Source organism: Streptantibioticus cattleyicolor NRRL 8057 = DSM 46488 (assembly GCF_000240165.1).
In the GTDB taxonomy this organism is placed as follows: domain Bacteria; phylum Actinomycetota; class Actinomycetes; order Streptomycetales; family Streptomycetaceae; genus Streptantibioticus; species Streptantibioticus cattleyicolor.
Window position 1 is genome coordinate 685,259 of sequence record NC_017586.1, and the last position, 54,204, is coordinate 739,462.

Consider the following 54,204-nt stretch of genomic DNA (forward strand, 5'->3'; position numbering starts at 1 on the left):
GCCACCCGCTGGGCACTTCGTCCGAAACGGCCGTCGGGGTGCCACCCGGCGGCCGGTTCGCGTTAGGTCGCCTACTCGGCAGACGGCTCCCCCTTCTTCGGGGGCCGCTTGGTCCCGCGCAGGCCCACGCTGATCTGCTGGGCGCGCGCCGGGGTCTTGCCGCCGAGGATCGAGCCGATCTCCGCCCAGGTCCTGCCCGCATCCCTCAAGGCGTTCACACGTTCCTGCCGGATCTGCCGCAGGCGACCATGCAGGTCGGGCCACTTGTCCAGCACCACGGTCACGGCAGCGGCGCACGCCGCGTCGTCCTCCACTGCCGCGAACGCCTCGATGGCCTCAACCAACCGCTTCACCTCCTCGGGCTCCTTCGCCGCCACTGCCGCTCTCCCTTCTGAGAGGGCAACCACACAGCCATTAAACCCTAGGGTTGCGTTCGATCGAAACCCTAGGGTTTAATGCTGTTGCGAGGCCGCCTCTCGGACTCGTGATCCATCAACACAACGGCCCCGACCCAATGGCGTTGCCGCGCCGGGTCGGGGCCAGATCCACCGTCCGCCCGCGAAGACCAGACGGAGATCCGCCATGGATGGTAACCGCACCAGCCCTGCCCCGCCCACGGACCGCGCCCCGAGACCGAACCCGATCCTCAGCGAACCAGCCACCGTCGAACGCTGCCGCGTCGACTACGGCACGGGAGCCCTTGACCGCGCAGCCCTCGACCGCGCCGCGCGCAAGGCGTACCGCGGCTGACCGCCGCCGCTCGGGGCCTGCCGCTACCACGGGCAGGCCCCGTTCCTCTTCCCTTCCAGGGCGCACCCGCTGGGTTCCCCTTCGGACTGCGCCGGCACAGAACGGACCCCGATGAGGACGCGCACGATCACCCGAACTCGCATGGTGCGTCACACGATCGACGGTGTGACACGCCTGGTCGAGGAGCCCTACACCACGCAAGCACCAGCGCCCCCACTCGACTGGGACCACGCCCTCCTCGCCGCCGTCACCGTCGCAGCCGCGACCCTGCTGCTGACCGCTCTCGTCTTCGGTGCCGCGTCCGGTGGCGCTCTGCTGTCCGAGGCCGTCCCCGCGCCCATCGCCTACACCATGGCCAGCGCGGTGGACTCCGGCTGGATCATCTGTATCGGCATCGAATACCTCGACCGCTGGCACGACGAACGCGCCGCCCTGCCTCGCTGGGCCGGATGGTGCTTCCTGATCGTCGCCATGGCCGAGGACGCTCTCAACGGCTGGCTGCACGGCAGTTGGCCCACCGGCCTGACGGCCGCCGCGGTGTCGGGCGTCGCCAAGGTCGTCTGGACCGTAGTGATGCGACACCACGCGGTACCCCTGACTCCCCGAACCCGAGCGTGGCTGGCCGCAGAGAAGGCCGACCTCGGCGCGCAGGCAGCCCTCTTGGCGTGGCGCCGGCAGGCCGAACGAACCAAGGCCGTACTCGCTGCCCAACGCGCCGTCTACGGCGACGTGGTCGACGTCCAGGACGACAGCCCGAGCCCGCTGGTGGTGACTCGTGAAGCCCGCGATGCCGTGCAGGCCGCGATCAGTCACATGCCCGGCGCCAGCGCGGCGAAGGTCGCCGCTCAACTCGCCCACGCAGGGATCGAGATCGACGAACGTGTGGTGCAAGCGGTCGTCAACGACACCGCGAGCGACGACGACACGCAGAACGTCCACGCCCTCCGTCCAGCCGCCAACACCCAGATCGCCGAGACCGTGCGAACGCTCCTCCGCTCCGGGATGCAGGACAAGGCCGAGCTGCGTAAGGCGGTGCTGCTGGCACACCCGCACGCCAGCCCCGAGACCATCCGCCGCACGATCAACAAGCTGACGGCGGCGAGCACACGATGACCACCCTCGCCCTGCTGATCTGGTCGTTGATCGCCCTCATCGGGCTCATCGGGCTGCACGCTTCCACCCGGCTACCCGGTTACGTCCCGAACCCCTACGTCCTCCCCGCCGCTAGCGTCACCGTCGTGCTGCTCGGCACCGGCGTCTACGCTCTCGCGCTCTCGCAGTGAGTTCCCATGACCGACCGCGACACCACGAAGCCCACGGACTGGTGGACTCGGCTGTACAACCCCCTCTTCCCAGACACGGCCGAGCATGCCGGCAACCAGCGCCCGGACGGGACCGGCCAGGACGAATCCGGGACCGAGCGGGAGCGTCCGGGACTGGTCCCGGACCAGGCCCGGACCAGTGAACTGGCCCGAGGGACCGACGATCGCTCGATCCCGCCCACGTCCCGCCACACCGGCGGCGCAGGACGGCTGCCCGACTGGCGCAAGGGCGAGACCGCCGACCTCAGCCCAAGTACGCCCGACCCAGCGGGATCGTCCGGCACCGAGCCCAACGAGGTCCAGGACGAGACCGACCATGACGGGACCGGTCCGGACCGCCAGCGGGTTTCCCCTCCCAGCCAGCAGGACGACGTTCCGGAAGACGGCCAGGAGGAAGAGCGCACCGACGCTGACGAACACGGCGGACCACCGCAGGTCGAAGACCGCGACCCGCCCGGGCCGGGGGCACCCGCCAGCAGGATTACCCCTGGCCAGCCAGTCACGCGCCGCCGTTGGCATCCAGCCCCCGATGCCTGGCCCGGCTCAGGTACACATCACAACGGGCTGACCCCCCGGGTGATCCTCTTCAACGGCACGGCGGCAGCCGCTGGACACGTGACCGGAATCGAGCCCTTCCTCGGCCAAGTCCTCCCCATGGCCGGACGCAACGCCACCGCGGTGGTCGGCCTGGCTCTCGCCATGGCCGGTGCGACCGCGGCCTGGAAGATCGCAGGCCGTCCCAGCGTCGCCGCTGTCCTACCAGCGCCGCGAGCGTCCCGCGTACTGCTCACCGCCGGCGCCGCCTGGCTAGCCCGCACCTGCGCGCCGTACCCCGTGGCCTGGCTCGCGCAGCACGGCGCCAGCTGGGGTTTCGGCCCGGCACCGACCTCCCTGCTCCTCACCGCGACGGGCCTGTGCGGCGGCCTGTGGTGGCTGACCGTGCCCCGCACCCGCCGCTGGTGGTGGCCGCTGCGCTGGGTCGCCCGCATCCCGCTCGCCTCCGCGCTGCTCGCCACCGCCCTGTACGCCCCCGGCACCCACCTGTGAAAGGCACCCTGTCGTGATCACCCTGGCCGCCGACGGTCTCGGCTCGCAGATCCTCGGCTCCATCACCCTGTCCGGCCTCGCCATGGCCAGCGCGGTCGCCCTGCTGATCGGCGTACGAGGCTCCGACCGCATCAAGCTCAACACCAAGGAGCGGGCTGGGGGGTTCGGGATCCTGTCCGGCACGCTGATGGTCGCGGCCGGGGGAACCTGGGCCTCGGTCGCTCACGGCCTGGGCAGCATCCCGACCTCCGTGCTCGGCAACGGCAGCAGCCTCGGCGACCCGGGCCAGGGCGGCATCGCCCTGGTGCTGACGATCGCGACCCTCGCGCCCCGCTGGCGACGGATGTGGATCCCCGCGGTGCTGGGCATCTCCGCAGCCGTGGTGTACGGCGCCGCCGGGGGCGTATGGAGCATCGCCAGCACCGCAGTACGCATGGGCATCGGACACCTCACCGGGTCGGCATGATGGGCAGGTTGCGCGACGAACTGCTGATCCCGTTCCGGGGCGCGGGTGAGGCCGGCCGGGACCTGTGGGCGGGGACGCGGGTCCTGGTCAGTCTCGGCGGCCGGGGTCTGCGGCGCCTGGCCGTGCTGGCCCTGGGCGTGCTCCGGCCCCGCACCGGCGGCAAGGCGCTGGAGATGGCGGGGGCTGTGGTGTTGGCCGGTGTGGCTGTCGTCCCGCCGGTGTGGGCGGCCGGGGCCGTCGTGTGGCGGGTGGTGGCCCGCTACGGCTCGTGGATCGCGGGCGCGGGCGTGGTCGGCTGGGTGCTCGCGGCCTGGACAGTCTCTCCCCCGCGAGCAGAGCAGACCACCCTAAACGATCATGAAATGTCAGCGGGGGAGTACGACACCGAGCCGGACCCCGCAGAGGATGACGAGCCGGCGGTGGACCCGGACGACGTCGCCGAGCGCATGGTGCACCTGGTCGTCGAGGCGATCGCCGACGCCGCAGCCGCCGGGCGTGCGGGCGTCCACCTCGCGACGCTGCGCACGATGCTCACCGAGGCGGGCCTGCCCGCGCTGGAGGACGTCGAGGCCCTGCACACCTGGCTGAGGGGGCGCGGGATCCCCGTCGCCCGGAACCTCAAGGTGCGTGGGGAGAACAAACTGGGGGTGCGCGCGGACGCGTTGACGGCCTCCCTCGGGGTCCCGCTGCGGGAGGCCCTGGCCGCCCCCGGCTGGCGGGTGCAGGAGGGGGCTTCGGGCCGGGCCCCGGGGGCCGCCGTTGAGGGCCCGCCCGGGGCCGGCGGCGGGGCGGGGCGGGGCCGCGCCGTCGCCCCGCGTCCGGCCACTCCCCCGACACGGCCGCATGACCCCACTGGGGGCCGGTAGATCCGCAGGTCACGCGGCATCTACCGGCCCCATCTACTGCGCCTTCTACCCGCTCGTCTACCGGTCGTCTACCGGAGGTTGCTGTGCCCTACGCCTACGTCTGCCCCGTGTGCGGCATCACGTCCCGGCCGTACCTCACCCATCTCGGCGCAGAGCGCCACGGCTGGCGGCACCGCGGATTTGCGCACTGGGGCGACTATCCCGACGGCGAACACGTACGCCGCGTGTCGTGGATCGGACCGCAGCGCCGCGACGCCGCCGTGGTGACTGCTGTCGTCGCCGGCCTCCTCATCGCCGCATTCCTCAGCAGGTGGAGATGACCAGTTGGAGATGACTGGGAGGCACCCCGCCGCAGAGGAGCAGCGCACCGTCCGTGCGGAACTCCGGGACCAACGCGTCAGGGTCTCATGGCTGTTCCGCAGCTGGCTGGACGAACGGGCCGCGCAGTGGGACAGCGCTGGGCCCGCACCGGGGGGTGATCCGGACAACGGGCCAGCACGGTTCGGCGACACTCCCGGTTTGCCGTACCTCTGCACCGTTCTCAGGAGTCCGGGACTCTGTCCCGGGGCCGGTCCAGGATCAGTCCGGGACCGGGACCGGGACCGGCATCGGCCCAGTCCCGGCCCAGTCCCGGCGATCGCTGCCTCTCCACCAGCGCGGGACAGCTGTGCCCGGGAAGGCAAGACGTAGGCCCCGCACCGTGCAGGTACGGGGCCTGGCTCGCTGTGACGGGGCCGCGATCGGCACGATGCTCACCCAGCTGACGCCTCGGACGCCGCTTCCAGTTCCTCGAGGCGCTTGGTCCACTTGGCGACCTGGTCCAGGTAGTTCTGGCGGGCCTTCGGCGCGTTGGGGCTGGCTTCGTCAGCAAGGGTCTGATACTTGGCGATCTTGTTCTTGGCCGCCACGAGCTTGGCCTCGGTAGGGTCGGCCTTGGGCCGGCCGTCCTTGCCCCCGCTGTGTCCACGCGCGATGCCGGAGACGCGCTGCACCTGCACGTCCAGGGCGCGGGCGATGTCCAAGTTCGGGATGCCGCGGCTCTGCGCTTCCAAGACCGCGAGTTGCCGGTACCGCTTGGCGAACTTTTGGAGTTCCGGGATGTCCCGGATGAAGTCGGACAGGGTCCTGGCGCGTTCGAGGGGTTCGGCATCGGCGAGGTCCTGGAAGAACCCTTCCAGAGGCCCTTTGTAGATATCGGGCAGTTCGGTTTCAGGCATACGGCCAGCGGCGCCAGCCGTGGAGTCGGCAGTCATAAGCCCACAAGGTATCCGGTACCGACTACATATTCAAGCTGCCGCCGACCGCAGGTCGCGTACATCCAACCCATCACCCTAGCGCCCCCACGGACACACCTCTCGCGGCCCGCGAAAAATCCCCAATCGTTCGATACCGGCTTTTACTTTAAGTCGGTACCGGGTATCCTGGAACAAAGCAACCCGCTCACCTGGAAGGACAGGACATGCCCAAAGCCCCTTGGTTCCCCCGGGTCACACGACTCGCTGTCAACTGGACCTGCGCCGACACCCACACCAGGGACTACTTCAAGGGCCCCGACGCACCGTTTTCCCGCATGGTCACCTGGACCACTGACCTCGCAGGCCGCGAGCTGATCACCGTGATGACCCCCAACGAGGCGCGGGCCATCGCTTACCACCTCGCCCGGCAGGCCGACGCGGCGGACCAGGCGAACACCACACAGGGCGACGGGAACTGCTACCCCGACGAGGCCAAGTGGGCCAGGTACCGCGGCGTCGTCATACCGCTGACCACCGTGGCAGCCTCCATGCTGCTCGATGACATCAACGCCGCCGCCCTGGCCGAGTGCACCGCCTCAGCGCCCGCAGCTCGGTTGTCCACCGCTGTCCGGTCGCAGCTGAGCAGCCTGCACGCACTCACCCGCCGCTGATCGACGCCTCAGCCCCGGGATCGCACGACCAGCCCGGGGCCACTCCATCTGCATGCCCGAACCGAACGGAACCATATGGCTGCCACCGTGTACTGCCCGTACTGCTACCAGCCTGTGCGGACTACCGAGAACGGTCTCACCTCCACTCACGACTACCCCTACGACCGGGCCTACTTCGGCCAGTGCAAGGGGTCCGGGCAACGCCCGCTGACCGGGCCCGGAACACCGCCGGCAGCATGGGGTGCCAGCTCCGGGAAGACCTGGGTGGACCTTGGTGTGCTGCCCTCCCCGTTCCCCCACGCGGAGCGCGACGGCTGGACCGTCACGATCACCGGACTCCGCTTCACCCACAGCGCTGCTTGCTGGTCATGCCGCCAGCCTGTCTACGTCGCGACGGACGGCGGGACGATCCGTCTCGGGTTCGACCACAAAGGGAGATCGTTCGAGGAGGAACGCCCCGGCCGCCGTGCCGCCTACAAGGGGCCATGCCCCAACGGGTGCGGCGAGCAGGTGACCATCGGCGCCGACAACCGTTGGCCCCAACGACAACTGCCGGTCGCGGACGCCCGGATAGCTCAGTACATCCAGTGGTACCGGTTGCGTCGGGACTTGGGCGTCACCACCGTGGACATGACGCCGGCGGACATGGCGCGGCTACGGTCTCGCATCAGCTGAGATTCCCAGCACCGCCCGCCCCGCAGACGCAGCCGGGGGCGTCCCACTCAAGCTCATCGCCGACCGCACGGAAGCCCCCGCCCCTGATCGGGTCCGGGGGCTTCACCGGTCCGGGCCTGCTACTGGACCGCGAGTTCGTAGACCGGTTCGGTGTACGCCTGCTCTCGCTCCCAGGCCGCCACGGCCGTCTTCAGCACGAGGTCGGCAGCCTCAGGCCCGAACATCAGCAGGACGTCCGTTATCAGGTCGGCGGCTTGGAGCTCCACAGCGCGAGTCGCGGCATGCGGGTCGGCCATGCGGGAGTACTTCCGCATGGCTGCCGCAGCTGCCCGGCGCAGCCGCGGATTCGGGACGTTGCACGGCATGAAGGGTTCCTTGTCTTCCGGGACCGGCATCGCCGGGGCCCATCGGTAGGTAGAGAGGCTGGTGCAATGCGAACTTCGAGGTGGGCGGCGCCCCGGGGTGGTCGTGCGAGCCCGGGGCGCCCCGTCGTTGGCTAGCTGGCGGCGATCCACGCCTTGGTGGAGGGGCCGCCGACGATCACGATGCGCCCATCGGCCAGTTCGATGATGCGGGTGTACCTCTCGACCCACGTCCGGACCATTCGGAGGGGTTCCCCATCGGCCCGGTTCCGGTCGCCGGCAGCGTACAGACGACCGTCCCCGGTAGTGCCGCACCAGATCCAGCACGGGGTGGTGACGCCTCTGAACGTCCGCCATTCGGGTGCCGCCTGCGGTTCGGGCGCACTGTGCTGCTGGTCGTTGTTCACCTGTTCCTCCTTCACTCCGAGGGGTCGGGTTCCCGACTCCGGCTGTCCGTTCCGTCGTGGTCGTTCAGCTGGGACGGCGCCCCGGGGTGGTCGTGCGAGCCCGAGGCGCCGCGCAGTTGGCTAGCTGGTTGCGATCCACGCCCTGGTGGCGACTCCGCCGACCCGCAGGTGGTGACCGTCATCCAACTCCGCGTAGCGCACGGAGTGTTTGATCCATGTGCGGACTACGCGACGCGGCTCACCGGCCGCCCAAGTACTCCTGTCGCCAGAGGCGTACAGATGACCGCCCGAGGTGAGGCTGCACCAAATCCAGCACGGGGCGGTGACGCCCTTGAATGTCCTCCACTCCGGCGGCGTCTGCGGTTTGACCGCCGACTGTTCGCGTTCGTTCACCTGCAACTCCTTCGCTGCGAGGGGTGAGTGTCCCGACTGCTACAATGATAAGTGGTGCCGACTTAGTTGACAAGTCGGCACCGACTCCACTTACCGACCCTCAGTCACACCGGGCGGCCATCAACGCAGCGCGATCCAGAACTGACGGCCGGGGTGGCCAAGAGCTATCGACCGCCCATCCCGAGTGCGCCCGACGCGGTAACCGCGCCCCACCTCCGGGTCCACCTCCATACCCACCACACGGTACGGCTCACCGGTGGCCTTCTTCGGGTCAGAGGACGCGATGAGGAATCCGTTCGCCTCCTCGCAGTACACCCAGAACGGTGCAGACACCCCCGTCAGGCGTCGCCGCTCCGGGAGCGCCAACGGAACGCTCACGACATCGACACCCTCGCCCTGCACCGTACTGGCGTCCAGGTCGCCATACATCTTGGTCTGACGCAGGAAGTGCCGGACGCCCTCGCGCCCGATTCGGGCCACCGCGCCGTCCAGGTCGTCGGCGAAGTCCTCGCCGGACTCCACGAGTGCTTCCCTCAGGGCGTGCCGCGCGGCGCGAACCGCCCTGAGGACATCGGCGCCAGCATTCAGCTGCCCCAGCACGAGATGCCAGGGGGTCGCCTCGGCTTCGGCGACCAACAGGCTCTTCCACAGGCGAGTGTTCGCCGGCTTGCCAGCGGCGAGCTGTCCAGCGAGTTCCCTGCGGGCGTCTTCCTCCTTGGCGATCGCGCTCGCGGCCCACTCGCGGGCAATTCCCTCCAACTCGCCGGGCTGCATGACGGCATTGACGACAGTCACCAGGACTCCCTTCTCGGGGGCGCTTCCCCCTCACAACTTCATGTTAACCCATGCCGACTCGAATTCCTAGTTGGTACCGACTTTGCGATTGAAGGGATGTGTCAGCCCCAACCAGGCCAACGAGAGCACGTCAATACCCGGGGCACCGGCGCAGCCTGCGCCCGCCGACAGTCGGAAGACGGCCCCAGGCAGTGACGTCACGCGGCTTCTCCTTGCCGCCGACGCTCCTCCCTATCGGACAGAACCGCGCCCCGCCTGATCCTCCGCAACGGGGCGCGGCTTCGTGTCACTGTTAGGTGAGTCGCTTCAAGGCCGCAGACGCCATCTCGCGCCGATGCTCCCGAGCAACCCGCCGCGCGACCTCACGGTCTTCCGTCCACTGCGACCATCCGCACGTGCAACTCGCCACGCTGGAGCCGTCGTACACCCGGCCGGAACGGCGCCCCGGCTTGCACAAGCCGACCGTGCCGCTCATGCCGATGTCCGCCGGGTACACATAGCCGCGGGGTTCCCCTGTGCTGGTTCGGTGATCAGCAGCCAGCATGGCCAGCCGAGCCGCGAGCACCACCCGCACCGGGGTGCGTATCTCCTTCAACCGTCCGTGGGACGTGTCCTCGTACGGCAGACCAAGGACCACCATGCCGCGCTCGACGAGCCGCCGGGCTGCGGCCGGCGGCACCGAGTAGAAACCCAGCATGATCCGCCCGACGCGATCGCGGAACGGCATCTCCGCCTTGTCCACCCGATACGCCCTGTCCGAGTCGGCGATCGCCTCCAGGTCCTGGCGCATGGTCGGCGTCATGACACCAAGGGGCTTGGCCGGCTCCAGGCTCACAGTCCGCCGCGACGGCGTCGAGCTGCCCGTCGACCAGACGTCGCGGGTGATGACCAATCCCCCGGTGCGGGTGGCCTCCAGCGGGAACCTTCGGTCCACCGCTCGCCGCAGCATCACGATGGCGTGGTCCTCGCTGCACAACCCGGTGGTGGTGCCGTCCCCCGCCTGGATCTTCTGTATGAACACTGCAACTCCTGCATGATGTTGTGGCGCTGCGCCCGGCCTGGTCGTGCGTGGCCGGGCGCAGCGAAGGTGCGAGCTATTCGGCTGCCTTGTCCCGGGCTGCGTCGAGTTGCTGCTGCATCTCCTCAGCCGACTTGCGCCCCGTCACCCCGTCATACGGCGCGGTCCACGTCCAATCGAGGTGTCCGTCCCCCTTCCGGACAACCGCGCGACCGATGCCGTTGTGAATGTGCGGGATCGTTACCGACCTGGCATTCACTCGCAGCACCTCGTACCAGGTGCCTCGGTATTCCACGAAGTCGCCCTTGGCGAAGTCAGCCTTTCCCCAGACCTTGAAGCCGTCCGCCTCCGCCTCGGCGATCACCTGCCGCCAATAGGCGATCTCCTCTTCCAGCTCCGCCTTGCGCCGGTTCAGCTCAGCTACCCATGCGGACGCCTTCTCCGAGCCGTCGCCATGCTGAGTTTCAGCAGCGATCTGGCGGTGCACCCGCCGCAGGTCCGCCTCCAGCTTCGCGATACGGCGCAGCGTGACCCCCGGGTTCTTCCGGAACTCCTCGTACGACGCGGACGCCGCCGCCCGCCGGGCGAGGTACTCGGCCTTGTCGGCCTCCTTCACGCCCTTCTCGGTGTTGCTCCAGATGCGGTCCCGGTCGCGTTCCGCCCGCCGCTGCGAGTGGTGCCCTAGGAGGATCGGCTGCCCGAGCGGTATCCCGTCGGCGATCCGGCGCGCGGTGGCGTGGGCCGCCGCGGACCGGTCCGCGGCGTTGCCGGCGTACCCCTGGAACCGCTCGGCGCGTGCCGCAGAACGCGCCACGCGGTCGGCCTCGGCCTCGGCGAACGAGCGGCGGGTGTCCTCGTCCACGCGGATCTCGACGGTCCAACCAGCCGCGCGCAGCGCCTCGGCGGCGCGGCGGATGGACCAGTGGTCGGCCCGCTTGTCCCGGGAATGCCGGATGAACAGCACGCCCGGCAGGGAGCGGCCCCAGGTGAACTGGTGGGGGCGGACGATTTCCCACACGCCGTCACCCTTGCGGGAACCCTCCAGCAGGGTGCCGTCGGCACGGGTGTGGGTGATGGTAATGGTTCCCCGGTGCGTGCCCTGCTCCGCCAGTTGGGCCAGCAGCTCCTCGGACGGCTGGAGGTGGGCGTTCCAGCACGCCGGAGCGGTGCAGGCATACCAGGTGCCGGTGAACCCCTGCTCGGACGTCTCGGCCATGCGCAGCGCCATGGGGCCGTGCTGGGCGCAGGCGGGGGCGCTGTCCGTGTCGGCCACGGGTGTTCCCTTTCTCGTCGGTGGGTCGGGGGTGCCGGTCCGTCCCTGCCCGGTTGAGTGGCAGGGACAGACCGGCGGTTGGGGTTCAGGCGGACGGCTGCTTGTGCTTGGCGAAGCGGGCGGTGAGGCGGAGGAAGTCGCGGGACGCCTCCCGCTCCATGCGCTCGAACTCGTTGAGCAGACCGTCCGCCTGAACCCCCTCGCTCATGGAGAGCAGTCGCCGGGTCAGCTCGGCGCGGACGTCGAGCAGAGCCGCGACGGGGGCCAGGCCGGACTGGATCTCCGCGCGAACCTGGCGCCACGGGAGGGCGGCGGCCTGCGCGCGCAGGACCGGCCCCAGACTGAGGGGGTCGATGTGGAAGGAGCCGGCGGCCATGTCGGTGGCCAGCTCCTGCCGCTTCTTGTCGGCGCGAGCGATGGTGGATTCGGCGACGGAGAGGATCTCGGCGGTGGCGGATGCTTCCGGTGTTGGCATGCTGGGCATCGGTTCCTCCACGGATGGTGGTGGCTGGGCCGCGCTCGGCCGGTCGTGCGGCCGAGCGCGGCGTGGGACAGGGGCTTCTACCGCTGGTGGCGCGGCTGGAGGAGGGTGGTCAGCCCTACCCGCCAGGCGTACTCCTGGGCGGTCCGGAGGTTAGGGAACTGCTGGCCGTGGTGGGTGGGGTGGTGGGTGACGGCGTGCGTGCCGGGGGCAATCTGCGTTACGTCTACGTGCGTGACGTGGAGAACGGCACCCCGGATGTCTCGGCCGGTCTCATAGCTGACGCCCCAGTGGGAGGCGGTGGTGTATCGAGCCTCGGGGTCGAAGGGCCCCGTGTTGACGATGTTCTGATCGGTCGTGGTGGTCATGGGTTTGCCTTCTCGGTCGTGGGAGCGCCGCGCCCGCTGGGGGTCGGGCGCGGCGCGGTGAGGGAGCACCCGCTGATGGGGCGCGGCGTCTGGAGGGTGCGCCCAGGGGGCCGTCCCGGGCTGGTCGTGCGATCCCGGGACGGCCGGGGCTCAGTGGCCGAAGGCCACGGCGGTGATGATCGCCGAGCCGATGACCGCGATGATCACGGCGGCGATCAGGTCGCCGACCCCCAGACGCCTCACGGTGCCTCCTTCCGTTGTTCCGGGGCGGGTCGGTCCCGCCCACATCCACAAATTTAGTTGGTACCGACGCGGTTTTCAAGTCGATACCGGCTACTTGCGGCAAAGGGTTGTGCAACTCCGGCGAGCCCGAGCGCCAGCGCCGGAGCCCAGCCGCCCGCGGCGCCCCGGGCCCCGACGCCGCCGTGCATCACAGATACCGGTAGTCGGCCTCGTAGTCGTCGACACGATCGCGGCCCTCGGCCTCGACGGGCTGACGGGCGGAACATCCGGGCTCGCAGTGTTCGTCGCAGCAGCAGCCCTGGTCGTGTATGCGCATCGGGTCCCCCTCGGATCCGGCGGGCGGTTCCGTTCCGCCCCCCTCATGTTCGTAATCCTAGTCGGCACCGACTTCATTCTCACGCCCGTGGACGAGTTGTTTTTTAAGTCGGCGCCGACTACTATAGTAAGCGTGAGGGCGGGAGGTGCCCGCCCAGGATCGGGAGGATCCGATGACCGTCAAGCCCGTCAACCACCGAACGGTGCTGAATCTCCTCCACCCGCTCCAGCGGGTGATCTCCATAGCGACCGTCAACGGCCGTCACGAGACAGTCCGGATCGGCGAGCTGGTCGTCACCTGCTCCTTGAGCAAGACCTTCCGGTACGACGCCTACGACGGGGTGACCATCACGGTCATCAACCCCGCCGTCGGCATCCTGGACGTGAACGCGTTCCGGTTCGCCGACTACGGAGTGACCACCGGCACCAGCGAGAAGCACTCCCTGACGCTGATCACTCCCGCCACCGCCGCATCCCTGGCGGATGGGGTGGGGATGACCGAGATGGAGCAGGCCATCCGCCGGTACCTGTCCGACTTCACCGGCATCGACCTCTAGCAACTTTTAGTCGGTACCGACTTGTTTTTGCGGTCGGTACCGACTAATATTAAGGGTGTGAGGGCGGGAGAGTCCCGCCGGAACAACCGGGAGGTTGAGTTGGAAACCGATCACAAGCACGGGGCGGATTGCCTAAGACTGTCCGCCACCCTCGCCGAGCTGGCACCCGGCATGCTGGTCCTCCACAACGGCAAGTGGCACACGGTCCAGCACACCTGGACCGCCGCCTTCACCGGCGCGTCCACCTTGCACCTGGCCGGCAGGACCCCGATCCCTTGCCTCGCTCGGGATCCGTGGACCGTCCACGCGCCGGATGCCACGGTGCGAGTGCCAGCCCACGACGGCGAGCTGGTCTTCGTGGAGCACCTGCTGGCCGTGATGCAGCTGTCCACGATCGGCCTGTCACCCGACGAGCGTTACGCGGTGGCCAGGTGGATCGCCGAAGCCGCCCCGCTGTGCTCCCCCGCCGGGACGTACGCCGCGTCCCCGGAGTACAGCGTCGCCCAGGCGACGGCGAAGTTACTGGCGCTCAGCACCCGGGAGCTGCTGACGACGTACCAGCGGCTGCGCAGTGACACCGAGCGGCTGGCACGGCTGATGGAGCGGGTCCGCCGGGAGCTGTCCTGCTAGCTCCACTCTAAGTCGGTGCCGACTTGTAAAACAGGTCGGCACCGACTACACTAAGAACATCGGCGGGAACATCCCGCCCCAACCCGGAGGGAACGCAATGACCACCTTCACCGCGGCCGAGCGCAAGACGGCGACGGGCACCAAGGTCTACCTGCACTGGAACTGCACCTGCCACCGCATCGGCGGCAGGACCCTCAAGGACATCACCTCCCCCGCCGACGCCATGGCTTACGCCACGGAGCGCGGATACACCACCGGCTACTGCAAGACGTCACCGGAAGCCCCCGACGCCGCGCCCGCCCTCGACCAGCCCCAGACCCCGGCGACCGACACCACCGAGGAAGAGCCGGCCCCAGTGCCCGAGGGGAGCCCCGTCGAGAGCAGCAGCGAGTGGACTGTCGAGGTGAACAACCTCGACCAGGCGGGCAAGCAACGCCGCGACGGAATCACAGCCATCGTCTCAGCACTCGGCGGCGGGCAGATCACCTACACGTCGATCAAGACGAAGAGCAAGCGCGGCAACGCTGCGTTCGTCGTCACCGTGACCGGCAACCCCGCGGCCGAGCAGCCGGTCCGGGCATGGCTGACGGCCATGGAAGCGGAGCTGCCCACCACCGTGGAGCGGGCCAAGGCCGAAGCCAAGGCAATGGAGGGCGCCAGCAGCAACGACCGCATGAAGGCGTGGAAGGGTGCCGTGCGCCGCTGGATCGCGCAATCCGGCGCCGACTTCGCTGCGGAGTTGCGCGCCTGACCGACCATAGATATCCGGTGCCGACTTAAGTACCTTGTCGGCACCGGGTACAGGCGGGGCGACGGGGGCCGGTCAGCACGGCCCCCGGCCGACAGAAACAGAGACCTCAGCAGCGAACCGCCCGCCACCCCCGGCGCGCACGACCGGCCGGGGACGGACCCATAAACCGCCAGGAGCGCCACTCGTGAACCCCGAACCCGTCGAACTGTTCCTCGCCGTCGCCTACGACCGTCCCACCGACCCTCAGACGGTCCGCCCCCTCCCGGCCGGCTACAGCCTGAGCCACCTGACCATCAAGCGAGCCGACCACGTCACCGCTGGCGACCTGGTCGTCGGTGACGTCGACGCACCCGTCAGCCGCCCCTACCGCATCATGCGCTACGCCACCTACGTCGCGGCGCCCTACGACGCCCGCCCCGTCCCGGTGGACGCCCACTGCGAACGCTGCCGACTCTGGCGCAGGAACGCCTCGACCGACGGCTGGGTGTGCCTACGACCGCACTTCCAAGTGCGCGCCGACGAGCTGATCGCCGTGATCACGCCTGCCAGCCCCGTGCACATCCCGGACCAGCACTGCGTGTACACCTGCTCCATCGGCGTAAGCGGCCCGTACTCCCCCGGCTGCCCGGACTGCCACGGCCGCCCCTGCTCCCCCTGCCTCACCGCAGGAGCCAACACCCACTAACCCCCGGGCTGCTCCGGCACGCACGACCAGCCGGAGCAGCCCCTCCACGAGGAACGCACTCGCCCTCGACCGGCACCTGTGCGACCCGAGCAGATGGAACCCGGTCGACCTGAGCTACGAGGAGTTCAACACCGCTGCCCGGTATCTCGCCCGCGGCAACGAGGAGAAGCTGCGCCGGTATCAGACCTCCACGACCTACGACCTGGCAGGCGAATACGCGGCCCGTCGCTGCTGAGATGCAGCGTTCCGGTGCATCGCCGCCCTCGCCGCCGACTCCGTCAGCCGCGCCTGACCGATCCCAGGGCCACCCCGGCACGCACGACCACCCGGGGTGACCCACCGGCACCGAAGGGAATCCGCGCCATGCTGGACGCCAACGGACGCACCCCGCCCGGCTCGTGCCGTTGACTCGGCGGCACAGCACGGCCCCGGGCTGCGCAGTCCGTTGCCAGGGCCGGGTTGGCTGCGCGTGCGAGGGTCATGACCTGCCGGTCAACTGGCGGGTGTCATGACCTGGCGGGTGTGACGGGGGTCTTCTCTCGGCCACAGTCCCGAGCGGACGGTGCGCGCGGGTGTTACGCGTTCCGATCGAGATATCCGGATCAGCCCGGCCGAGGCTCGCTGCCCTCGACGCCATGTCGCCGCCGTGCCGAGGGCTGCCAGCCGCCTTCAGCGGATCAGCTGATCTTGTCGGCGGCCGTCTTGTACGCCGCGGCCTGTGCGGGGGTCAGGAAGTGGCTGACGCGGATCAGGATGGTGCCGTGCTGGTAGTCGTACTCAGCGAGTGCCGGCATGGACTTGGTGACGGCCTGGACGTACTTGGCGCGGGCTTCGGCGTCAGCGGGTGTGGCGAACGCCTCGATGGCGCCGCCCTTGCCGATGTCGGTGGCATCGAGGTGGCTGGTGTCGCCGGCGGGGACCCGGGAGTCCGAGAACGTGACCTTGGATGTGTACTGGTTCGGCCGCCCCAGGAGATGATTCGGGTCGTTCTCGGCGGTCACGGTTCCGGTGAGGTGCGCCGTGGGCACTGCGGTGGCGACAGTCTTGAACGCTGCGGAGGCGTTGGCGGCCGAACCGGCCGCCGATGACGGGGCCGTGGGGGTGCTGGATTTGCCTAACGCTTCGTTCGAGTGCGGGTCACTCGCACTGCTGGAGCAAGCGGCAGTGAGCAGGAGTGCTGCGGTCATGGTGACAGTGGCGGTGCTGCGGCGCACGGGAGTTCCCCCCAGGGAAGCTGTGTCGGTAGGTACGGGGAACTCTGCCAGAATCCGACGCATTCGAGCGGGCTTTTGACGGTACCGTGATGTTGACTGGATATTGCCGCTGAACGCTGTCCCTCCTCCACGGACCGGGACGTCCGCCGCGACCAGGACACCGCCGGTAGCCAGTACGGGCTAACCGCAGCCGACTCCCGCCGAGTACCTTTCGGCGATCCCTGGCTTCCCGTCAGGGCTGTTTTCGGGGCCAGGGAAGATACGGAGGAGCGGATGCGTCACGTGATCGTGTAGGGCCTGGCGTATCCGGTCCTCTCGAACTCCGCTATCGCATGGTCGAGTAGCTCCACGGCAGTGGTGCGGCCGAGTGCATCCAGCATCATGACCACAGTGCATATCGTGATGGCGTGGACACGGCCCAGCGGCGCCAGGCTCTCCACCGCTCGGCCGAGCCCCATCTCCCCTGCGGCGACCCTACGCATGGCCATTGTCGTCGCAAGCTCGATCTCTGGCGGGGCCAGTGCGGCCACCGCGTCGATCTCGCGCACCTCCATGGATGGCTCGCCCAGGTTGTCGAAGATGTTGTCGTGATCGAGGATCAGCCAGACCAGGATCCGCTCCAGTCGTTCGGTGTCCAGGTCCGCGACGCAGGCGGTGACCGAGGTACGGTCCTGCGCGAGATAGGCTCTTGTTAGGTCAGTCGCCCGCCACATCACTTCGATGAGCTGCGGGTCGTCCGGGTTTGTCATGGCCCTCCTTCTAGCGGAATTGCGGAAGAGGCGTGGGTGGTTCTCACCCGGTTCACCATTACGGGATGGCACTCGCCGTCGCGGTGAGGTGTTGATCGCTTGTGTCGCCGCGCTCACTGCGACGAGCCGAGGGATCGGGCGAGAGCTGGGGTCCAGGTCCGGTTACCGGTCGCTCACCTGCGGCCCCCCGGGGTGCGGGTCAGTGGCGTTGATGGCGTCCTGGAATCGGCTCAGGTAGGTCTCCTGGTGGAGATTCGTTATTGGTGAGTGCGGCGAGGACGGCGGCGCCGGCGGCGCGCTTGGCAGGTATGTGGAGCCAGTGGTACCCGAGTTCGGTTGCGCGTCGCACCGCTGCGTCGGTGTCCTTGCCAGGATTGGTGGGCATGGTGGGACGGCCGGGGGGGCGCCGGGGCGCGGCCTTGCGGCGCAGGCGGGTGCGTAGTCGCCCGTTGGCATTGCGCAGTTCCGCTACGGTGGCGACAGCGGCGGCTTGCTCGGAGGCCAGGTCGCGCAGGCCGGCGCGGAGGCGAGCGGCCTCGGCTGCGGTCAGTCCTCGGCGTTCAGCTCGGTCGGCGAGGTTCAGAAGCTGGGCGACGGTAGGCGGATGGCGAATGGTCATCGTCCTCTGAGGCTGCTCTGGACGCGGAAGCGCCCGGCGCCGCCTCGGTAGTGACGGCTGGGCCGGGCGCTCGTCCGCTAGCTAGGGTTGGTCGTTCGGCCGTTGTCGGCAGATCGCACAGTAGGCGCGGCCATCGGCATACAACCGGCCGTGCAGGGTTTGGTCATGGCCACTGCGGCACTGCGACGGGCGTGACCGCCCGCCCCCGAGGTACCGGAGCTGTTCTCGCAGGCGCGTGCGGCCGGGGGTGTCTTCGATGTGCGCCGGTTCGACGCAGTGGTCCATGTCGCACTCTGGCTGTGCGTATCCCTGGGGTTCGCGTCCGGTGCGGAGGCGGAAGGCAATCCGGGACGCGGTGTACATCTTGCCGCGGTGCCGGAACACTGGGGTGCCATTGGCTTGCCGAGGCCCAGTCCACTCCAGGTGGCCGCCCGCGACCGGCCGCGTGCGTGCACGGAACGCTGCCTCTACCGAGGGGTAGGGCACCGGGTACGTCGGTGGCCGCACAGCTGGGATCCCTAGATCACGTTGAATCGCCGGAACGGTGGCGGGCGGCCGACTGTCGGTCCAGCGGACCGTCCCGTCCCGCACTTGTGTTGCCAAGTCAGTACTGGTCCGGGTGGTCACCGTGATGCTCCTGCGGATCTTCGGTTTGGTAGACGCGGGCGCTGTCGATGTCCCCTGAGCGCCAGGTGACGCCGCGGAGTGTGCCGGGAGGTGCTTGGTGCTCATCGTGTGGCCCGCGGACGGTGCAGCGGGTATAGCCGAGGCCGCCGAACTCTGCTGCGCACGGCGGTGCTTCGGGCGGTGCTGGCACTGGCTGCGCCGCCGGGATCTCGGCGTCCAGCACTGCACGGATGGCTCGGTGGTGTGCGGGGATGCGCATCAGGTGTGTGTCGACCTGGCGCCCGGCTTCCGTACAGGAATCACCTGACGGTGCAGCGCAGACGGGACAGGGGGCGACGATGGGGTCGGAGTCCATCAAGCGCTTGGCTCGGTCCAGCTCCGCCCAAGCGGCGTCCCGCGCTGCGGCGATCACGTCGGCGGCCTGGTGCGCGAGCGTGGCGAACGCCCGCAGCTCGCGGTTGTCGCGCAGGAGACGGAACAACAGGATCTCGCGTTCATGAGATGTGCGCTTGGAGCCTCTTGCGCGAGCGGAGTACCAGGCTGTGCGGTACCGGTCGCGCTCCTCGGCCCTCTCCAGGGCATTGCGAACCTCGCCCGGGGTGTAGCAGGCGCGGTCCGCGAACTCGGGGAAGCTCACGGAATCGGTGACGTCATACCAGGTCGTGGTGTCGTACTGTTCCTCGTCCTGGAAGTGGCCGAACCAGCGGCTCTCGGACACCGGGTGCTTGGCCCAGCCGACCGCCCGCAGATGTCCGCGGGCCGGATGGCGGGTGACGTGCTCCACGTAGAACAGGACGGAGAGCTCCGGTGCCCGGTACCCGCCGCCAATGTCGAGGTAGGTGCGGCCCGGTTGGAAGAACTCAGGGATGGGGTTGGTCATGGTTGTCCGTTCAGGTTGGAGGCGGCTCCGGGCTGGTCGTGCGGGCCCGGAGCCGCCGGGTGGTACGGGGATCAGGGGACGTCCACGCCGAGTTGGCTCGTCAGTCGTCTCCGTCTTCCACGGGCAGTGCTCGGAGTTCCGCGAGCGCGAGCCCGTAGGCGGCGCACCAGCCTTCGCAGTAGGTACGGGCCGGCTCTCTGGAGCCGTCCACGTGGACGCGACACATGCCGACCGGGGTCGTCGTGCCCGTAGCCTCCCTGCCGCACCCTTCGACCGGGCACTTGCCGGGCCCCACCAGGGTGCGCCCCGGCGCGGTCCCCCCGGTCTTGCCTCGGTTCCAGCTCTGCTGAGCGTGGCTGGCCACTAACGGTCACCGCCCTCAGCGACCAGCGCGGCAACCTCATGCCAGCGCCCGGATACGGCCTTCAGCAGGCGGCGTTCGCGTTCCATCCGCTGGGTGGCCGCGTCCCACAGTTCGGCGTCCCGCCAAGCCCGGATCTCGCTTTCGATGATTCGATCCAGCGTGGTGGGGTCGAGAGCGTCCAGCTCCCAGCTGCTGCGCCCGTACTGCCGGACGTAGCTGCTCGCACGGCTGTCGGTCAACTTCGCGGGGTTCGGCGGCGGCTGGTGCGTCTCCACCTGGTCCATGTTCAGTGCGATCCGCCGGACATCGACGTCCGCGCCGAACAACCGCAGTCGCTCTGCGATGTCCCGAGTCATGTCGATCCCAGACGGGTCGTGATCACCGAGGTGGATGACAACCGGCTTCTGCCCGGACCGCTCGTACCGGGCCAGCCGCTGCGCCGCCCCCCACAGCTCGGACTGGGATGTGTAGCCACGGCACGAGAAGTAGTCGACGTCGTTGCGCTGGCAGACGCCGCTGATGACACCGACCAAGGCGTCCTTCTCGATCCAGACCTCGACGCGATGTGGCTGGTTGGCCCATCGTTCGGTGCGGTAGCCGGCGGCAGCGGATCGGATGATGGACTCCGGCGCGTCCCAGTGGGACAGGCCGCGCAGGTTCCGGGTGCGGTCCACGATGTAGTCCCAGTCCAGCAACCCGGCCAGCCGTGCATCGTTGATGATGCTGCCCAGCCGCTTGTACTCGGTCTGCGCGTTGGCCAGGAAATCTCTGGCGACGAACTGGTAGTACAGCTGGCGCAGCGTCAGGTCGAACCCTTGTCGCATGTACTCGCCGCAGATCGCCTCGGCCTTGGCGATGATGTCGAGGCTGGCGGCACTGAACCGCCTCTCAACGTACGCGATACGAGGCATCAGTGCCCGCTCCCCGGCGTTATGCGCAGGCACGGGCAGTCAGCCCTACCCTCCGCAGTCCCGGATGGGAGAGCGTGCCCCGTGTGCGTGGCAGTCGGTCGGGTGAACTCGCCCGCGGACTTCGGCTGGCTGCCGTCGCGGGTGTCCTTCCCAAGCGCGCCACTCGCCTGCGCGGGAGTCTCAGACGTCGGGCCAGCGTTGGGCACGCTGTTCTGCCCGTCCTGGTCTGCCTCACCGTTCGGGTCAAGGAGTGCCGCCCCCAGGGCCTCGCGGAGATCGTCGTCGAGGAACAGCGCGGCGGGGCGGCCGTCATCGGTCATGCAGCACACGATGGTGTCCTCGTCTGAGGCCGGGCCGGGGTAGATCACATGGCGGGCCCAGTGAATGCTGAGCGGAACGGCGCAGGTTGTAGCCCGGTGGGATCTGGCGCGTGCGGACAGCCATGCTGCTCTGTAGCGCTCGGCCAGGGCCTCGGCGTTGAGCAGGCGGCGCAGCAGATGGCCGGTGCGCTCGCCCATGTAGCACGTCAGGTTGATGCTGAACCAGTCCACGGACTGCGAGGCGTGGTCGTGGTGGGCCAGGTCGTGGATGATCCGGGCGCACATGACCAACTGCTCGACGCCAGCGGGCTGGGCGGTGCCGATGTACTCGGATATCAGCTGGCGCTGCTCGGCGGTCAGCTTGTCCCATCCGATGTCGGGCATGGGGTTCCTTCCGGTTGGGGCGTCCCGGGCTGGTCGTGCGGGCCCGGGACGTCACCGCATGCGTCAGGGTTAGGAGGCGTTGGTCGGAGCGGTGCTCCACCAGGGGATGGGGTCGGGTACCGGTTCGAGGAATGCGAGCTGCGACCGGTCGATCTGTCCGAAGGACGTCGGGCCGTATCCGGGGTCCTTGTCGAGCTGGACGAAGAAGTACTGGTAGGTGATGCCGGCACTGGGCATCCCGAGGTAGACGACGGGCATGGCGGTCGCCGACTTACCGCCGTAAAGAGCGCGATAGCTCTTCATGGGGCTCCTCTGAGGACTGCACCTGCGCCCGAGGCTGGTCGTGCGGGCGCAGGAGCAGAGGCTGTAAGGGACGTCAGGATGTGTTGGCCATTCGCGCGATGGCGTCGGCGAAGTGGAGGACGGCGGCACGCAGCAGATTGACCTGCGTAGCGATCGGGTCCGCGGGGGCGTTGGTGATGGGTAGGTCGCTGATCGCGAGCTCGCGCAGGCTCAGTGGGCGCGGTGGGCGTCCTCCGGGCGGGCCCATGCGGCGGGCGCGCGGGATGTCGGGCAGCTCTTCCAGGTCTCCGTAAGGGAGCACCCCGTTGAACCGATACTCGGTGCTTTCGTAGTCACTGACCAGGAGGCGTATGCCTGTGGTCGCTCGCGTCCAGTCCGCGTGGACGCCGTACAACTCAGCCTCCGGGTCCGCGGGCACCAGCACGGCCGGCACCACACCGGTAGGCGTACCGTATGCGGGCTTCGCGGGGGTGATGCCGAGCGCCGCGAGGCGGGCGTTGATGCGGTCGGCGGTCATTTTGGACTGGATCAGCTTTGAGTTGCGTTCCGCAGCTTGTGTCTCTTCGTAGGCCGCTTCGGCTTCTTCCAACCAGGAAGGCAGTTCTGCGGCCGGAGTGTTCTGTTGCGGGGGTTCAGTCGTCACTGGGGTGCCCTTCTGCTCGGCGCTGATTCGTGACGGGTAGGAGCGGCATTCCGCGCGTGCAAGAATTCGTTCAGGGATTACAGCGCGGGGGTCATCTGGATTCGACAATCCGAGCGCGCAACACTTTTCGTGGCCCTCCTTTCACGGGGGGGACGTTGCCTTCAATCTACGCCGTTCCTCTTGCGTTTGCAATAGGAACTGGTGTGCTTCCCAGGACAACAACGCCGAGCAATCGGGGGTGATCAACGGCGGGTCTTGGCGGCCGGGTCCGGAGCCGTCCCCGGACCCGGCACTGCGCTGCTCGTGGTTGACGGCACTCAGGTGCGACGGGTACGGCGGCAGCCGTCAGTACGGCGGCGCGGCGTCAGCGCGATTGGCGGGCTGGCTGGTCCACGGGTCGTCGGCCGGCGGACTGCCCCAGGTGCTTGCCGCTTCCGTCGAAGCCGCGGAGGACGAGCTGTTGCCCCACCCCTCGACACGGCGCTGCACCTTGGTGACCTTGGCCGTGGCATTGCGGAGCGAGGCGCCGACCTCGTCGACGTCGAGTTCGTAGACCGTCCGCTTGACGCCCTCACGGTCTTCGTAGGTGCGCTGCTTCAGCCGGCCCTGCACGATGACGCGCATGCCGCGCTGGAGTGACTCGGCCACGTTCTCAGCTGCCTGGCGCCAGATCGAGCAGGTCAGGAACAGACTCTCGCTGTCCTTCCACTCCTGGGTGTCCCGGTCGTAGGTGCGGGGAGTGGAGGCGATGCGGAACTTAGTGACCGCGGCACCGGATGGCGTGAAGCGCAACTCGGGGTCGTCCACGAGGTTGCCTACGACAGTGATGATCGTCTCTCCTGGCATGGCAAGAGCCTGCCTTTCCGTCGGATTGGCGATTGCGTTGAGGGGTGGTGAGCCGGCACACCTGTAGCTGGCGTGCCCTGGCTCGTTGCCGAGGTGGTAGGCCGGGCAGAACCGGCATTCGTAGATCACCAAGTGCTGGCGTCCGGCCCGGCGGCGCAGGGGCTTCCGCGCGAGCTTGGCCTGGTGGTACGTCGGATACGAGCCGGTCTTGGTGCGGCAGGCGCCGTTTGGAGATCGGCCGGGTGCGGCCCGGGCATGTCAGCGAGGTCGACGGTGCGGTGTGCGTCGTTGTCGCGGTCCAGGGCCCACGTCGGATCGTAGGGCCAGGTCTCGCCGCGAGCTTTCGCCGCAGCCTTGATGCGTTCCCATGACCTGCCGACCGACTGGGGCTTCATGCCTAGGGCGAGCGCGATGGCGGAGCGGTCCATGCGACGCCGACGGGTGCCGTACTCGATGGCTGCCGCCCGGTCCCAGAGGTGCAGCGGGACGCGTTCGCCTTCCAGAGCCCGGATGACGGCGGCGTGATCGACGATTCGCGACTCGCCGCCCTGCCACCCGTGTTGAGCTCTGGCCCGGGGGTCCTCGATACGGTCGTCGTCCCACGCCAGCGGGCTGGCGTAGCCGCGCTCCACGGCTGTGCGCCGGGTTGCGTGCGCCACGTTGCCGGGCACGCCGTGATCCTCGGGACAGGCGTTCCACCAGTGGTCGTACAGGGTCGCCGCCTTCAGACGGTCGAAGACGGTGATGGGGCGGGTGGTCGACTCTCCTTCGAGTACCCAGTCGATGTATGCCGACTGCCAGCCGAGCGCGTCAGCCATGGCAGAGGGGGGCCATCCCTTCCACATGAGCGCAGCCAGCCGCCGGCGGGTGCCGAGGGACCGCGTCGGGGCGGTGAGCCGGCCGCACGGCAGGATGGGTATGGCCAGCAGGCGTCGCTCGACGTCCCAGCCGATGGGACGGATCGCGGCGGCCCGCCGCACGGCGTCGGGCGTGGTGCGTACGTGGGTCGCAGTGACGGGGTCAGGGATGCCGATCAGCCGGAGTGCGCGGACGTGTACGGCGGCGGGCAGGCTGCGCACGGTGCGGCGTATCAGCAGCCGGTCGGTGCGTAGATGACATGCGGTGGTCACGGCTGGACGGTCCAGACGGTGAGGAGGGCCCCGGGCCGCGGCAGGGCATACGGCCCGAGGTGTGGATACGTCTTGCTGAGGCCCCGGTACGCGACGATCAGGCCGTCGTCCTTCCACACCACGCCGGTCAGGGCGTCCTCAGTGCTGCGCACCAGCTTCGACAGGTCCGGATACACGCTCGGGTAGACACGCCCTTGAGGCATACGCTGCGGCGCCGGCATGGTGAAGTGCATCCCCACCGCCAGGGCCTCGGTCAGCAGCGTCCACCGTGGCAGCGAGCGCAGCCGGACGCGGGCAGCTGCTGCTACGGCCTCACGCCAGGGCTTCACCTTCGCGGACGACTCGACCAGGACGGGGACGCGCTTACCGTTACGGCTGATGCGGTATCCCTTTGGGGTCTTGCTGCCCTGCGGCCCCGGGATACCCCACACCACCATCTCGAACACCGGGTCCGGGCCGCACAGTGGCTGAGCTTGGGTGCTCACCGTGCCACCGCCTTGGCGTGGCGGTCGTACAGGGTGATGGAGCCAGCGACGGCCACGTTCAGCGATATCGGGAGCATGGTGGGGACGGTCAGAAGGGTGTGGCAGCGGTCCAGGACTGGTGCAGGCAGACCGGTGTCCTCAGCGCCGAGGAGATAGGCGGCCCGCGCTGGGTGAACGAAGCGCGTCAGCGGTACCGCGTTCTCGGACATCTCGACTCCTACGAGCTGGCACGCGTGCGGCAGGTGCTCGACCAGGTCCTCGAGGTCGCAGAAGTGCAGCAGCGGCGTGTGCAGGGGCGTCTTGCAGGTGTCGGTGGCCTGGTGGCGGTAGCGGGCGCCCACGGTGAAGACGAACGCTGCGCCGTACAAGGCTGCAGCCCGCCAGAGCATGCCGACGTTACGGCTGGTCTTGGTGGCGTAGATCCCGATGGCGAAGTAGCCGCGTCGGGGTTCGCCGGTGGTGGGGAGCGCCAACGTGGTGGTGGTCACTGGTTGTCCTTGGTGTGCAGAGGGGTTACGACGATGGGGTCTTGCTCGACGCCGAGGTTCGTGGGCTCCGGTGCTGCCGGACGGTTGGGAGGGACACGGGGAACGAACCAGCCCGCGGACGGTGGAGGGTGTTCTTCCGTACTGGTGCTGCACGCCTCGGCTTCCTGAAGGGCAGTCTTGAGTTCGTGGGGCCATCGCAGCCGGGTGGTGTGAGTGGTGTGCCTGGCACACGGAGCCGCGAGCTCGAACGGGATGCCGCGTGGGTGGTGGGTCAGGGTGGTGCCGTCGCCATAGGTGCCCGTCGTCGCGGTGCCGTCCTCACGCCCGGCCCAGTCCTCCAGCGGAATGTAGAAGCCGGCACTGGCCGCTGCGAGGTAGGCGTGGGCCCGTGCTACCTCCTCGGCCGACGGTGCGGAGGTGGGAGCGTCGCTCATGGAAGTCTCCAGGTTGGGGCCCGCGCCGTGACGCGGGCCGTTGCACGGCGAGTGCTGGAGGGGAGTTAGAGGGGTTCGGGAATGTCGCGGTTGGCCGAGTGACGGATCAGTGCGACGTCCCGCGTGGGATCCTCCCGAAGGTGGTTCCACGCGCGGATGACGTAGGCGACCTGCGTCGCCGTGGTCACCACGCGGTTGACGTCTCTGTCGGACTGGGCACGGCGTCGCAGCGCGTACACCGGGTGGCCGACGGGCAGTTCAGCGCCATCGGCGAGTCTGGCGAAGAACCAGGTGGCATCACCGGCGGATGTTCGACTGCACAGGGCGTGGGCCGTGCCGACGGCGCTGGGCGACAGAGCGCGGAAGGAGCGGTACGTCGTCGCGGCGACTTCCGCTGAGCGCCTCAGCTGCGGCTGTCGGGCGAGGAGGGCATTCATCTCTGTGACGGTGGGCGTGGTGTTGCCGTTGAACTTGCGGTCCCCGGCGTCCCACATCCACACCAGTCGCAGGATCGGCGCCAGGTAGGAGGTGTGCTTCTCGCCCTCGATACCCAGGACGTCTGCCATGCTGCGGCGAGCCCCTACGTCCATCGACCTTTGCACTTCTTGTGGGAGGCCGGTGATGATGAACGTCGTGAACGGCCTACCGGCCTCGACGCATGCGGTCAGCCGGTGCTGCCCGTCGAGGATCGTTCCGTCGACGGCAATCTTGATCGTCTCGCCGTTGAGGTCCCAGGAGCCGTTGGCGATGTCCCGGACCATCTGTCGGTAGTGCTTGGGCTTCGTCTTGCGATTGTGCGTGTTGTGGCGCAGGTACTCCGTTGCCATCTCGGGGGTGATGATTGCGATGCGGGCGGCCGGCCCGGTCGTGCCGTCGGCGGCGCCGGAGGATTTGCCGTTCATGTCGGCTCCTTTCGTTGAGGTTAGGCCGCAGCGGATGGGCTGCCGGTGTCCGTGAGGGTCTGAGCCAGGGCACGCAGTGCGGTGGTGACCACCTCCTGCGTGACGCCGGGCTGGTCGGGCCATGCGGCCAGCGCGTCGATGGGGTCGGCTTCGATCGCCGCGGCGGCTGCACCGACCGCATCGGAGTTGAGGTGGGCCGAGAGCGTCCTGATGGTGTCCATGGCCACCGGGTTGGTGATGATGCGGGACTTGCAGCGCTCGATCGCCTCGATGCTGGGCAGAGCGAACTCACTCGGCAGCACGCCGTCGTTGGCGGCCTGGTAGATGGCCGCGGGTACGTCCAGGGCGTTGCCGGTGGACGCGGCGAACGCTTCGTCGCCGGTGTACAGGCCGTACAAGTCGATGTACACGGCGGCCCACCGAAGGGTGATGGCTTGCTCGGTGGGAGGCGTTTCGGGCATGGGTGTTCCGTCTCTGTGGTCTGTTGGTTGGGGTGGTGCGCCGGGCAGGCGGGAGCGGCGGGGAGGGGTAGGTCGCTCGACCGCCTGCCCGGCGGTCGGTTGGGGACCGGTCCAGGGGATGTGGATTCACCCCCGGGGACGGTCCGGGTTGTGGGTCAGTCCCAGAGGTGCGGGTTGCTGGTCAGGTAGTCGTCCCAGCAGTCCGGGCAGCGCCAGACGGTCTCGTGCAAAGTGGCGTCGGTGTCGGCGAGGAAGCCCCGGCAGTCGCGGCAACGGGTGACGACCTGTCCGGTGGTCAGCGGAAGCCCGACCACGGCCGCGGCGGTGCGGTTGAGGATGTTGAGGACGGCCCGACGGGCGGTGATGGGGTGTTCGTCGTAGCCGTCAGCGCCCAGGGCTGAGGCAGCAGCAGCGGCGTACCTCACTCGCCAGCGGGCCAGGGAGTCGGGCGAGATGACGCGCACGGAAGCCTGCGCAAGCCCTAACGGGCGATTCGTGAGGGTCATATCGGGTTCCTCGCAGGGGGGTTGGTCGGCAACGGTCGGATCCGTTGCCCCGTCGGCGATCCCGATATTACGCCGTTCCTATTGCAACTGCAAGAGGAACGGGGGGAGGTGGGACGAGCAGCAAAGAGCCCTGGCCGACGGATCGACCAGGGCTCTGCTACGCCTACTGACTGCAGCGTTACGCACTGTTGGCGGCGTCGGAGCAGCAATGCACTGTTCGTGGCTTGATGCGCAGCCAGCCGTTCCAGTAGTCGCGGTGCCATTCGTATATGGCGCTTCGGCTGACGAGTTCGCCGCGCACTCCTGGGAGCCGGTACGTGCGACCCCCGGACGCACGGAATTTCCGACGCAGGTCCCGTTCGCTCATGGGGTGCGGCGTGCGTTCCAGTGCCGCTACTGCCTGAGGCCAAGAGATGAGGTCCTCCGGCGTGCCGGTGAAGAAGGCTCGGGTGAAGCACACAGGTTCAGGAGGGACGCAGGGCATGTGTCTTCCGGTGGCAGGGCAGGCCGACGGTGGGGGCGACAGGCCGGCGTGTGGGTCGGGTAGGACGGGTTAGGCCGCGTGACGACGGCGAACGTGATGCCGCGCGATGGCATACAGGCTCCAGGTACGAGGACCGCTCCGTCCGGGACCTTGAGCATCATCGTCTGAGTAGCGGGGGTCCGAATCGTAAGCGCACCGCACGTTCTGACAGGCCGCTCGCCACCGACCGCCACACCGCACCGGCAGCAGCGACCAGCACAGGCACTTGGGACAAGCGATCCGCCCGAGGATCCCGTCAGCCTCGCCGATCAGCATCGCAGCCCGCAGTGCACCGACAAGCTCTTCGACATCCAGATCGTCAGCCGCCTTGCGGTCGCGTGCCGCGAGGTCCGCAGCGTAGACGGCGAGCGCGGTGCGATCGGTGGGAACGTTTTCAGTACCACCATGCCGACGCACCACATCGGCCAGCGCGGCGTCGAAGTCCTGAGCCAGCGCGTAGACGTCGAGGTTCAGCGGGGTGCTCGGCGAGGTCGCGGTGGGCTGGCGGTCCGGAACCGCCATGGAGCCAGCCACTCGGGTGGAACCGGCTCGGAGCCAGTGGTCGTCAGCTGCCACCTGGTACGGCATGTAGGAAGTCGCGTCGCGCGTACGGGCCTTTCTGGCGCTCGCGGGAGGTCGGTCCATATTCGTCCCCCAACGGGAAGCGTGTCCCGGCCGCACGCATGCCAGCGGCATATGCACGGCCGGGTGAGATCAGAGGGGTTATCCGGCCGAGGGCCGGGCGTCATCCTTGCACGATCACTTATGAGAGCAAATGCAAGCCATGGGCCATCTGTCCGAGAATCCTACGTTTTTACTATTTCTTGGGGTATTCGAGAGACTGCGCCGATACCCCCGCTGCACAGTGACCCTCTGTGTTCACTCCTTCACCAGAACTCCACAGGTGTAACGGGCACCATACGCCTCTGTCAACCGGCTTCCGCCGCAAGCCCGTTGGGGGCCTGATCAGCAAAAAGCGGCCCGTCGGCCCGTTTATGCGAACGGCCCGCCAAGATGCCAACGGCACCCCGGCGGGCCGACGCTGAGTAAGGCCTCTCCTCTACGGCTGGCGCTGGCTTCGCAGTGCCGTGTCTGCGGCTGCGGCCATACCCCGCAAGATGCTGACCCAGTGCCGGGCACTGTCCACGTCCATGCCAGCCGTGGGGTTCGGTGGCAGCTCGTGGGGACCGCCACCGTGACGGACATACAGCAATCCACCCACTACGCGCTCAAGGCCGTCCGCAATGGCCATCATCACCTCCGCCGGCGGACGAGGCGTGGTGAAGTCAAGGCCAGCCCCCGCCAGCGCCTTCCGCCAGTGCTCCATCGTCGCCCGCACATCTGCGGGTACCTCCTCAACGGCCTCCGTCTTGCCTGCCGGGTCCTGGAGCCGAGCGGTCAAGCTGACTACCGGGGCAAGGCGCTCAGGAGGGTGCACCGGCTGCGGAGTGTCGTCACTGTCGAAAGCGCTCGCTTGCGCCATGGGGCTCCTCGCGGGATGGATGGTCGGACTGGAGGCTGCCGTGGTCGGGGGCTGCACAGGCCGCAAATGAAGCGTGCGACAGGTAGTCGTGCGCTGCTCTACCCAAGGGACCGTCTCCGTCGCGCTTCCCCTACGTTGCCGACGCGGACCAGACGCGACAGGAGACGGTGAGCCCCATACCTCTGATGGAGGTTGGAAGCGCCGGGGTGTACCCCCGGCTTGAGGGCGATTGTAGACACGACTCTCGGCAAAACAACAGCCCCAAGCGCCTCAGCCGTTAACGATCAACGTCATCCGTACTGTACCCCGCAGTTTGATGGGCCTTTGGGCGCGTGCCACCCGTCAGCCGGTCTCCGGACCCGTCACCACGTCATCTCACATGCGGCCCGGCGACCAGCACGCGCGTTCGACAGATCTGTGCAGACCGGGGCACCGTCACCCATGGGCCAGCTTGTCGAAAGATGGCTGGAACTGATCCATGGCCCGGCCGGGCCCATTGACAGCACGGCGCGATCTGCCGGTCGCTCGGGCTGAAACATGGGGGGTGTCTTCCCTGTCCTGGTGTCCCGGAGGCCCGTCTGACCTGGGGCGGGACACCAGGACATCAAGACACCGGGACAACAACGCTCCCCCAGCATGCCTCCTCACGGCTTCCCTTGGGGTACCCCGTCGCCCGGAGCTGGTCGAGCTGCCTCATCACCACCAGCAATGCGCGGCCGGGGTCTAAACGCGGTAGGACTTCATGCGCCACCGATTTGGTTGCCGCTCCCGGCAGCATCGCCCGTGAATGAGTCAGTCCGCCCTTGCTGTGGAGCGCGGGCAATACGCGGGCAAGCCTGAACGCCTCGGACGCCGCAGTGATCAGTACAGCGTCACTGACCTGCAATTCAATCCGCCAGAATGGAAGCCGAATGGGGGACGGCGGGTTATACGTGGGACCCGTGGCGCCGGTCGAAGACGGGGTGAGGTCGCCGCCGGTGGAAAGGGTTCGGCCTGGTCAGCGCGGCAGCGCACGGCCGGACGCCCCGCCGGGGGCGAGTCCGGCCAGTGGCGGCTGCCACCGGGTAGTTTCGGCTGCCCGCCGGCAATACGCGGGCAAGTTCTGATTACCCGTCAGCGAGCATCAGTTTCGGGGTGGACGCGGGCAAGTTCTGACCGCCCGTGGGCGTGCGGGACCCTCGCGGCGGGCGCGGGCAATACGCGGGCAAGCCTCGACGCTTCAGTCACCGCAGTCACCAACACCCCCTCCCTGACCTGCGCTTTCCTCCGCAACGACGGAGCCCGCACTACAGGCGGTCGGGTACACCTACGACCCGTGGCGCCGGTCGAAGACGGGGTGACGTTGTCGGGCTACCGCAGGCCCGGCCCGAGCAGGAAGAACAGGGCGACCCCGGACCCGATGATGATCGCGGTCAACACCGCTGCGGTCAGCGGTAGTTGGCACAGCGTGTAGAACGAGGCGTAGAAGCGGGGCGGGGCGAAGGCAGCAGGGTCTCCGGCCGGATCACCGCGATCACGCAGAAGACGGCGGAGACCACCGACACCACGGCGTTGGCCGACGACAGCACATCGCGCACGCCGGTCTCCAGGGGGTCGGTGAGGGCCGCTCGGCACCGCCCGGGGAGCGGCGACGCCATCGTCCCACGGCGTTCGGGCGCCGTCACACCCTCCCGGGTCGAGCGGGTTGGGGCACCACGGCCACCGGGCACGGTGCGTGGTGGAGCAAGGCGTGGACGACGGGGCCGAGTTGGGGGCCGGGGCCGGGGTGGGGGTGGCGGAGGGTGCCGATCACGAGCAGGTCGGAGGCGGCGGAGACCTCCAGCAGTGCCTTGCGGGCGGGGCCCTCCACCGCGCCGCGGCGGACCTGGATCCCGGGGTGGCGGGCGGCCGGGCCGGCCAGGGCGTCGTCCAGCACGCGTTCGGCGTGGGCGATCCGTTCCGCGGCGGTGTCGGGGCCGGGCGCGGTGACCAGTTCGGGGCCCTGCGGCCAGCGCCAGGCGTGCACCGCGTCGATGCCGCAGCCGCGTACCGACGCCTCCCGGAAGGCGAACTCCACGGCGGCGTCGGAGCCTCCGCCGGCGGCCACCGCCAGCGCGATCCAGCAGTGGGCGCCGGTACGGGCGCGGGGTGTGCCGCGCACCACGATCACCGGGCAGCGGGCGTGCGCGGCCGTCCGCAGGCTCACCGAGCCCAGCAGCAGCGCGGCGAGTTCCCCGCGTCCGCGCTGTCCGACCACCACCGCCAGCGCCTCGTCACTCTCGGCGACCAGCACCCGGCCCGGCTCGTCGGGCACCACGGCCGCGGTGACCGGCAGCCCGGCGTGGCGGCCCCGGGCGCGTTCGGCGGCGTCCGCGGCGACGCGTTCGCCGGGCGCGGGCGCCGGGGGTGCCTCGTACCGTTCCCACAGCGAGGCGTACACGATCCGCAGCGGGCAGCGGTGGCGGGCGGCCTCGTCGGCGGCCCAGTCGACCGCCTCGGTGCCGAGCGCGGAGCCGTCGGTGCCCACGACGACGGGGCGGGTCTCCATCGGTGCCGCCACCCTCGGTCACAGGTCACCGGGGCGGGGCGGAGCGGCGCAGTTCCTCGTTGTCGTCGATGTCCTCCTGTGCGGTGCCGATCAGTTGCCGGGCCAGGTCGGCGAAGGCGCGTCCGGTGGCCAGTTCGTCGCCGATCCGCGGGACCTGGGGGTCGAGCGGGTTGCGGTGGGCGACGCCGTGCCCGGTCAGTGCGGTGTTGAGGGTGTGGAGGGTCACCTTGGCCTCGGTGACGTCGTCGTCCTCCACCAGGAAGACATCGGCGTTCCACTCGCTGGTGTGGGTCATCTCCGGCTCCCGGTCGCTCGGGCGACTGCCCGCCGACAGCCGCTTCGTGCGTGTATGTCCCTTCCAGCACATCACCTGGCGGGCCGTTCGGCCAGAGGCGGGCGCGGTTTCCCGTCCCAACCGGGTTTGGTCCATACCAATACTTGACGCGGTCACATCACGGTGCCTCAATGGACGTACCCCGAAGGGCGCCCGGGTGCGGCACACCGGCGCGCACCGGGTGTCTTCCGCTCGACGGCTCCCGCCTTCCTTCCCCCCACAGGAGTGTGCAATGAGCTTCGTCGTCCCCGGGCGCTGGCGCGCTCCGGTCCTCGGGCTGTACCGCTTGGTGACCGGGGTGCTCTTCGCCTGCCACGGCGCGGCCGGGCTCTTCGGTGCCTTCCCCGGCGCGCAGGCCGGCCAGGCCGCCTTCCCGCAGTGGCCCGGCTGGTGGGCCGCGCTGATCGAACTGGCCGGCGGCGCCCTGGTGGCCGTCGGGCTGTTCACCCGGCCCGCGGCGCTGGTCTCCTCGGGCGCCATGGCGTACGCCTACTTCTCCGTCCACCAGCCGCACGCGCTGTGGCCCATCGAGAACCACGGGGAGCCCGCCGTGCTGTTCTGCTGGGCGTTCCTGCTCATCGCGGTCACCGGACCCGGCCACTACTCGCTGGACCGGCTGCTCGGTCACGCCCGCATCGGCCGCACCGCGGGCACCCGTCCGCCCCGCGCGACCGCCGGCGCCGGCTGAGCCGCAGCCCGCCCGGCAGACTCCCCCGTCCCGGCGGCCACCGCGCCCCGCCGCCGAACGCGCCAACGTCCGCCCGGCCGGAACCGGCGACCATGACCGGCCGGCGGGCGGGAGACCGGGGCGGCCGGGGCGCTGAACGGCCGCGGCGCCCGGCCCGGCAAGCCCGCCGCCTTCCCGGCGACGGCACTTCGCGCCAATTCCCGCTGGCCATTTCCGCGCGCATACCCGTTCCGGTCCGCAAAGGGCGGCGCTACGGTGATGCGGCGCCCCCGGCGGGCCCCGGCGACGCCGCGTCGACCGCGGCTCCCCCGCCGCCTGGCACGGTGCCGTACCGCGCGACGGTCCCCCGCACTCCGCACGGCCCTTCACCCGCACGACCCGGGACACCGGCCGAAGACAGATCACCCGCGATCCGAGGAGGAGCAGATGTCCGGTGGTGTGATGGCAGCGCGACGACCCGGTCCCGCACACGGCGCGGTGCCCGGGGTCCGGCCGGACGGTGAGTCCCCCGGCGCGGCATGACCACCGTCGGCGTCGAGGAGGAGTACCTGCTGCTGGACGCGGACAGCGGTGCCGCCCTGCCGAAGTCCGCGCAGGTACGCGCGCTCGCCCGCGACCACTACGGGGTCCCCGCCGACGAGGTCGCCCCCGAGATGCTGCGGGCCCAGGTCGAGGTGATGACCCCGGTCTGCCGTGACCTGGAGGAGGTGGACGCCCATCTGACCCGGCTGCGCCGGGACGTGGGGGCCGCCGCGCACGGGGCGGGGTGCGGGCTCGCGGCCAGCGGTACGGCGCCGTTCGCCGGTGCCTGGTCGATCCCGGTCACCGACGAGGCGTACTACCGGGCGTTGTCCGGCTACACGCCCCGGATCGTCCACGGCCAGCTGATCAACGGCATGCACGTGCACGTCGCGGTGCCCGACCGGGGCCGCGGGGTGGCCGCCCTCAACCGGGTGCGCCCGTGGCTGCCGGTGCTGGTGGCCATGGGGGCCAACTCGCCGCTGTGGGACGGACGGGACACCGGTTTCGCCAGTTGGCGCACGGTCGCCTTCGCCCGCTGGCCGGTCAGCGGGCCGCCGCCGGCCTTCACCGACGCCGACGACTACCGGGAACGCACCCGGACCCTGCTGGAGGCCGGGCTGATCCGGGGCCGGGCCCAGCTGTACTGGCAGGCCCGGCTCTCCGACCGCCACCCCACGCTGGAGATCCGGGCGATGGACGTGCAGTTGCGGGTCGACGAGGCGGTGATGTTCGCCGGCATCGCCCGGGGCCTGGTCACCACCGCGCTGCGGGAGGAGGCGGAGACCCGGCCGCCGCCCAGGGTGCCGCACGAACTGCTGCGTGCCGCCGGCTGGCACGCCGCCCGCCACGGCCTGGAGGGCGAGCTGGTCGACCCGCTGCGTGGCCGGGAGGTCCCCGCCGCGGACGCGGTGGCCGCGCTGCTCGACCACATCGCCGCCGCCCTGGAACGCCACCGCGACCTGGCCCGGGTCACCGCCGCCGCGCACCGGCTGCTCGGTGAGGGCAGCGCCGCCCGGCGGCAGCGTCAGGCGTTGCGCGACGGGGGCGCCAAGGCGCTGGTGGACCTGGTCACCGGGAAGACGTCCTGACCGGGCCGGCCGGATACCGCACCACCAGCACGGCTTCCACGTCACCGTGGGGCGCGGCGTAGACGTGCGGCACGTCGGCGGGCCAGGCCGCGTGGCCGCCCGGGGCCACCACGGCCGGGCGGCCGGCCACGCCGACGTGCGCGGTGCCGGCGAGCACGATGAGGTGTTCCTCGGTGCCCGGGGCGTGCGCGGCCGACTCCTGGACGGTGCCGGAACGGATGCGGATCCGGTAGGTCTCGGTGACGGCGGCGGGGTCCTCGAAGCGTTCGGTGAGCACCGCGTCGACCGCGCTGCCGGAGATGGCGGGGAGCCGCAGGGCGGTGCTGAGCGGGACGCCGAGCGCGGTGGTGAGCGCGTAGAGCGTCTCCAGGGTGGGGTTGCGGCGCCCGCTCTCCAGTTCCGAGAGGGTGCCCTTGCCGAGGCCGGAGCGCCGGGCCGCCGCGGAGAGCGTCAGCCCCCGTGCCTCGCGCAGTTCCCTCAGGCGGCGGCCCACCTGGGCGGCGAGTTCGCCACCCGGTCGCCCCTCGTCGCCGGTGTCGGTTGATCGGCCGCTGCCGTTGTGCCTATCGTTCACACACCGGATCGTTCCATATACAGAACGCCGCACGACGCCGAGGAGCGCCATGGAATCCCCCGCCCACACCTCACTGCCCGCCCGCAGCCGCCAGGTGGCCGACGCCCTCGCGGCGGCCGGGGCCACCGGCGCGGTACGTGAACTCGCCGACTCCGCGCGCACCGCGGCCGAGGCGGCCCAGGCGCTCGGCTGCGAGGTGGGCGCCATCGCCAACAGCCTGGTGTTCATCGCCGACGACGAGCCGGTGCTGGTGCTGACCAGTGGCCGGCACCGGGTGGACACCGCGGCCCTCGCCGCCCGGCTGGGCCACGACGTGCTGCGCCGGGCGACCGCGCAGGAGGTGCGGGACGCCACCGGCCAGGCGATCGGCGGGGTGGCCCCGGTCGGCCACCCCCAGCCGCTGCGCACCGTGGTCGACGAGGCGCTCGCCGACTACCCGCGCGTCTGGGCCGCGGCCGGCACCCCGCACACCGTCTTCCCCACCACGGCCGCCGAACTCGCCGCGATCACCGGGGGCACCGTGCTGCCGGTGGACAGCTGACACAACGTCAATTGCCGGATCGCTCCGGTGACATGACCTCGTAGAGGTTGCCGCTGCGGTCCCGGAAGTACAGGCCGCGGGCGGCGAAGCGGTGGTCGGTGCGGCCGTTGTCGGGGTGGCCCGGGTCGCTGCCGTACGGGGTACGGGTCTCGCGCAGCCGGCCGAGGACGCGGTCGAAGGTGGCCGGGTCGACGTCGAAGGCGAGGTGGTGGCCCTCGGGGTGGGGCACGGTGAGGAAGTCCAGGGTGAGGGTGTCGTTGACCCGCACCGGGGCGAAGCGCCCGTCGGGGCCGGCCGGCGCGAGCAGTTCCAGGCCGAGTACCGAGGCGAGGAAGCGGGCCGCCTCGCGGTTGTCGGCGGCGGGCACGATGGTGTGGTTGAGGGTGACGGTCATCGGGTGCCTCCGGATTCGGGCCGGGTGCCGGGTTCGGGCGGAGTGCCGGGGTCGGACCGGGCGCCGGGGTCGGACAGAGTGCCGGGGTCGGACAGGGCGCCGGGGTCGGACAGGGCGCCGTGGAGGAGCACGTCGACCAGCTCGGCGGCGCTGATCTCGGCGCCGTCGCCGGCCGGGTGGCGGTGGACGAAGAGGGTGCCGACGAAGAGCGCGGCCAGCTTGCCGGGATCGCAGCGCAGCGCGGCGCGGTCCGGTTCGATCAGCTCGGCGACGCCGTCCCGCAGGGCGGCCATGGCGGCTTCCCGGCGCCCCGGATCGGGCTTGCGCGCCCCCCGTTCCCGCCGCGGTGTCCGGAGGCGTGCAGGGTGCCGACGACGGCGCCGAGGCGTGCCAGGTGGGCCCACATCGCCTCGGCGGCCTGGACGAGCCGGTCGGCCAGGGGTTCGTCCAGCGGGATCGCGGCCAGCTCCCGCAGGACGTGGGCGGGGTCGGTGGCGGTGGCCAGGCAGGCGTCCAGCACGTCGTCCTTGTCCTTGAAGACCCGGAAGACGGTGGCCTCGCCGATGCCCGCGGCGCGGGCGATGCGGGCGGTGGTGACGGCGGCGCCGTACTCGGCGATCAGCGGCAGCGCCGCCGCGACGATCATCGCCCGGCGCTCCTCGGCGCTCATGCCCGGCGCGCGCCGCCGGGTCGGGGTGTCTGTCATGTGTCCAGCATGCGGAGTGAGCACTCACTCCGTCAAATCATCCGCCGGCCTCGGGCGGGAGCCGGCCACCGCCGCGGGGCGGGCGGGGCCCGCCGCCCGGCCGGTGGCGCTCATGGACGTGGTGGCCGAGCAGCGCGCCGCCGAAGACCACGTACCCCACACCGATCAGCCAGGACTGCACCACCAGGACGGCGCCCACCGAGCCGTAGGTGACCGCGTTGCTGACGATCAGCGGGGAGAAGACCAGCGCGGAGAAGCCACGCAGCCCGACCAGCCCGGCCATGGTCGCCACCGCCCCCGGCAGCAGCGCCCGCCACGGGATCCGCCCGCCGAGCAGGAAGCTCTGCCCCCACCAGAAGAAGGCGACGCCGAACACCACGGTGAGCGTGATCCGCACCGCCCCCTGCCACCAGCCGCCGCCGAGCACCGCCCCGCTCTGCACCTCGGCGTACAGGTACGCGGCGAGCGCGGCGAGCCACACCGCCTGCCGCCACACCTTGTGCCACGGGCCCGCCGCCAGGCCCCAGATGCGTTCGTAGCCGCTCTGCACGCTCGCCCCGAAGGCCAGGCCGAACAGCCCCAGGGCCAGCACGCTGAAGGCACTGGTGGCGCTGAGCACTTGACGGGGCGCGGAGAACAGCCGCTCCACCGCGTCGGCCGGGCGGCCGGAGAGCCCCATGCCGTCCACCACCCACAGCGCGAACCCGCGCCGGTTGAGCGGATCGGCCGCCGCCACCACGATGAGCAGCGGCGCCAGGGTGACCAGGCCGAGGGCGGCGAACCCCATCGCGCGGTGCAGCAGCTCCAGTTCGGTGCCGTGCTCCCAGAAGCGCCCCAGGCGTGAGCGGTGCCAGGCGCGGCGCAGCCGCCGCCACCACCGCACCGTCCAGGCTCTGGCCACCGCACCGCCGCCCTGCTCAGCGAGACAACGCAACCGAAGACATCCGGCCGCCGGGGCCGCGTCTCACCCCCACACGTCGGGCCCGCCGCCACGCCACTCGATGAGCGAGGCGTCCTCCAGCGCCACGTCGTCCGGATCGAGCCCGGCGCGGCGCAGGAACTCCACCACGTCCACCGGCGAGGCGGCGACGCCCACCGGCTCGCCGTCGATCGTCACCCGGCGCCCGCCGCCGGAGTACGGGTGGACCACGACCCGCGGCTGTCCGGCCATGCCACCAGCGTGCGGCCACCGGCGGCGGGGCGCACGCCGGAGGCGTCCGGCGGCCCGGGGCCGTTTCGGCCGGGCGATGCGGGCTACCTGGTTCGACGTCGGCGGCCGGGCGCACCGGTCCCGGCCGCCGACCCGGGTGTGACGAGGCGAGAGAGGCGTGGATCCATGACCCAGACCGTGGTGATCACCGGGGCGAGTGCGGGGATCGGGCGGGCGACGGCCCGGCTGTTCGGCGCGCGGGGCGCCGCCGTGGGGCTGCTCGCCCGAGGGCGCGCCGGGCTGGACGCGGCGGCCCGGGAGGTCGAGGAGGCCGGGGGCACCGCGCTGCCGGTGGTGACCGACATGTCCGACCCCGCCCAGGTGGAGGCCGCGGCGGACGCCGTGGAGGAGGCGCTCGGCCCCATCGACGTGTGGGTCAACGTGGCCTTCACCTCCGTCTTCGCCCCGTTCACCGAGATCGCGCCGGAGGAGTTCGCGCGGGTGACGGAGGTGACGTACCTGGGGTTCGTCAACGGCACGCGGGCGGCGCTGACCCGGATGGTGCCGCGCGACCGGGGCACCGTGGTGCAGGTCGGTTCGGCGATGGCCTACCGGGCGATCCCGTTGCAGTCGGCGTACTGCGGCGCCAAGGCCGCGATCAACGGCTTCACCTCCTCGGTGCGCACCGAGTTGATGCATTCCGGCAGCCGGGTGCGGATCACGGTGGCGCAGATGCCGGCCGTCAACACCCCGCAGTTCTCCTGGGTGCTCTCCCGGCTGCCGAACGAACCGCAGCCGGTGCCGCCGATCTACCAGCCCGAGGTGGCCGCCCGCGGCGTACTGCTCGCCGCCGACCGGCCCGGCCGCCGCGAGCGCTGGGTGGGCGCCTCCGCGATGGCCACCATCCTGGGCAACAAGATCGCCCCCGCGCTGCTGGACCGCTATGTCGCCCGCACCGGCGTGGACTCCCAGCAGACCTCCCGCAAGGCCGATCCGCAGCGCCCGGACAACCTGTGGCAGCCGCTGGACGGCGAGGACGGCACCGACCACGGCGCGCACGGTGTCTTCGACGACCGGTCGCACGGCCGCTCGTTCCAGCAGGCGCTGGCCCGCCGTCCGTGGGCCGTCCCGGCGCTCGCCGCGGGGCTGGCGGTCGCGGTGACCGCCGCCGTGCGCGGCAGGTGTCCGGGCCGCTGACCGGCGCCCGTGACGTGGGCCGGCCGTGATTAGGCCGGGTGAACCCCGGGCACCCGCGTCCGGGAACGAGGACGCCTACCGAGCGTGTCCCGGTCCGTCCGGGACACCGGAACGGAAAACGGATATGAGCAGCGGGTTCATGGGTCCGCAGGGCTACGGTCCGGACCCGTTCGGAGAGTTCTTCGCACGCTTCTTCGGCGGCGGGCCCCGGCCGGGATCACGGCAGATCGACATCGGACGGCTGATGAGCGAGCCGGCCCGGCAACTGGTGGCCGACGCCGCCAGTTACGCCGCCGAGCACGGCAGCAGTGACCTGGACACCGAGCATCTGCTGCGCGCGGCGCTGACCACCGAGCCCACCCGCAGTCTGGTGGCGCGCTCGGGCGCCGACCCGGACCGGATCGCCGCCGACATCGACAGCCGGGCCGGGGCCGGGCCGCCGAAGGACTCGCTGGCCGTCACCCCGGCGGTCAAGCGAGCACTGCTGGACGCCGCCGACCTGGCCCGGTCCGCCGGCTCCTCGTACATCGGGCCCGAGCACGTGCTGCGGGCGCTGGCGGCCAACCCCGACTCGGCGGCCGGGCACATCCTGGGCTCCGCCCACTTCGACGCGCGCGGTGCCCGGCCGGGCCCGCCGGGGCAGCCCCCGCAGGGCGCCGGCTGGCCGGGCGGCGAGGCCGGCGCACCCGCGCCCCGGCACGACACGCCCAACCTCGACCGGTTCGGCCGGGACCTGACCGAGCTGGCCCGGGCCGGCCGGATCGACCCGGTGATCGGCCGCGAGGAGGAGATCGAGCAGACCATCGAGGTGCTCTCCCGGCGCGGCAAGAACAACCCGGTGCTCATCGGGGACGCCGGCGTCGGCAAGACCGCCATCGTCGAGGGGCTGGCCCAGCGCATCGCCGACGGCGAGGTGCCCGACACCCTGCTGGGCCGCCGGGTGGTCTCCCTGGACCTGTCCGGTGTGGTGGCCGGCACCCGTTACCGCGGTGACTTCGAGGAGCGGCTCAACGGGATCGTCGAGGAGATCCGGACGCACTCCGGTGAGGTGATCGTCTTCATCGACGAGCTGCACACCGTGGTGGGCGCCGGTGGCGGGGGCACCGAGGGCGGCTCGATGGACGCCGGCAACATCCTCAAGCCGCCGCTCTCCCGTGGCGAGCTGCACGTCATCGGGGCCACCACGCTGGAGGAGTACCGGCGCTACATCGAGAAGGACGCGGCGCTGGCCCGCCGGTTCCAGCCCATCCTGGTGCCCGAGCCGACCACCGCCGACACCCTGGAGATCCTGCGCGGCCTGTCCGACCGGTACGAGGCCCACCACCAGGTGCGCTACACCGACCAGGCGCTGGTGGCCGCGGTGGAGCTGTCCGATCGCTACCTCACCGACCGCTTCCTGCCCGACAAGGCCATCGACCTGATGGACCAGGCCGGCGCCCGGGTGCAGTTGCGTACCCACACCAAGGGCACCGATGTGCGGGCGCTGGAGCGGCAGTTGGAGCAGCTGACCCGGGACAAGGACCAGGCGGTGGCGGCCGAGTCCTACGAGCGGGCCACCGAGCTGCGCGACCGGATCACCGAGCTGAACCGCCGGATCGACGCGGCCCGGGAAGGCAGCCAGGGCGAGGAGCACGGCGACGGGAAGGTGGTCGAGGTCACCGCGGAGGACATCGCCGAGGTGGTCTCCCGGCAGACCGGCATCCCGGTCAAGAGCCTCACCGAGGAGGAGCGCGACCGGCTGCTGGGCCTGGAGGAGCATCTGCACCAGCGGGTGATCGGGCAGGACGAGGCGGTCACCGCGGTCGCCGACGCGGTGCTGCGTTCCCGGGCCGGACTGGCCGACCCCAACCGTCCGATCGGCAGCTTCCTGTTCCTCGGCCCCACCGGGGTGGGCAAGACCGAGCTGGCCCGGGCGCTGGCCGAGGCGCTCTTCGGCAGCGAGGACCGGATGGTGCGGCTGGACATGAGCGAATACCAGGAACGCCACACGGTCAGCCGGCTGGTGGGCGCCCCGCCCGGTTACGTCGGCCACGACGAGGCCGGACAGCTCACCGAGGCGGTCCGCCGCCACCCCTACTCGCTGGTGCTGCTGGACGAGGTGGAAAAAGCCCACCCCGATGTCTTCAACACCCTGCTCCAGGTGCTGGACGACGGACGGCTGACCGACGCGCAGGGCCGTACCGTCGACTTCAAGAACACGGTCGTGGTGATGACCAGCAACCTCGGTTCGGAGACGGCCGGCGGTCCGGCGCTGGGCTTCGGCGCGGGGGCCGGCGGCGACGACGAGGAGAGGGAGCGGACGCTGCGCCCGCTGCGGCAGCACTTCCGCCCGGAGTTCCTCAACCGCATCGACGAGATCGTGGTCTTCCGCCGGCTCACCGACGACCAGCTGCGGCAGATCACCGATCTGCTGCTGGAGGAGACCCGGCGGCGGCTGCACGCCCAGGGGGTGGCGGTGGACTTCTCCCCGGCGGCGGTGGACTGGCTGGCCCGCCGCGGCCACCAGCCCGAGTACGGTGCCCGGCCGCTGCGCCGCACCATCCAGCGCGAGATCGACCGGCCGCTGTCGCGGTTGCTGCTGGACGGCAAGGTGCCCTCCGGCTCGCGGGTGCGGGTGGAGGTCGAGGACGACCGGCCGGCGTTCCGTACCGGCCGGGGCTGATGACGGCGGCACGCGCGGCGCGCGCAGGTGTGCGCCGGGGCCGCGCGGGCAGGCGGTACGCAGGCCGAACGACCACCGTTGGGAGGCGGGTGTGATGTCGGACGAGCTGATGGGCGACGAGGTGTACCAGCCGGACGACTCCGAGGTGCAGGACGACGCCGGACTGATGGATCCCGAGGACACCCTCGACGATCGCGGGATCGACCCCGCGCTGGACGAGGGCTACTCCCCGCCCGAACGTCCGCTCGCGGTGGAGAGGACCGGCACCACGGCCACCGAACAGCGCCACGGCGAGACCCTGGACCAGCGGCTGAGCGAGGAGGAGCCGGACGTCGCCGCGCCACTCGGCAACGGCATCGGCGACCTGGCCGACGGTGACGGCGAACCGGTGGACCCGGAGGCCGGCGACCGGCGCGCGGGCCGTCTCCTCGGCGCCGACCGGGGCGTGCCCCGGCCGCAGTCCGAGGTGGACGACACGGTCGCCTCGGACACCGGGATCGCCGGCGGCGCCGCCTCCGCGGAGGAGGCCGCGGTGCACGTCACGGACGACCCGGAACGCGGCGAGGACCGCGGCTGACGCGTCGGAGCCCCACGCGCCGTGGCCCACCCGGTGCACACCGGCCCCGGCAGCGACCTCGGGCACGGCGCCGGGCAGCGCGGTGAGCGGTCCACCCCTCGACCCGAAAGGTTCCCCACGATGAACACTCGCCGGCCGGTGGCGCTGGTGACCGGGTCCGACTCCGGTATCGGCCGGGCCACCGCGGTCCGCCTGGCGGCCGACGGGTTCGACGTCGGCGTCACGTACCACACCGACGAGGCCGGGGCGGAGCGGACGGCGGCGGAGGTACGGGAGAACGGCGGCACCGCCGCGGTGCGCCCGCTCGACCTGACCCGGCTGCCCGCCCAGGCCGCGGTCGTCGACGAACTGGCCGACGAACTCGGCGGCGTCGACGTCCTGGTCAACTGCGCGGGCACCGGCACCTCGACGCCCTTCCTCGAACTGGACCACGACACCTTCCGCTCGGTGCTCGACGTCGACCTGACCGGCCCGTTCCTGTGCGCACAGCGCGCTGCACGACGGATGGCGGCGACCGGGCGGGGCGGACGGATCGTCAACGTCACCAGCGTCCACGAACACCAACCGCGAGTGGGCGCGGCCCCCTACTGCGCGGCCAAGGGCGGCCTCGGTCTGCTCACCCAGGTGATGGCGCTCGAACTGGCGGAACACGGCATCACCGTCAACGCGGTGGCGCCCGGCGAGATCTCCACGCCCATGACCGGCCAGGAGGACGTCGACCCGCACGGGCAGCGGCGTCCAGGGATCCCGCTCGGCCGACCTGGCGACGCCAGGGAGGTCGCGGCGGTGATCGCCTTCCTGGCCGGCCCGGAGGCGGCGTACGTCACCGGTGCCTCCTGGGTGGTGGACGGCGGCATGCTGCGGATGGGGCCGATGGCCGGGTCGCACCTGCGCGAGGACGACTGGCGCCGTCCGTAGTCCGTGTCCGCCAGGAGCCGGTCTCGGGGCTGGCGCACCGGTCCCGGCTGGTGGTTGCAGCAGTCGCCGCCCCGCACCGTCCCAGCGGCCGTGTTGTCGGCTCGGAGGGCCGGCCGTGTCCGCGCCGTGAGTGCCGGTTTTTCAGAGCCCGACGTTGCGGCAGCCCTTCACACTGATCACGCGTCGTCCCCGCGCCCGCGGGGGTTGCTCCCCGGGGCGCTTGCACGCTCAGGCCGGTGGCGGGTCGTTCTGCTGATCACCGTCAGGGGCAGGTCGTCGACCGCAGCCGGTCCAGTTCGCTGCCGATAGCATCCCGCAGCACATCGTGCTGCGGGCCGAGTTCGAACCGCTCGTCATCCCACCGGTCGCGGGGATACAGCCACACCGGCTTGCCTGCCAACTCGGCCGGCTCCCACTCGAACCGCGGCCAGACATGGGCATGCAAGAACGGGTCCTTGTTGCCGAGGATCTCCAGGTTGACCCTGCGGAAGCCGGGGTCCAGCCCTCGGCAGGCCCGCTCGACCGCTTCTGCGAGCTGGTCCATGCCGGACAGAAACGACAGCCGCTTGGCCCTGGGCAGGTCGGACAGCCGTTGAACACCCGGCTCGTCCGTGAGGAGAACTGAGTACCCGGGCAGAAACTGAACGTCGCCGATCACCGCGAAGCCAGACTCAAGCCGCCGCAACACGGTCGGGTTCTCGCCCCGCAGAGCAGCCCCGATCCTGTCCACCCGCCAGTCACCGGTCACGGCCCGAGCCTACCCATGGGTGATCAAGACCTGCTCCTCACTCCCCACCCTTCCCGCCTACTTCAATTCTCCTCGGCGAACCGCCGGATGCGTGCGTTGGCGGCTTCGAGGCGTCACAACAAGGAAGCGTCGGATGTGCGTTGAGTGTGGGAATCGCTGACCTGGGTTCCCGGAGGTGCGCTGCCCGCAGTCGCTCGATCGCCGCGCGCAGGTCCGGCTGGGTATGGAGCCACGACCGGGACACTCCGACGCGTTTCGCGACGGTCTCGAACCTGACTCTGGCTCCCCGGCCGTGTCGAGGGTGCGGAGAGCCGGGACGGCTTCGGCGCGGGTCTACTCGCTGCGGCGGCGGGCGGCGTCGACGACGTGCCGGCTGTTGCCAACTCGCCCTGCCGCCGTTCTGCCGGTCATCGACCCCGTCACCAGCGCATCAGGGGCCCATGCCAACCGCGAACGAACCTGCGGTGCCAAGAGCACCGACCCGTTCATCCCGACATCACGCGTCAAGGACGACTCGTGCGACGAGTACCCTTTCGCCCGCACCTACGAGGGCGGACGCAACGGGGCCCTGTGCGCCGACATCGTCCCGCTCCTCGAGCGGGGAGTCCGGCAGATCTACGAGGCCAACCCCCCACAAGCCCGTCACCGGGCACGAGCACTGCGTCCGCGGCCACGTCCCGCTGCCGCGGAACAAGGCGAACGTGTCCTGGACACCGAAAAGTACACCGTGACGAACACAAAGTGACGTAGTGCTGCGGCGGGGCGGCCAGCGGAGATACTGACCTTGCTGGTCGCCCCGCCCGACACTCGGCCCATGCTGAGGAGTGGATTCCGTGACCGCAGAACACGACACGTGGGACTGGCTTCTCAACGACAACCACCCCTCCTTCTGCCTCACCTTCGTGGAGAGGTCCGCCATCGACACGGTCCTGCGCTGCTACGGCGCCGACCTGGCCGAGGCCCAGCTGCTCACCGAGGGGGAAGCCGTCCCGCCCGACGGCCATGACGGCTCCGTACTGCGGCTCGGGAGCCTGGGCCACTGGACGTTCTGCTTCGAGACCTTCGGCACCCGAGGCATCGAGGACGACGTCCTTCGCGCCCTTTCCCGCCACGGCGAAACACTCTGCGTTCTGTATGGCAGCCCGAACTACTTCCATCACTGGCGCGATGGCCGACAGGCCGATGCCTTCGAACCGGGAAACCCGACCACGACGCCTCCTTCCGCCGACGTGAGCCCTTTCAGGGAGGATGTCGAGCGCCGCTTGGCAGCAGGACCCGACGGTCTCCGCCTTGTTGCCGTGCTCGACTCGATCAGCGTGCACACCCGCCACCGGCTGACGTCACAGGCCATCGAAGGGCCGCTCCTGACAGCCTTCCCGCCCGCTCGGCTTCCCGCTGCTCGCCCCGAGCCCCCGACGCCGGTCAGCCACCGAGGACTTGGCCGTTTCCTGGGCACCATCGCCCCGGACGAGACCTGACAGCCAGACGGCGATAGCCGCTCGGCAGCAGTGCCTCGAACCGCGCATTGCTCGACCGCGCTGCTCGTTCCCCTACAGTGGCTTCCCACTGGCGGCAGGTGCCCGCCGCGAACGCCTCCACAGCCCGTCTCGACGCCGCACAGCGCCCTCGTGGCAAGGCCGCCGGGCCCACTCCAGCGCCTCCGCGGCGGCACGGTACCGTCGGTGTGCCGGGATCCACGGTGATCTCACCCGTGCCGTCCTCGATGTCTCGGTCGCCGTCGTGCCCGGAACGCCGGTCTGCGGGGAGGTCCGACGGAGCCCACCGGCTGCGCGCTCTCCTGTAGCGAAGTCCGCGTTGCGCCGGGCGTGAGGCTGCCCGGATCCGGATGCGTAGGATCTTCTGGTCGGCGTTTTCGGGATCGCAGTGTGTCCTTGGGGGAGTCCGTGGCGGCATCGTCGGAACATTTCTTCATAGAGCCGGGGCGGGTCACTGCCCTCGCAGACGACTTCAGCAGTTCCGGCCGGCAGTTGGGTGGGAAGGTTCAGGCGTTCGCGTCCGGGGCGGAGAACGTCGACGATGCCTTCGGGGTGATGTCGCAGTCCACCGACGCCCTCGCCGCGTACGTGCGGATGACTCAGTCCACCGTCACCGCGCTGCGCAGCCTGGTTCACGCGCTCGACCAGTACGCCACCGGCCTGCGGCAGACCGTGACCGACTACCAGGCCGTCGACCAGGCCAACGCCCAGCGGCTCGGGGGGGTGCCTGATCGTGTCGACGCCTCCGGAGCAGCCTCCCATCCAAAAGAGCTGGAACCTGTTCAACCCCGGCGGTGACCCGTCGGTGCTGCGCGCCTGTGCACAGGCGTGGCGGGAGATGGCCCGGGATCTGAAGGGCATCGTCGAAGCGCAGGACGCGGAGGTCGCCCGGATGCGGGCGGCCTGGACCGGGGAGGCCGCTGATGCCTTCGACTCCCACTGGTCGCACACCCGCAGGCAGGTCGAGGAGGTGCTGCCGCATTTCGAGACGGTCGCCGGGCAGCTGGACTCCGCGGCTGAGGCCATCGCCAAGGCGAACGCCGCGGTGCACCACGTCGTGGAGGAGGTCGCCACTACCGCGCTCATCGGCATCGGCCTGTCGGTGCTGACGGCTGGTTTCTCCGACGCCGTCGCAGCCGGTGCCGCCGAGGCCGAGGTTGCCGAGGCGGCCGGTGAGGTGGCCCGGCTCGGCCAGCTGCTGATCAAGGTCGCGGAGGTCATGGAAAGGGTCAAGGACGCGATGGAAGGCAGCAGACTGCTCAAGTTCGCTTTCACCTTCGGCAAGAATCTTGATGCCAACTTCATCGGCAACGTCGGCGGGCAGTTGACGACCGGGCAGAAGGTAACCTGGGGGCAGGATCTGCAGGACGCCGCCGTCGCCGGGGTGGCCGGAACCGCCGGGCAGTCCGGTCTCGCCGCGGTGGGAGGCAAAGTTGCCGACTGGTCGGTCGACACCGGCGCGCACGCGGCGGACGAGGCGTGGGGGCCCGGCTCGAAGATCGTGTCGGTGCTCAGCGGTGAGGGCTGGCTGGGCAACGCCACCGTCGGCGCGACCACCAGCGCCGCCGGGCAGGGCGCCGCGACCGGCCTCGATGTCCTCACCGGCCAGGGCGGCAAGCAGGCCTCCGACATCCCCAAGGACATGGCGACCAGCTTCCTGACCGGCGGCGCCGCCGGCCTGGCGAACGAGAGCGGGGAGAGGCTCTACGAACCCGGCGAGGGCAGGCACCGCGCCGACGCCCCCACCCCGACGTTCCACGCCGGCAAGGAGATCGGGATCGACGGAGCCCTCTACGCGGCGGGCAACGCCATCGAGTCCGAACTCGAGAACTGACCCCCATAGCAGGAGAAGCCCCGAGATGTTCGAAGTCCGCAAAAGCATCAGACAGTTCCGCGACGATCCCGCCTGGACCTTTCAGCGCAAAGCACGGGACTACCTCGCGGAGTTCGACCGGGGCGGCTACCCGTTCAGCCTCGGGCCGAGGGGCAACTTCATACGCAACCTCGCCCGGGGCCGTCTCGCCAGCGGCCGACCCGTCAGCCTCTTCCACCTCGGTGCCTGGGTCCGTACCGGAGGTGCGCCATCCGGGGAGCATGCCCGCGTGTTCGGCGTGGCAGTACTGGAACTGGACCTGGTTCTGCCCGCCACGGCATTCACCCACAGCGGACTCGCCTACTTCACCAAGAACTGGTCCCGGCCCGCCCTGCCGTGCCCGGCGGGCACCGTAACAGTCCTGCCTCTGCAGGGCCCGAACGACCGCATACACCGGTGCAGCACCGACCCCGCCTTCGCCGACGCGGTGTACACCCTCCAGCTCCGGTCCCTGATGCGCACCCCTGCCTTCGGCTGGCGTACCGACAACAACCGCCTCATCGGCTGGCGCTTCGGCCGCCGGCCCCTCACCCAGATCCTGGCCCTCGCCGAGCGGCTGAACTCCATCGCCGACCTCCTCAGCAACCCGTGACCCCTCAGGGCTCGGCCTGCCAACAGCGCGAACGAGGAAGCGCACGGCGCGTCCCACTCCCGGCACAATCCGCAGTGACCGAAACCGCCCAGCACCAGCGCAGATCACCCGGCGTAACGAAGCACTACCAGGAGTTCTGCTGTGCCTGGAAGACCATGAGTGCCAGCTGGACCCGGTTGTCCAAGCCGGTCTTCGTGAGGGCGCGGGAGATGTGCGTCTTGACTGTGCCTTCGCTCATGAAGAGTGCCTTCGCGATTGTCGCGTTGGAGGCACCTTCGGCGACAGCCTCGGCGACGGCGCGTTCTCGATCGGTGAGCGCCGCCAATGTCTGCCGGGCTTTGGCGGTGGCGGAGTCGTTGGCTGTGCGCGTGTGGCGTGCCACGAGTTGGCGGGTGATCGTTGCTGAGAACGCGGATTCCCCAGAGGCGGCGAGATGAATCGCGTGGCAGAGCTCTTGCGGCGCGACATCTTTGAGTAGATATCCGCTCGCGCCGGCCCGCAATGCGTCGAGGACGTGTGTGTCCAGGTGGAAGGTGGTCAGCATCAAAACCGCGACCGACGGCACCGCCGCACGGACACGGCGGGTGGCCTCGACACCGTTCATCTCCGGCATCTGCAGGTCCATCAGCACGACATCGGGGCGGTGCCGCGTCGCCGCGATGACGGCCTCGGCTCCGCCGGGTGCCTCGGCGACGACAGTGATGGTGGGGTCCACCGACAGGACCATCGACAACCCGGCGCGGACCATCGCGTCGTCGTCGACGACGAGCACCGACGTGGGTGCGCCGCCGGGGGTGCTGCTGGGAGGTGGAGAGCTGGTCATCGCAGGGGCACTCGCGCGGACAGTCGGAACTCGTGGGTGTTCTCACCGCGGTCGACGACCTCGTGTTCAACGACCCCTCCCACGGTGGCGATCCGTTCGACGAGACCGCTCAGCCCGGCGCCGGTTCCGGGCAACGCCGACTCGGTTTCTTCGATCGGGTTGGTGATCGTGATGAGGGCATCACCGCCCTCGCGGCGAACGTTCACCGTTACCAGTGCGCCAGGGGCGTGCTTGCGCGCGTTGGTCAGCCCCTCTTGCACGACGCGGTAGATGTGCTCGGCGTTCGGAGGTTCCCGCAACGGGGCCGTGCTGCCGGTGTTGCCGCTGTTGTCGGGCGGATCAAGGCGCGCGACGATCAACTGACCGGCTTGTCTGGCTTCGTCGATCAATCCCGCGACGGTGTGCCCGTGCTCGGAGCTTTGCGGTGTCACGACGATGCCGTCGCGCAGCATGCCGATCACAGTGCGCAGCTCGTCGAGTGCGCTGATCGCGGTCGTGCGGATCGTCGCGGCTGTTGTGCCGACGTTCTTGGCGTTGTCCCCGGCGACCGCGAGCCCGCCGGCGTAGAGCGCGATCAGCGAGATGTAGTGCGCGACCGAGTCGTGCATGTCCCGGGCGATTCTGGCGCGCTCGGCCATCTGGATCTGTTCCGCGCGCTGCTCTCGCTCGCGCTCGATACGGGCTGCTCTGTCCCGGTAGACCGCGACCAGGTCCTGCTGCTTCTGCCGCAGCGCGCCCCAGGCCACGACGGCGAGTGCGATCGCGGTGTTGACCACCACCGTGAGGCTCAGCGCGGAGTTGGCCGGATACAGCAGCCAGAAGACCAGGGCGCCGGCGATATCGGCCAGCGCTACGACGAACGCCTGCTCGATACGCCTGCTGCGTGCCACGGCGAACAGCGCCACGTAGTTGGCTACACCGGCGGTTGCGCAGAACGCCCCAGCGACCGCCAGCAGCAGACCGATCACGACCGGAGCACGGTAACGGAGCAGCAGCACGAGACTCGCGACGGCGCCCACGCAGATGTCGAGGACGCGCCACCCTCCTCCCGGGCGTTGCTCGAGGACCAGGAACAGCATGGCGAGTCCACCGGCGAACGAGGAGAGAACAAGCAACGCCGACCGGCCGCGCTCGATCCACGGCCCTCGACGCACCGGTATCTCGTCGTTGCGGCCGCCGGCGACTGCGAGGGGAGGAGACGTCACCGGGCCACCCTAGACCGCCGGACCCGGCGAAGCAGTCAACGAAAGTCGTAGAAGCTGTCGGCCGTTCGTGGACTCGATCGGTCCCGATCGGCAGACGTCCGGCGCGTTGGCCGGCCGACATGGTTGAGGACATGAACACCACAGGTCCTCGCCGATACCTGATGACGCTGCTCGGGCTGGACCCGACCGATCAGCGCTCCACGACCCGGATCCGCTTCGCGGTCACCACGATGGCCGCCTTCGCGACCGCCGTGCAGATCATCGTCTGGCTGCTGATGGGCATCTTCCGCACTCGTCTCGACGGTCCGTGGTGGCTGTGGACGCCCGGCAGCGCCCTCCTCGTCAACGCTGCGCTGCTGTCCGTGGACCACGTCCGCGACCAGTGGCCACGCGCCGGTTCATCGCACAGTCTCCGGACCGGCAACCTCCGTACTCACGACGTCACCCGGGAGACATTGTGACCACGCCATCGACCACGCAGAACCTGTCTGCCTCGTCTCGTCCCGCAGCCGGCGCATCGGACCTGCCCACCACCACGTTCGCCGGCCGGACGGGCATGGCAGTGGGTGCCCTCTCGGTGCCGATGGTGGCCTTGTACTTCGTCTACTCGGGACCACCCCCGCAGTGGAACGTCCTGACGCGTAGCCTGCTGACGCTGGTGATCATGGCTGTGCTGACGGCGTTCGGGGTGGCTCTGGCACGCCTGCTTCCCAGGGACGACACGGGTCGGCGCGCCATCGTCGGCCAGCTCACCATCGTGTCGCTGCTCACCTACGTCGCGGTGATCCTCTTCGCCGCCTCGCTCGAAGCCGGTACTCCCCTGGCCTTCCCGGACCGGGGGATGGACCCGACCACGGACGGCCCTTTGGCGGCCGCCATGGCGTTGGCCCATGGTCCGATCGCACACCTGTGGATCGCGATGTTCTTCCTCGGGTTCGCCCGTGCCGCGCAGCATCGCGGGACAGCCGCGTCACCGATGGTGCCACGGTGGACCCTGCGCGGTGCCATCGTCGTCGGAGTCATCAACCTGCTGGCCATCCCGTCGCTCTACTTCGGCATGGACGCCACCCACTTCTACGCCATCAACGGGTGGGGTGCTGATGCCCTCGTCGGCCTGATCACTCTGGTCTGGGTCGGCTTCATCGGTCTGGGCATCCACCGGGCGTCACCTGGACGCCTGACCCCACGACGTCCGCCGGCTGAGACCCCCGCGCGCACTTGATCGAGGCCCAGGGGCGGCCCTGCCCGGGCCCCATCCGGCGCGGGCAGGACCACGCCTTCGCGACGCCGGCGTCGTGCAGCCCGGTGCCCGTCTTCAGCATCGGGCTGCGCTGCGCACCGTCGTTGTCCGGGGTGGCCAGGAGGCGTAAGACACGTTCTGGTACGTAGGGTTCAGCGAACGTGTCTTACTGATATCTCGGGGTTGTTCCGGGCACGTTCGGCACGTGGGCCGCGCGGTCGGCCGCAGTGAGCGCTCGTAGGCGAAGGTCCTCCCCCCGGCCTGATGCCCCCTCCCCGCAGGCACGCGCGCTCCCGTCCGATAGCCTGCGCGGCGGCTGTGGGGCGCAGGAGGGGCGGGATGAATCGGCGGGTAGGCAGAGCTGTGCCGTGGATCGTGGTCGCCGTGGCCGGCGTCCTGCTCGTGTTGTCGTGGCCGTGGGGGAGCCGGGCGCAGGCGCCGTTGGGAGCGTGGGGCGGGCCGGACAGGCTCGCCCCGGGGCCGATGGGCACGGGTGTGCTGCGCGGTGTGCCGTTGCCGGGCGGTGGCATGTCGGACGGGAACCACTGCGGGGCCAAGGGGTACCACTTCTTCCCGGTTCCGCCCGGCGCGCACGCCGCGGCGGCCGCCGCGTTGAGCGGTCGTCAGGTGCCAGGTCCGCAGTTGGCACTGCTGTCGTACGGGGGCGGGGACGACCCCCTGGGCGAGAGCGGACCGTACCGGCACCAGTGGACGTTCTCGATCTCGTTCGGGCTGAGCCCCGGCCCGTCACGGGCGCTCAGTCTGGCGCAGCCGATCGGGGCGCAGGGGGTGGCCGTGGAGATCGAGGGCCCGCACGGGCTGGTCGCCGGTGCGCACGGGCTCCCGGTGACCCTGCACGGCGCGACCACGGGCCCCGACCACCGGCTGGACGTCCGTTCCAGAGGCAAGGTGACCGCCGACCTGAACCTGCCGCTGGCGGCCGTGTGCCCCGGCACCGACGCCGGTCACGTCGTGGAGGGGCTCTCCGGACCGGTCGATGCCCACAACACCCTCATCGGGCAACCGCCGTACCGGCTGTTCGTCTCGGTCAGCGACCCGTCCATCGGCGCGCTGCGCGCCGCCGTTCACGCGCCCGTCGCCGGGGACACGCTGACCGGCGACAACCTGGAGTAGGCCGGACCATGGCCCGCGGTCCAGGCCGCGGGTGCCGTCCGCAGGGAGGACCGGGGTCCGTGGGAAGTCCGGGGACTGCTGCGCCGGGACGGGCAGCGGCCACCGCACCGTACCCGGGACCGGCCGGGCGGGCGTGAGTCGGCGGGGCTTGCGCTCCTTGGCGTCCCCTGGCTGTCCCCGCGCTGGTGTCGGTCCGCTTCCGCTGCCCAGGGCACGAACCAAGTCCATCGGGATCACCTCGGCGCGCGGGGATGTCGGCCTGGCGGACCGTCCGTGCGGGGCGGTGCGCGAGCAGCGGGTTCGGCCCCCAAGCACCGTTGTTCACCGAGGTCGGCCGCTCGGTGAACAACGGTGGTGAACGTTCAGCTCTGGATGGACAACCGCCTGGCTCCTATCACTGAGGTACTGCCCGCACCGGGCCGGCGCCGGCCCGGTGCGGGAGTGCCTGTGCACGCCCGTCCCCGGGTCCGCGGGCCCCGTTCGGGCGGCCGGGCTTCCTGCCGGCTCTCCGGGAAGAAGGAGTCCTGCTGTGTCGAAACCGATCAGGTGGCTGCGGCGGTTGTCCTGGCGGACGGTGACCGCTGTGGCGATCACCCTCGCCCTCGCCGTCACCGCCGTGACCTTGCGTACCACCGGCGCCTTGACCGTGGCCGCCCCCCAGCACCGGACCGCGGTCCGCACCGTCGCCTACACCCGCAACGCCGCCCCCGGCGACACCTCCGCCACGGCCGCGGAACAGGGCAGCGCCGGCACCGCGTCACCGGCCACGCCGACAACGGTCAACACCCTGGCCACCATCGAGGTGCCCGCCCCGGCCAACGCACCCAGGCACTGCCGCGCCGAGATCGCGCCGGCCCTGCTGATGAACGCCTTCATCCCCCAGGGCCTACGCCTCGGCCTCAACCCGTGCCTGCGCAACTGGCTGGCCGCAGGCGTGATCACCACCGGCGGCCTGGCGACCATCGTCAGCAACTACCTGCCGCCACCGTGGAACACCATGGCCGGCGTCATCGGTGACGCGATCAACGGCAGCACCGACGCGATCTCCTACCTGGTCAACGACGCCTGCGGATACTGGGCCTACCTGTACGTCACCTGGGCCCCGCCCCTCGCCTGGGCCTCGTGCAGCCCCGACGCCTGGGGAGGCTGGACCCACTGAGACACCAAACCTCGCGGCGGACGCAGCCGGAACCGGCAGCGCCCGCCGCGAGGCGCTCTGCTGCGAGTACGCTGTCCGGCCACCTCGGCACAACGGCCGGAAGCGGACGCCGGTGCGTCCCTCGCGTACCGGGCGGCAGGCCGAGCGTGCCCTTCTTGATGAACCCGGTGTCGTCGATGATCAGCACACCGCCCGGTACAAGCCGTTCAGCCGCATAGTCACGGACGTCGTCACGCAGGGCGTCCGCGTCCCAGACACCGCTGTGCAGCAGCCGCTGAAAGCCGTCCGGGGTTCGATGCCCCGCCCGCTCCGCGAGCTGCCGGCCGTTCTTGCGTACCGCCTGCCCCAACAGGCCCCGGACTCAGTCCCGCATCCGCCACCGCAGATCCGCCCGAGCGAACCGGCCCGCCACCCGCGCGAACATCGACTCCAACTCGCCTGCTCAGCGGGCGACTTCAGTCATCCCCGCCATAC

At 70.3% G+C, this 54,204-nt stretch carries 66 protein-coding genes and 1 pseudogene; 28 read left to right on the forward strand and 39 right to left on the reverse strand.

The genetic code is table 11. From position 1 onward, the window contains the following. Window positions 1–71: 71 nt before the first annotated feature. Complete coding sequence (locus SCATT_RS02665; protein WP_014141363.1) at window positions 72–377, reverse strand: hypothetical protein; 306 nt, start codon at window positions 375–377, stop codon at window positions 72–74. Between the two features lie 514 nt (window positions 378–891). Between SCATT_RS02665 and SCATT_RS02670 the strand changes: the two genes are divergently transcribed. The 6 genes from SCATT_RS02670 to SCATT_RS02690 all read left to right on the forward strand — a co-directional run bounded on the left by SCATT_RS02670 (window position 892) and on the right by SCATT_RS02690 (window position 4,771). Then, complete coding sequence (locus SCATT_RS02670; protein ID WP_014141364.1) at window positions 892–1,863, forward strand: hypothetical protein; 972 nt, start codon at window positions 892–894, stop codon at window positions 1,861–1,863. Next, a complete protein-coding gene (locus tag SCATT_RS38880; RefSeq protein WP_014141365.1) occupies window positions 1,860–2,033 on the forward strand; it encodes a hypothetical protein in 174 nt (57 codons plus the stop codon). The genes SCATT_RS02670 and SCATT_RS38880 overlap by 4 nt, the downstream gene beginning before the upstream one ends. Window positions 2,034–2,687: 654 nt before the next feature. Next, window positions 2,688–3,119 (forward strand): hypothetical protein, encoded by a 432-nt coding sequence (locus SCATT_RS39310; RefSeq protein ID WP_231905028.1) that lies wholly within the window; start codon window positions 2,688–2,690, stop codon window positions 3,117–3,119. A gap of 13 nt (window positions 3,120–3,132) precedes the next feature. Next, complete coding sequence (locus SCATT_RS02680) at window positions 3,133–3,585, forward strand: hypothetical protein (protein ID WP_014141367.1); 453 nt, start codon at window positions 3,133–3,135, stop codon at window positions 3,583–3,585. Beyond that, entirely contained in the window at window positions 3,585–4,451 is an 867-nt protein-coding gene (locus SCATT_RS38440) for a hypothetical protein (RefSeq protein WP_410176202.1), read from the forward strand. Before SCATT_RS02680 ends, SCATT_RS38440 begins: the two co-directional genes overlap by 1 nt. 83 nt (window positions 4,452–4,534) lie before the next feature. Beyond that, on the forward strand, window positions 4,535–4,771 hold the full coding sequence (locus SCATT_RS02690) for a hypothetical protein (RefSeq protein WP_014141369.1): 237 nt from the start codon (window positions 4,535–4,537) through the stop codon (window positions 4,769–4,771). A gap of 432 nt (window positions 4,772–5,203) precedes the next feature. Here SCATT_RS02690 and SCATT_RS02695 read toward each other — a convergent pair whose 3' ends face one another. Beyond that, a complete protein-coding gene (locus SCATT_RS02695; RefSeq protein ID WP_231905030.1) occupies window positions 5,204–5,704 on the reverse strand; it encodes a hypothetical protein in 501 nt (166 codons plus the stop codon). Window positions 5,705–5,910: 206 nt separating this feature from the next. On the opposite strand from SCATT_RS02695, the gene SCATT_RS02700 reads away from it, so the two are divergent. Further along, on the forward strand, window positions 5,911–6,357 hold the full coding sequence (locus SCATT_RS02700) for a hypothetical protein (RefSeq protein ID WP_014141371.1): 447 nt from the start codon (window positions 5,911–5,913) through the stop codon (window positions 6,355–6,357). Between the two features lie 75 nt (window positions 6,358–6,432). Next, window positions 6,433–7,032: a hypothetical protein gene (locus SCATT_RS02705; RefSeq protein WP_014141372.1), complete on the forward strand. Its 600-nt coding sequence runs from the start codon at window positions 6,433–6,435 to the stop codon at window positions 7,030–7,032. A 119-nt stretch (window positions 7,033–7,151) separates the two neighbouring features. Here the strand turns inward: SCATT_RS02705 and SCATT_RS38445 are convergent, their stop codons facing one another. From SCATT_RS38445 to SCATT_RS40255, 8 genes are all read right to left on the reverse strand, one after another. After that, window positions 7,152–7,298, reverse strand: a complete 147-nt coding sequence (locus tag SCATT_RS38445; protein ID WP_157894806.1) for a hypothetical protein — start codon at window positions 7,296–7,298, stop codon at window positions 7,152–7,154. Window positions 7,299–7,528: 230 nt separating this feature from the next. Beyond that, the gene (locus SCATT_RS02715; RefSeq protein ID WP_014141374.1) at window positions 7,529–7,801 is read right to left on the reverse strand and encodes a hypothetical protein; all 273 of its coding nucleotides are present in this window, start codon (window positions 7,799–7,801) and stop codon (window positions 7,529–7,531) included. A 513-nt stretch (window positions 7,802–8,314) separates the two neighbouring features. Continuing rightward, window positions 8,315–8,989, reverse strand: coding sequence for a hypothetical protein (locus tag SCATT_RS02720; RefSeq protein WP_014141376.1), 675 nt, complete (start codon window positions 8,987–8,989; stop codon window positions 8,315–8,317). 292 nt (window positions 8,990–9,281) lie between these two features. Continuing rightward, window positions 9,282–10,010: a hypothetical protein gene (locus tag SCATT_RS02725; protein ID WP_014141377.1), complete on the reverse strand. Its 729-nt coding sequence runs from the start codon at window positions 10,008–10,010 to the stop codon at window positions 9,282–9,284. 73 nt (window positions 10,011–10,083) lie between these two features. Beyond that, complete coding sequence (locus tag SCATT_RS02730; RefSeq protein WP_014141378.1) at window positions 10,084–11,280, reverse strand: DUF3560 domain-containing protein; 1,197 nt, start codon at window positions 11,278–11,280, stop codon at window positions 10,084–10,086. Between the two features lie 85 nt (window positions 11,281–11,365). Continuing rightward, window positions 11,366–11,755, reverse strand: a complete 390-nt coding sequence (locus SCATT_RS02735) for a hypothetical protein (RefSeq protein ID WP_014627381.1) — start codon at window positions 11,753–11,755, stop codon at window positions 11,366–11,368. An 86-nt stretch (window positions 11,756–11,841) separates the two neighbouring features. Next, on the reverse strand, window positions 11,842–12,129 hold the full coding sequence (locus SCATT_RS02740) for a hypothetical protein (protein WP_014141380.1): 288 nt from the start codon (window positions 12,127–12,129) through the stop codon (window positions 11,842–11,844). A 430-nt stretch (window positions 12,130–12,559) separates the two neighbouring features. Next, window positions 12,560–12,688, reverse strand: a complete 129-nt coding sequence (locus SCATT_RS40255) for a hypothetical protein (protein ID WP_014627384.1) — start codon at window positions 12,686–12,688, stop codon at window positions 12,560–12,562. A gap of 172 nt (window positions 12,689–12,860) precedes the next feature. Between SCATT_RS40255 and SCATT_RS02745 the strand changes: the two genes are divergently transcribed. The 4 genes from SCATT_RS02745 to SCATT_RS02760 all read left to right on the forward strand — a co-directional run bounded on the left by SCATT_RS02745 (window position 12,861) and on the right by SCATT_RS02760 (window position 15,310). Then, entirely contained in the window at window positions 12,861–13,244 is a 384-nt protein-coding gene (locus tag SCATT_RS02745; RefSeq protein ID WP_014141381.1) for a hypothetical protein, read from the forward strand. A gap of 99 nt (window positions 13,245–13,343) precedes the next feature. Further along, window positions 13,344–13,874: a hypothetical protein gene (locus SCATT_RS02750; RefSeq protein WP_231905031.1), complete on the forward strand. Its 531-nt coding sequence runs from the start codon at window positions 13,344–13,346 to the stop codon at window positions 13,872–13,874. 97 nt (window positions 13,875–13,971) lie between these two features. Next, on the forward strand, window positions 13,972–14,625 hold the full coding sequence (locus tag SCATT_RS02755; protein WP_014141383.1) for a hypothetical protein: 654 nt from the start codon (window positions 13,972–13,974) through the stop codon (window positions 14,623–14,625). Between the two features lie 184 nt (window positions 14,626–14,809). Next, window positions 14,810–15,310 carry a hypothetical protein gene (locus SCATT_RS02760; protein ID WP_014141384.1) on the forward strand — a complete coding sequence of 167 codons (501 nt, stop codon included), beginning with the start codon at window positions 14,810–14,812 and terminating at the stop codon, window positions 15,308–15,310. A 677-nt stretch (window positions 15,311–15,987) separates the two neighbouring features. Here SCATT_RS02760 and SCATT_RS38450 read toward each other — a convergent pair. The 19 genes from SCATT_RS38450 to SCATT_RS02850 form a co-directional block, all read right to left on the reverse strand. Then, entirely contained in the window at window positions 15,988–16,497 is a 510-nt protein-coding gene (locus tag SCATT_RS38450) for a hypothetical protein (protein ID WP_162130497.1), read from the reverse strand. 305 nt (window positions 16,498–16,802) lie between these two features. Further along, on the reverse strand, window positions 16,803–17,273 hold the full coding sequence (locus SCATT_RS02770) for a hypothetical protein (RefSeq protein ID WP_014141386.1): 471 nt from the start codon (window positions 17,271–17,273) through the stop codon (window positions 16,803–16,805). 1,223 nt (window positions 17,274–18,496) lie between these two features. Further along, window positions 18,497–19,399: a hypothetical protein gene (locus SCATT_RS02775; protein ID WP_014141389.1), complete on the reverse strand. Its 903-nt coding sequence runs from the start codon at window positions 19,397–19,399 to the stop codon at window positions 18,497–18,499. Between the two features lie 363 nt (window positions 19,400–19,762). Further along, window positions 19,763–20,674 (reverse strand): hypothetical protein, encoded by a 912-nt coding sequence (locus SCATT_RS02780; RefSeq protein WP_014141391.1) that lies wholly within the window; start codon window positions 20,672–20,674, stop codon window positions 19,763–19,765. Next, a complete protein-coding gene (locus SCATT_RS02785) occupies window positions 20,674–21,378 on the reverse strand; it encodes a hypothetical protein (RefSeq protein ID WP_014141392.1) in 705 nt (234 codons plus the stop codon). Before SCATT_RS02785 ends, SCATT_RS02780 begins: the two co-directional genes overlap by 1 nt. Window positions 21,379–21,447: 69 nt before the next feature. Further along, window positions 21,448–21,681 (reverse strand): hypothetical protein, encoded by a 234-nt coding sequence (locus tag SCATT_RS02790; protein ID WP_014141393.1) that lies wholly within the window; start codon window positions 21,679–21,681, stop codon window positions 21,448–21,450. Between the two features lie 73 nt (window positions 21,682–21,754). After that, window positions 21,755–22,324 (reverse strand): hypothetical protein, encoded by a 570-nt coding sequence (locus SCATT_RS02795; RefSeq protein ID WP_231905032.1) that lies wholly within the window; start codon window positions 22,322–22,324, stop codon window positions 21,755–21,757. Between the two features lie 345 nt (window positions 22,325–22,669). Beyond that, window positions 22,670–23,170 carry a single-stranded DNA-binding protein gene (locus SCATT_RS02800; protein ID WP_014141395.1) on the reverse strand — a complete coding sequence of 167 codons (501 nt, stop codon included), beginning with the start codon at window positions 23,168–23,170 and terminating at the stop codon, window positions 22,670–22,672. 125 nt (window positions 23,171–23,295) lie between these two features. Beyond that, entirely contained in the window at window positions 23,296–24,300 is a 1,005-nt protein-coding gene (locus tag SCATT_RS02805) for a hypothetical protein (RefSeq protein WP_014141396.1), read from the reverse strand. Continuing rightward, the gene (locus tag SCATT_RS02810) at window positions 24,297–24,785 is read right to left on the reverse strand and encodes a RusA family crossover junction endodeoxyribonuclease (protein WP_014141397.1); all 489 of its coding nucleotides are present in this window, start codon (window positions 24,783–24,785) and stop codon (window positions 24,297–24,299) included. The genes SCATT_RS02805 and SCATT_RS02810 overlap by 4 nt, the downstream gene beginning before the upstream one ends. Continuing rightward, window positions 24,782–25,273, reverse strand: coding sequence for an RNA methyltransferase (locus SCATT_RS02815; RefSeq protein WP_014627389.1), 492 nt, complete (start codon window positions 25,271–25,273; stop codon window positions 24,782–24,784). Before SCATT_RS02815 ends, SCATT_RS02810 begins: the two co-directional genes overlap by 4 nt. Beyond that, window positions 25,270–25,707, reverse strand: coding sequence for a hypothetical protein (locus tag SCATT_RS38885; RefSeq protein WP_014627390.1), 438 nt, complete (start codon window positions 25,705–25,707; stop codon window positions 25,270–25,272). The genes SCATT_RS02815 and SCATT_RS38885 overlap by 4 nt, the downstream gene beginning before the upstream one ends. 65 nt (window positions 25,708–25,772) lie before the next feature. Further along, a complete protein-coding gene (locus tag SCATT_RS02825; RefSeq protein WP_014141400.1) occupies window positions 25,773–26,609 on the reverse strand; it encodes a ParB N-terminal domain-containing protein in 837 nt (278 codons plus the stop codon). 20 nt (window positions 26,610–26,629) lie between these two features. Continuing rightward, window positions 26,630–27,070, reverse strand: coding sequence for a DUF6197 family protein (locus tag SCATT_RS02830; protein ID WP_014141401.1), 441 nt, complete (start codon window positions 27,068–27,070; stop codon window positions 26,630–26,632). 155 nt (window positions 27,071–27,225) lie between these two features. Beyond that, window positions 27,226–27,534: a hypothetical protein gene (locus SCATT_RS02835; RefSeq protein ID WP_014141402.1), complete on the reverse strand. Its 309-nt coding sequence runs from the start codon at window positions 27,532–27,534 to the stop codon at window positions 27,226–27,228. 595 nt (window positions 27,535–28,129) lie between these two features. After that, a complete protein-coding gene (locus SCATT_RS35945) occupies window positions 28,130–28,621 on the reverse strand; it encodes a hypothetical protein (RefSeq protein ID WP_014141404.1) in 492 nt (163 codons plus the stop codon). 2,388 nt (window positions 28,622–31,009) lie between these two features. Continuing rightward, a complete protein-coding gene (locus SCATT_RS38455; RefSeq protein ID WP_157894807.1) occupies window positions 31,010–31,159 on the reverse strand; it encodes a hypothetical protein in 150 nt (49 codons plus the stop codon). 83 nt (window positions 31,160–31,242) lie between these two features. Then, window positions 31,243–32,109 (reverse strand): universal stress protein, encoded by an 867-nt coding sequence (locus SCATT_RS02845; protein ID WP_014141407.1) that lies wholly within the window; start codon window positions 32,107–32,109, stop codon window positions 31,243–31,245. Between the two features lie 25 nt (window positions 32,110–32,134). Next, window positions 32,135–32,404: a DUF1876 domain-containing protein gene (locus SCATT_RS02850; RefSeq protein ID WP_014141408.1), complete on the reverse strand. Its 270-nt coding sequence runs from the start codon at window positions 32,402–32,404 to the stop codon at window positions 32,135–32,137. 271 nt (window positions 32,405–32,675) lie between these two features. Between SCATT_RS02850 and SCATT_RS02855 the strand changes: the two genes are divergently transcribed. Further along, window positions 32,676–33,131 carry a DoxX family protein gene (locus tag SCATT_RS02855; protein ID WP_014141409.1) on the forward strand — a complete coding sequence of 152 codons (456 nt, stop codon included), beginning with the start codon at window positions 32,676–32,678 and terminating at the stop codon, window positions 33,129–33,131. Between the two features lie 518 nt (window positions 33,132–33,649). After that, on the forward strand, window positions 33,650–34,741 hold the full coding sequence (locus tag SCATT_RS02860) for a carboxylate-amine ligase (RefSeq protein WP_014141410.1): 1,092 nt from the start codon (window positions 33,650–33,652) through the stop codon (window positions 34,739–34,741). On the opposite strand, the gene SCATT_RS02865 is transcribed toward SCATT_RS02860, so the two are convergent. Then, window positions 34,722–35,234: a helix-turn-helix domain-containing protein gene (locus SCATT_RS02865; RefSeq protein ID WP_014141411.1), complete on the reverse strand. Its 513-nt coding sequence runs from the start codon at window positions 35,232–35,234 to the stop codon at window positions 34,722–34,724. The two genes, SCATT_RS02860 and SCATT_RS02865, sit on opposite strands and share 20 nt — an antisense overlap. A gap of 130 nt (window positions 35,235–35,364) precedes the next feature. Between SCATT_RS02865 and SCATT_RS02870 the strand changes: the two genes are divergently transcribed. Continuing rightward, a complete protein-coding gene (locus SCATT_RS02870) occupies window positions 35,365–35,856 on the forward strand; it encodes a YbaK/EbsC family protein (protein ID WP_014141412.1) in 492 nt (163 codons plus the stop codon). A gap of 7 nt (window positions 35,857–35,863) precedes the next feature. On the opposite strand, the gene SCATT_RS02875 is transcribed toward SCATT_RS02870, so the two are convergent. From SCATT_RS02875 to SCATT_RS02890, 5 genes are all read right to left on the reverse strand, one after another. Beyond that, complete coding sequence (locus SCATT_RS02875) at window positions 35,864–36,250, reverse strand: VOC family protein (protein ID WP_014141413.1); 387 nt, start codon at window positions 36,248–36,250, stop codon at window positions 35,864–35,866. Further along, window positions 36,247–36,543 carry a hypothetical protein gene (locus SCATT_RS40550; protein WP_014627394.1) on the reverse strand — a complete coding sequence of 99 codons (297 nt, stop codon included), beginning with the start codon at window positions 36,541–36,543 and terminating at the stop codon, window positions 36,247–36,249. The genes SCATT_RS02875 and SCATT_RS40550 overlap by 4 nt, the downstream gene beginning before the upstream one ends. Further along, window positions 36,510–36,956 carry a TetR/AcrR family transcriptional regulator gene (locus tag SCATT_RS02880; protein WP_322973104.1) on the reverse strand — a complete coding sequence of 149 codons (447 nt, stop codon included), beginning with the start codon at window positions 36,954–36,956 and terminating at the stop codon, window positions 36,510–36,512. The genes SCATT_RS40550 and SCATT_RS02880 overlap by 34 nt, the downstream gene beginning before the upstream one ends. Window positions 36,957–36,993: 37 nt before the next feature. Beyond that, window positions 36,994–37,839, reverse strand: a complete 846-nt coding sequence (locus SCATT_RS02885) for a hypothetical protein (protein ID WP_014141415.1) — start codon at window positions 37,837–37,839, stop codon at window positions 36,994–36,996. A gap of 81 nt (window positions 37,840–37,920) precedes the next feature. Continuing rightward, window positions 37,921–38,127: a hypothetical protein gene (locus SCATT_RS02890; RefSeq protein ID WP_014141416.1), complete on the reverse strand. Its 207-nt coding sequence runs from the start codon at window positions 38,125–38,127 to the stop codon at window positions 37,921–37,923. Window positions 38,128–38,292: 165 nt separating this feature from the next. Between SCATT_RS02890 and SCATT_RS02895 the strand changes: the two genes are divergently transcribed. The 4 genes from SCATT_RS02895 (at window position 38,293) to SCATT_RS02910 (ending at window position 43,460) form a co-directional block, all read left to right on the forward strand. Beyond that, window positions 38,293–39,303 (forward strand): SDR family oxidoreductase, encoded by a 1,011-nt coding sequence (locus SCATT_RS02895; RefSeq protein WP_014141417.1) that lies wholly within the window; start codon window positions 38,293–38,295, stop codon window positions 39,301–39,303. 124 nt (window positions 39,304–39,427) lie between these two features. Next, window positions 39,428–41,965 (forward strand): ATP-dependent Clp protease ATP-binding subunit, encoded by a 2,538-nt coding sequence (locus tag SCATT_RS02900; RefSeq protein WP_014627397.1) that lies wholly within the window; start codon window positions 39,428–39,430, stop codon window positions 41,963–41,965. Window positions 41,966–42,059: 94 nt separating this feature from the next. Then, window positions 42,060–42,542 (forward strand): DUF5709 domain-containing protein, encoded by a 483-nt coding sequence (locus SCATT_RS02905; protein WP_173405616.1) that lies wholly within the window; start codon window positions 42,060–42,062, stop codon window positions 42,540–42,542. A 120-nt stretch (window positions 42,543–42,662) separates the two neighbouring features. Continuing rightward, window positions 42,663–43,460, forward strand: coding sequence for an SDR family oxidoreductase (locus SCATT_RS02910; RefSeq protein ID WP_014141420.1), 798 nt, complete (start codon window positions 42,663–42,665; stop codon window positions 43,458–43,460). A gap of 262 nt (window positions 43,461–43,722) precedes the next feature. Here SCATT_RS02910 and SCATT_RS02915 read toward each other — a convergent pair whose 3' ends face one another. Then, window positions 43,723–44,208 carry an HIT family protein gene (locus SCATT_RS02915; RefSeq protein ID WP_014141421.1) on the reverse strand — a complete coding sequence of 162 codons (486 nt, stop codon included), beginning with the start codon at window positions 44,206–44,208 and terminating at the stop codon, window positions 43,723–43,725. A gap of 223 nt (window positions 44,209–44,431) precedes the next feature. Here SCATT_RS02915 and SCATT_RS40850 point away from each other — a divergent pair, with 223 nt between their 5' ends. From SCATT_RS40850 to SCATT_RS02935, 5 genes are all read left to right on the forward strand, one after another. Further along, on the forward strand, window positions 44,432–44,953 hold the full coding sequence (locus SCATT_RS40850) for a NucA/NucB deoxyribonuclease domain-containing protein (RefSeq protein ID WP_456114973.1): 522 nt from the start codon (window positions 44,432–44,434) through the stop codon (window positions 44,951–44,953). A gap of 88 nt (window positions 44,954–45,041) precedes the next feature. Next, window positions 45,042–45,686, forward strand: coding sequence for a DUF6461 domain-containing protein (locus SCATT_RS02920; RefSeq protein WP_014141423.1), 645 nt, complete (start codon window positions 45,042–45,044; stop codon window positions 45,684–45,686). 426 nt (window positions 45,687–46,112) lie between these two features. Next, window positions 46,113–46,502 (forward strand): WXG100 family type VII secretion target, encoded by a 390-nt coding sequence (locus SCATT_RS02925; protein WP_014141424.1) that lies wholly within the window; start codon window positions 46,113–46,115, stop codon window positions 46,500–46,502. Then, entirely contained in the window at window positions 46,438–47,538 is a 1,101-nt protein-coding gene (locus SCATT_RS02930; protein ID WP_014141425.1) for a WXG100 family type VII secretion target, read from the forward strand. Before SCATT_RS02925 ends, SCATT_RS02930 begins: the two co-directional genes overlap by 65 nt. Window positions 47,539–47,563: 25 nt before the next feature. Beyond that, on the forward strand, window positions 47,564–48,169 hold the full coding sequence (locus tag SCATT_RS02935; protein ID WP_014141426.1) for a hypothetical protein: 606 nt from the start codon (window positions 47,564–47,566) through the stop codon (window positions 48,167–48,169). A 124-nt stretch (window positions 48,170–48,293) separates the two neighbouring features. Here SCATT_RS02935 and SCATT_RS02940 read toward each other — a convergent pair whose 3' ends face one another. Both SCATT_RS02940 and SCATT_RS02945 read right to left on the reverse strand, forming a co-directional pair. Continuing rightward, on the reverse strand, window positions 48,294–48,992 hold the full coding sequence (locus SCATT_RS02940) for a response regulator (protein WP_014141427.1): 699 nt from the start codon (window positions 48,990–48,992) through the stop codon (window positions 48,294–48,296). Next, on the reverse strand, window positions 48,989–50,197 hold the full coding sequence (locus SCATT_RS02945; RefSeq protein WP_231905033.1) for a sensor histidine kinase: 1,209 nt from the start codon (window positions 50,195–50,197) through the stop codon (window positions 48,989–48,991). The genes SCATT_RS02940 and SCATT_RS02945 overlap by 4 nt, the downstream gene beginning before the upstream one ends. A 131-nt stretch (window positions 50,198–50,328) precedes the next feature. Here SCATT_RS02945 and SCATT_RS02950 point away from each other — a divergent pair, with 131 nt between their 5' ends. The 4 genes from SCATT_RS02950 to SCATT_RS02965 all read left to right on the forward strand — a co-directional run bounded on the left by SCATT_RS02950 (window position 50,329) and on the right by SCATT_RS02965 (window position 53,730). Then, window positions 50,329–50,658: a hypothetical protein gene (locus SCATT_RS02950; RefSeq protein WP_014141429.1), complete on the forward strand. Its 330-nt coding sequence runs from the start codon at window positions 50,329–50,331 to the stop codon at window positions 50,656–50,658. After that, entirely contained in the window at window positions 50,655–51,419 is a 765-nt protein-coding gene (locus SCATT_RS02955; RefSeq protein ID WP_014627404.1) for a hypothetical protein, read from the forward strand. The genes SCATT_RS02950 and SCATT_RS02955 overlap by 4 nt, the downstream gene beginning before the upstream one ends. Window positions 51,420–51,776: 357 nt before the next feature. Beyond that, entirely contained in the window at window positions 51,777–52,571 is a 795-nt protein-coding gene (locus tag SCATT_RS02960) for a hypothetical protein (protein ID WP_014627405.1), read from the forward strand. A gap of 529 nt (window positions 52,572–53,100) precedes the next feature. Next, window positions 53,101–53,730 carry a hypothetical protein gene (locus tag SCATT_RS02965; protein WP_014141432.1) on the forward strand — a complete coding sequence of 210 codons (630 nt, stop codon included), beginning with the start codon at window positions 53,101–53,103 and terminating at the stop codon, window positions 53,728–53,730. A gap of 115 nt (window positions 53,731–53,845) precedes the next feature. Here the strand turns inward: SCATT_RS02965 and SCATT_RS40700 are convergent. Further along, a pseudogene (locus SCATT_RS40700) lies at window positions 53,846–54,154 on the reverse strand (transposase); the annotation flags it as partial. Between the last annotated feature and the right edge of the window lie 50 nt (window positions 54,155–54,204).

Excerpts from the sequence above, each read along its gene's own strand:
- SCATT_RS02670 (WP_014141364.1), top strand. The coding sequence starts at position 892 with ATGGTGCGTCACACGATCGACGGTGTGACACGCCTGGTCGAGGAGCCC.
- SCATT_RS38880 (WP_014141365.1), top strand. The coding sequence starts at position 1,860 with ATGACCACCCTCGCCCTGCTGATCTGGTCGTTGATCGCCCTCATCGGG.
- SCATT_RS38440 (WP_410176202.1), top strand. The coding sequence starts at position 3,585 with ATGGGCAGGTTGCGCGACGAACTGCTGATCCCGTTCCGGGGCGCGGGT.
- SCATT_RS02695 (WP_231905030.1), bottom strand. The coding sequence starts at position 5,704 with ATGACTGCCGACTCCACGGCTGGCGCCGCTGGCCGTATGCCTGAAACC.
- SCATT_RS02700 (WP_014141371.1), top strand. The coding sequence starts at position 5,911 with ATGCCCAAAGCCCCTTGGTTCCCCCGGGTCACACGACTCGCTGTCAAC.
- SCATT_RS02705 (WP_014141372.1), top strand. The coding sequence starts at position 6,433 with ATGGCTGCCACCGTGTACTGCCCGTACTGCTACCAGCCTGTGCGGACT.
- SCATT_RS02735 (WP_014627381.1), bottom strand. The coding sequence starts at position 11,755 with ATGCCAACACCGGAAGCATCCGCCACCGCCGAGATCCTCTCCGTCGCC.
- SCATT_RS02740 (WP_014141380.1), bottom strand. The coding sequence starts at position 12,129 with ATGACCACCACGACCGATCAGAACATCGTCAACACGGGGCCCTTCGAC.
- SCATT_RS40255 (WP_014627384.1), bottom strand. The coding sequence starts at position 12,688 with ATGCGCATACACGACCAGGGCTGCTGCTGCGACGAACACTGCGAGCCC.
- SCATT_RS02745 (WP_014141381.1), top strand. The coding sequence starts at position 12,861 with ATGACCGTCAAGCCCGTCAACCACCGAACGGTGCTGAATCTCCTCCAC.
- SCATT_RS02755 (WP_014141383.1), top strand. The coding sequence starts at position 13,972 with ATGACCACCTTCACCGCGGCCGAGCGCAAGACGGCGACGGGCACCAAG.
- SCATT_RS38450 (WP_162130497.1), bottom strand. The coding sequence starts at position 16,497 with ATGACCGCAGCACTCCTGCTCACTGCCGCTTGCTCCAGCAGTGCGAGT.
- SCATT_RS02770 (WP_014141386.1), bottom strand. The coding sequence starts at position 17,273 with ATGACAAACCCGGACGACCCGCAGCTCATCGAAGTGATGTGGCGGGCG.
- SCATT_RS02775 (WP_014141389.1), bottom strand. The coding sequence starts at position 19,399 with ATGACCAACCCCATCCCTGAGTTCTTCCAACCGGGCCGCACCTACCTC.
- SCATT_RS02780 (WP_014141391.1), bottom strand. The coding sequence starts at position 20,674 with ATGCCTCGTATCGCGTACGTTGAGAGGCGGTTCAGTGCCGCCAGCCTC.
- SCATT_RS02785 (WP_014141392.1), bottom strand. The coding sequence starts at position 21,378 with ATGCCCGACATCGGATGGGACAAGCTGACCGCCGAGCAGCGCCAGCTG.
- SCATT_RS02790 (WP_014141393.1), bottom strand. The coding sequence starts at position 21,681 with ATGAAGAGCTATCGCGCTCTTTACGGCGGTAAGTCGGCGACCGCCATG.
- SCATT_RS02800 (WP_014141395.1), bottom strand. The coding sequence starts at position 23,170 with ATGCCAGGAGAGACGATCATCACTGTCGTAGGCAACCTCGTGGACGAC.
- SCATT_RS38885 (WP_014627390.1), bottom strand. The coding sequence starts at position 25,707 with ATGAGCGACGCTCCCACCTCCGCACCGTCGGCCGAGGAGGTAGCACGG.
- SCATT_RS02825 (WP_014141400.1), bottom strand. The coding sequence starts at position 26,609 with ATGAACGGCAAATCCTCCGGCGCCGCCGACGGCACGACCGGGCCGGCC.
- SCATT_RS02830 (WP_014141401.1), bottom strand. The coding sequence starts at position 27,070 with ATGCCCGAAACGCCTCCCACCGAGCAAGCCATCACCCTTCGGTGGGCC.
- SCATT_RS35945 (WP_014141404.1), bottom strand. The coding sequence starts at position 28,621 with ATGGCGGTTCCGGACCGCCAGCCCACCGCGACCTCGCCGAGCACCCCG.
- SCATT_RS02845 (WP_014141407.1), bottom strand. The coding sequence starts at position 32,109 with ATGGAGACCCGCCCCGTCGTCGTGGGCACCGACGGCTCCGCGCTCGGC.
- SCATT_RS02850 (WP_014141408.1), bottom strand. The coding sequence starts at position 32,404 with ATGACCCACACCAGCGAGTGGAACGCCGATGTCTTCCTGGTGGAGGAC.
- SCATT_RS02855 (WP_014141409.1), top strand. The coding sequence starts at position 32,676 with ATGAGCTTCGTCGTCCCCGGGCGCTGGCGCGCTCCGGTCCTCGGGCTG.
- SCATT_RS02860 (WP_014141410.1), top strand. The coding sequence starts at position 33,650 with ATGACCACCGTCGGCGTCGAGGAGGAGTACCTGCTGCTGGACGCGGAC.
- SCATT_RS02870 (WP_014141412.1), top strand. The coding sequence starts at position 35,365 with ATGGAATCCCCCGCCCACACCTCACTGCCCGCCCGCAGCCGCCAGGTG.
- SCATT_RS02875 (WP_014141413.1), bottom strand. The coding sequence starts at position 36,250 with ATGACCGTCACCCTCAACCACACCATCGTGCCCGCCGCCGACAACCGC.
- SCATT_RS40550 (WP_014627394.1), bottom strand. The coding sequence starts at position 36,543 with ATGGCCGCCCTGCGGGACGGCGTCGCCGAGCTGATCGAACCGGACCGC.
- SCATT_RS02880 (WP_322973104.1), bottom strand. The coding sequence starts at position 36,956 with ATGACAGACACCCCGACCCGGCGGCGCGCGCCGGGCATGAGCGCCGAG.
- SCATT_RS02890 (WP_014141416.1), bottom strand. The coding sequence starts at position 38,127 with ATGGCCGGACAGCCGCGGGTCGTGGTCCACCCGTACTCCGGCGGCGGG.
- SCATT_RS02895 (WP_014141417.1), top strand. The coding sequence starts at position 38,293 with ATGACCCAGACCGTGGTGATCACCGGGGCGAGTGCGGGGATCGGGCGG.
- SCATT_RS02900 (WP_014627397.1), top strand. The coding sequence starts at position 39,428 with ATGAGCAGCGGGTTCATGGGTCCGCAGGGCTACGGTCCGGACCCGTTC.
- SCATT_RS02905 (WP_173405616.1), top strand. The coding sequence starts at position 42,060 with ATGTCGGACGAGCTGATGGGCGACGAGGTGTACCAGCCGGACGACTCC.
- SCATT_RS02910 (WP_014141420.1), top strand. The coding sequence starts at position 42,663 with ATGAACACTCGCCGGCCGGTGGCGCTGGTGACCGGGTCCGACTCCGGT.
- SCATT_RS40850 (WP_456114973.1), top strand. The coding sequence starts at position 44,432 with ATGGAGCCACGACCGGGACACTCCGACGCGTTTCGCGACGGTCTCGAA.
- SCATT_RS02935 (WP_014141426.1), top strand. The coding sequence starts at position 47,564 with ATGTTCGAAGTCCGCAAAAGCATCAGACAGTTCCGCGACGATCCCGCC.
- SCATT_RS02940 (WP_014141427.1), bottom strand. The coding sequence starts at position 48,992 with ATGACCAGCTCTCCACCTCCCAGCAGCACCCCCGGCGGCGCACCCACG.
- SCATT_RS02950 (WP_014141429.1), top strand. The coding sequence starts at position 50,329 with ATGAACACCACAGGTCCTCGCCGATACCTGATGACGCTGCTCGGGCTG.
- SCATT_RS02960 (WP_014627405.1), top strand. The coding sequence starts at position 51,777 with ATGAATCGGCGGGTAGGCAGAGCTGTGCCGTGGATCGTGGTCGCCGTG.